Annotated in this window: 62 protein-coding genes and 2 pseudogenes (2 of these 64 running past the window's edge); 21 read left to right on the top strand and 43 right to left on the bottom strand. The window is 63.3% G+C overall.

Going from position 1 to position 54,272, the window contains the following annotated elements:
- Positions 1–887, bottom strand: the beginning of a protein-coding gene (ptsP, locus tag ACVW17_RS05630; protein ID WP_456750997.1) for a phosphoenolpyruvate--protein phosphotransferase. It extends 1,381 nt beyond the left edge of the window; 887 of the gene's 2,268 nt are visible here — the first part of the coding sequence; the start codon lies at positions 885–887; its stop codon lies beyond the left edge, outside the window.
- 447 nt (positions 888–1,334) lie between these two features.
- The gene (locus tag ACVW17_RS05625) at positions 1,335–2,591 is read right to left on the bottom strand and encodes an aspartate kinase (RefSeq protein ID WP_456750996.1); all 1,257 of its coding nucleotides are present in this window, start codon (positions 2,589–2,591) and stop codon (positions 1,335–1,337) included.
- A gap of 234 nt (positions 2,592–2,825) precedes the next feature.
- Between ACVW17_RS05625 and ACVW17_RS05620 the strand changes: the two genes are divergently transcribed.
- The 3 genes from ACVW17_RS05620 (at position 2,826) to ACVW17_RS05610 (ending at position 5,185) form a co-directional block, all read left to right on the top strand.
- Entirely contained in the window at positions 2,826–3,293 is a 468-nt protein-coding gene (locus ACVW17_RS05620; RefSeq protein WP_456750995.1) for a PH domain-containing protein, read from the top strand.
- 14 nt (positions 3,294–3,307) lie between these two features.
- Positions 3,308–4,066 (top strand): bifunctional 2-polyprenyl-6-hydroxyphenol methylase/3-demethylubiquinol 3-O-methyltransferase UbiG, encoded by a 759-nt coding sequence (ubiG, locus tag ACVW17_RS05615; RefSeq protein ID WP_456750994.1) that lies wholly within the window; start codon positions 3,308–3,310, stop codon positions 4,064–4,066.
- A gap of 219 nt (positions 4,067–4,285) precedes the next feature.
- Positions 4,286–5,185 (top strand): EamA family transporter, encoded by a 900-nt coding sequence (locus tag ACVW17_RS05610; protein WP_456750993.1) that lies wholly within the window; start codon positions 4,286–4,288, stop codon positions 5,183–5,185.
- A 59-nt stretch (positions 5,186–5,244) separates the two neighbouring features.
- Here the strand turns inward: ACVW17_RS05610 and ACVW17_RS05605 are convergent, their stop codons facing one another.
- The 5 genes and pseudogenes from ACVW17_RS05605 to ACVW17_RS05585 all read right to left on the bottom strand — a co-directional run.
- Complete coding sequence (locus tag ACVW17_RS05605; RefSeq protein WP_456750992.1) at positions 5,245–5,685, bottom strand: EamA family transporter; 441 nt, start codon at positions 5,683–5,685, stop codon at positions 5,245–5,247.
- 127 nt (positions 5,686–5,812) lie between these two features.
- Positions 5,813–6,283 (bottom strand): DUF1178 family protein, encoded by a 471-nt coding sequence (locus ACVW17_RS05600; RefSeq protein ID WP_456750991.1) that lies wholly within the window; start codon positions 6,281–6,283, stop codon positions 5,813–5,815.
- Positions 6,280–7,158 carry a carbon-nitrogen hydrolase family protein gene (locus tag ACVW17_RS05595; RefSeq protein WP_456750990.1) on the bottom strand — a complete coding sequence of 293 codons (879 nt, stop codon included), beginning with the start codon at positions 7,156–7,158 and terminating at the stop codon, positions 6,280–6,282. The genes ACVW17_RS05600 and ACVW17_RS05595 overlap by 4 nt, the downstream gene beginning before the upstream one ends.
- Complete coding sequence (gene grxC / locus ACVW17_RS05590; RefSeq protein WP_456750989.1) at positions 7,158–7,430, bottom strand: glutaredoxin 3; 273 nt, start codon at positions 7,428–7,430, stop codon at positions 7,158–7,160. The genes ACVW17_RS05595 and grxC overlap by 1 nt, the downstream gene beginning before the upstream one ends.
- 29 nt (positions 7,431–7,459) lie before the next feature.
- Positions 7,460–7,798 (bottom strand): annotated as a pseudogene (locus ACVW17_RS05585) (ComF family protein); the annotation flags it as partial.
- Positions 7,799–7,959: 161 nt separating this feature from the next.
- Here ACVW17_RS05585 and ACVW17_RS05580 point away from each other — a divergent pair.
- Both ACVW17_RS05580 and ACVW17_RS05575 read left to right on the top strand, forming a co-directional pair.
- Entirely contained in the window at positions 7,960–9,216 is a 1,257-nt protein-coding gene (locus ACVW17_RS05580; RefSeq protein ID WP_456796855.1) for a tyrosine-type recombinase/integrase, read from the top strand.
- Between the two features lie 438 nt (positions 9,217–9,654).
- On the top strand, positions 9,655–10,200 hold the full coding sequence (locus ACVW17_RS05575) for a hypothetical protein (protein ID WP_456796854.1): 546 nt from the start codon (positions 9,655–9,657) through the stop codon (positions 10,198–10,200).
- 10 nt (positions 10,201–10,210) lie between these two features.
- On the opposite strand, the gene ACVW17_RS05570 is transcribed toward ACVW17_RS05575, so the two are convergent.
- Positions 10,211–11,290 (bottom strand): hypothetical protein, encoded by a 1,080-nt coding sequence (locus ACVW17_RS05570; protein ID WP_456796853.1) that lies wholly within the window; start codon positions 11,288–11,290, stop codon positions 10,211–10,213.
- A gap of 44 nt (positions 11,291–11,334) precedes the next feature.
- Positions 11,335–11,985 carry an ImmA/IrrE family metallo-endopeptidase gene (locus tag ACVW17_RS05565; protein ID WP_456796852.1) on the bottom strand — a complete coding sequence of 217 codons (651 nt, stop codon included), beginning with the start codon at positions 11,983–11,985 and terminating at the stop codon, positions 11,335–11,337.
- 234 nt (positions 11,986–12,219) lie between these two features.
- On the opposite strand from ACVW17_RS05565, the gene ACVW17_RS05560 reads away from it, so the two are divergent.
- Both ACVW17_RS05560 and ACVW17_RS05555 read left to right on the top strand, forming a co-directional pair.
- Complete coding sequence (locus tag ACVW17_RS05560; RefSeq protein WP_456796851.1) at positions 12,220–12,441, top strand: hypothetical protein; 222 nt, start codon at positions 12,220–12,222, stop codon at positions 12,439–12,441.
- Positions 12,442–12,478: 37 nt separating this feature from the next.
- Positions 12,479–12,889: a hypothetical protein gene (locus ACVW17_RS05555; protein WP_456796850.1), complete on the top strand. Its 411-nt coding sequence runs from the start codon at positions 12,479–12,481 to the stop codon at positions 12,887–12,889.
- Positions 12,890–12,959: 70 nt separating this feature from the next.
- Here ACVW17_RS05555 and ACVW17_RS05550 read toward each other — a convergent pair whose 3' ends face one another.
- The 22 genes and pseudogenes from ACVW17_RS05550 to ACVW17_RS05445 all read right to left on the bottom strand — a co-directional run.
- Positions 12,960–13,292, bottom strand: a complete 333-nt coding sequence (locus ACVW17_RS05550) for a hypothetical protein (RefSeq protein WP_456796849.1) — start codon at positions 13,290–13,292, stop codon at positions 12,960–12,962.
- A 59-nt stretch (positions 13,293–13,351) separates the two neighbouring features.
- On the bottom strand, positions 13,352–13,759 hold the full coding sequence (locus ACVW17_RS05545) for a hypothetical protein (RefSeq protein ID WP_456796848.1): 408 nt from the start codon (positions 13,757–13,759) through the stop codon (positions 13,352–13,354).
- A gap of 4 nt (positions 13,760–13,763) precedes the next feature.
- The gene (locus ACVW17_RS05540) at positions 13,764–14,405 is read right to left on the bottom strand and encodes a hypothetical protein (protein WP_456796847.1); all 642 of its coding nucleotides are present in this window, start codon (positions 14,403–14,405) and stop codon (positions 13,764–13,766) included.
- A 105-nt stretch (positions 14,406–14,510) separates the two neighbouring features.
- On the bottom strand, positions 14,511–14,822 hold the full coding sequence (locus ACVW17_RS05535; RefSeq protein WP_456796846.1) for a hypothetical protein: 312 nt from the start codon (positions 14,820–14,822) through the stop codon (positions 14,511–14,513).
- A gap of 129 nt (positions 14,823–14,951) precedes the next feature.
- Complete coding sequence (locus tag ACVW17_RS05530) at positions 14,952–15,626, bottom strand: hypothetical protein (RefSeq protein WP_456796845.1); 675 nt, start codon at positions 15,624–15,626, stop codon at positions 14,952–14,954.
- Complete coding sequence (locus ACVW17_RS05525) at positions 15,623–16,063, bottom strand: hypothetical protein (protein WP_456796844.1); 441 nt, start codon at positions 16,061–16,063, stop codon at positions 15,623–15,625. The genes ACVW17_RS05530 and ACVW17_RS05525 overlap by 4 nt, the downstream gene beginning before the upstream one ends.
- 369 nt (positions 16,064–16,432) lie before the next feature.
- Complete coding sequence (locus ACVW17_RS05520) at positions 16,433–16,654, bottom strand: hypothetical protein (RefSeq protein ID WP_456796843.1); 222 nt, start codon at positions 16,652–16,654, stop codon at positions 16,433–16,435.
- Positions 16,655–17,734: 1,080 nt separating this feature from the next.
- Positions 17,735–18,943, bottom strand: a complete 1,209-nt coding sequence (locus ACVW17_RS05515) for an AAA family ATPase (protein ID WP_456796842.1) — start codon at positions 18,941–18,943, stop codon at positions 17,735–17,737.
- The gene (locus ACVW17_RS05510; protein WP_456796841.1) at positions 18,940–19,491 is read right to left on the bottom strand and encodes a hypothetical protein; all 552 of its coding nucleotides are present in this window, start codon (positions 19,489–19,491) and stop codon (positions 18,940–18,942) included. Before ACVW17_RS05510 ends, ACVW17_RS05515 begins: the two co-directional genes overlap by 4 nt.
- 718 nt (positions 19,492–20,209) lie before the next feature.
- Positions 20,210–20,608: a hypothetical protein gene (locus ACVW17_RS05505; protein ID WP_456796840.1), complete on the bottom strand. Its 399-nt coding sequence runs from the start codon at positions 20,606–20,608 to the stop codon at positions 20,210–20,212.
- Positions 20,605–21,603, bottom strand: coding sequence for a hypothetical protein (locus tag ACVW17_RS05500; RefSeq protein WP_456796839.1), 999 nt, complete (start codon positions 21,601–21,603; stop codon positions 20,605–20,607). The genes ACVW17_RS05505 and ACVW17_RS05500 overlap by 4 nt, the downstream gene beginning before the upstream one ends.
- On the bottom strand, positions 21,600–21,794 hold the full coding sequence (locus ACVW17_RS05495; RefSeq protein WP_456796838.1) for a hypothetical protein: 195 nt from the start codon (positions 21,792–21,794) through the stop codon (positions 21,600–21,602). Before ACVW17_RS05495 ends, ACVW17_RS05500 begins: the two co-directional genes overlap by 4 nt.
- Positions 21,794–22,462 (bottom strand): hypothetical protein, encoded by a 669-nt coding sequence (locus ACVW17_RS05490; RefSeq protein ID WP_456796837.1) that lies wholly within the window; start codon positions 22,460–22,462, stop codon positions 21,794–21,796. Before ACVW17_RS05490 ends, ACVW17_RS05495 begins: the two co-directional genes overlap by 1 nt.
- 188 nt (positions 22,463–22,650) lie before the next feature.
- Positions 22,651–22,974 carry a hypothetical protein gene (locus tag ACVW17_RS05485; RefSeq protein WP_456796836.1) on the bottom strand — a complete coding sequence of 108 codons (324 nt, stop codon included), beginning with the start codon at positions 22,972–22,974 and terminating at the stop codon, positions 22,651–22,653.
- The gene (locus ACVW17_RS05480; protein WP_456796835.1) at positions 22,958–23,248 is read right to left on the bottom strand and encodes a hypothetical protein; all 291 of its coding nucleotides are present in this window, start codon (positions 23,246–23,248) and stop codon (positions 22,958–22,960) included. Before ACVW17_RS05480 ends, ACVW17_RS05485 begins: the two co-directional genes overlap by 17 nt.
- Positions 23,245–23,502: a cold-shock protein gene (locus ACVW17_RS05475; RefSeq protein WP_456796834.1), complete on the bottom strand. Its 258-nt coding sequence runs from the start codon at positions 23,500–23,502 to the stop codon at positions 23,245–23,247. The genes ACVW17_RS05480 and ACVW17_RS05475 overlap by 4 nt, the downstream gene beginning before the upstream one ends.
- A gap of 21 nt (positions 23,503–23,523) precedes the next feature.
- Positions 23,524–23,925 carry a hypothetical protein gene (locus ACVW17_RS05470; RefSeq protein ID WP_456796833.1) on the bottom strand — a complete coding sequence of 134 codons (402 nt, stop codon included), beginning with the start codon at positions 23,923–23,925 and terminating at the stop codon, positions 23,524–23,526.
- Between the two features lie 22 nt (positions 23,926–23,947).
- Positions 23,948–24,523 (bottom strand): hypothetical protein, encoded by a 576-nt coding sequence (locus ACVW17_RS05465; protein ID WP_456799031.1) that lies wholly within the window; start codon positions 24,521–24,523, stop codon positions 23,948–23,950.
- Positions 24,405–24,710: a helix-turn-helix domain-containing protein gene (locus tag ACVW17_RS05460; RefSeq protein WP_456796832.1), complete on the bottom strand. Its 306-nt coding sequence runs from the start codon at positions 24,708–24,710 to the stop codon at positions 24,405–24,407. Before ACVW17_RS05460 ends, ACVW17_RS05465 begins: the two co-directional genes overlap by 119 nt.
- A gap of 173 nt (positions 24,711–24,883) precedes the next feature.
- On the bottom strand, positions 24,884–25,093 hold the full coding sequence (locus ACVW17_RS05455; RefSeq protein ID WP_456796831.1) for a hypothetical protein: 210 nt from the start codon (positions 25,091–25,093) through the stop codon (positions 24,884–24,886).
- Positions 25,090–25,314: a helix-turn-helix domain-containing protein gene (locus ACVW17_RS05450; RefSeq protein WP_456796830.1), complete on the bottom strand. Its 225-nt coding sequence runs from the start codon at positions 25,312–25,314 to the stop codon at positions 25,090–25,092. Before ACVW17_RS05450 ends, ACVW17_RS05455 begins: the two co-directional genes overlap by 4 nt.
- A gap of 331 nt (positions 25,315–25,645) precedes the next feature.
- A pseudogene (locus ACVW17_RS05445) lies at positions 25,646–26,125 on the bottom strand (ComF family protein); the annotation flags it as partial.
- A 75-nt stretch (positions 26,126–26,200) separates the two neighbouring features.
- On the opposite strand from ACVW17_RS05445, the gene ACVW17_RS05440 reads away from it, so the two are divergent.
- Complete coding sequence (locus ACVW17_RS05440; RefSeq protein ID WP_456796829.1) at positions 26,201–27,043, top strand: methyltransferase domain-containing protein; 843 nt, start codon at positions 26,201–26,203, stop codon at positions 27,041–27,043.
- A 265-nt stretch (positions 27,044–27,308) separates the two neighbouring features.
- Here the strand turns inward: ACVW17_RS05440 and ACVW17_RS05435 are convergent, their stop codons facing one another.
- Positions 27,309–27,719, bottom strand: a complete 411-nt coding sequence (locus ACVW17_RS05435; RefSeq protein WP_456750986.1) for a (deoxy)nucleoside triphosphate pyrophosphohydrolase — start codon at positions 27,717–27,719, stop codon at positions 27,309–27,311.
- A 175-nt stretch (positions 27,720–27,894) separates the two neighbouring features.
- Between ACVW17_RS05435 and ACVW17_RS05430 the strand changes: the two genes are divergently transcribed.
- Positions 27,895–29,244, top strand: a complete 1,350-nt coding sequence (locus tag ACVW17_RS05430) for a TadE/TadG family type IV pilus assembly protein (protein WP_456796828.1) — start codon at positions 27,895–27,897, stop codon at positions 29,242–29,244.
- 263 nt (positions 29,245–29,507) lie between these two features.
- Here ACVW17_RS05430 and argJ read toward each other — a convergent pair whose 3' ends face one another.
- On the bottom strand, positions 29,508–30,749 hold the full coding sequence (argJ, locus tag ACVW17_RS05425; RefSeq protein WP_456796827.1) for a bifunctional glutamate N-acetyltransferase/amino-acid acetyltransferase ArgJ: 1,242 nt from the start codon (positions 30,747–30,749) through the stop codon (positions 29,508–29,510).
- A 267-nt stretch (positions 30,750–31,016) separates the two neighbouring features.
- Positions 31,017–31,967, bottom strand: coding sequence for a peptidylprolyl isomerase (locus ACVW17_RS05420; RefSeq protein WP_456796826.1), 951 nt, complete (start codon positions 31,965–31,967; stop codon positions 31,017–31,019).
- Between the two features lie 355 nt (positions 31,968–32,322).
- Between ACVW17_RS05420 and secA the strand changes: the two genes are divergently transcribed.
- Positions 32,323–35,187: a preprotein translocase subunit SecA gene (gene secA / locus ACVW17_RS05415; RefSeq protein WP_456750982.1), complete on the top strand. Its 2,865-nt coding sequence runs from the start codon at positions 32,323–32,325 to the stop codon at positions 35,185–35,187.
- A gap of 200 nt (positions 35,188–35,387) precedes the next feature.
- Here the strand turns inward: secA and ACVW17_RS05410 are convergent, their stop codons facing one another.
- On the bottom strand, positions 35,388–35,822 hold the full coding sequence (locus tag ACVW17_RS05410) for a VOC family protein (RefSeq protein WP_456750981.1): 435 nt from the start codon (positions 35,820–35,822) through the stop codon (positions 35,388–35,390).
- A gap of 367 nt (positions 35,823–36,189) precedes the next feature.
- Between ACVW17_RS05410 and ACVW17_RS05405 the strand changes: the two genes are divergently transcribed.
- On the top strand, positions 36,190–38,607 hold the full coding sequence (locus tag ACVW17_RS05405; RefSeq protein WP_456750980.1) for a hypothetical protein: 2,418 nt from the start codon (positions 36,190–36,192) through the stop codon (positions 38,605–38,607).
- 18 nt (positions 38,608–38,625) lie between these two features.
- Here the strand turns inward: ACVW17_RS05405 and ACVW17_RS05400 are convergent, their stop codons facing one another.
- Complete coding sequence (locus tag ACVW17_RS05400; protein ID WP_016847408.1) at positions 38,626–39,069, bottom strand: MarR family winged helix-turn-helix transcriptional regulator; 444 nt, start codon at positions 39,067–39,069, stop codon at positions 38,626–38,628.
- A gap of 179 nt (positions 39,070–39,248) precedes the next feature.
- On the opposite strand from ACVW17_RS05400, the gene ACVW17_RS05395 reads away from it, so the two are divergent.
- From ACVW17_RS05395 to ACVW17_RS05355, 9 genes are all read left to right on the top strand, one after another.
- A complete protein-coding gene (locus ACVW17_RS05395; protein ID WP_456750979.1) occupies positions 39,249–40,430 on the top strand; it encodes a substrate-binding domain-containing protein in 1,182 nt (393 codons plus the stop codon).
- Positions 40,431–40,500: 70 nt separating this feature from the next.
- Positions 40,501–41,703, top strand: a complete 1,203-nt coding sequence (locus ACVW17_RS05390) for a substrate-binding domain-containing protein (protein ID WP_456750978.1) — start codon at positions 40,501–40,503, stop codon at positions 41,701–41,703.
- Positions 41,704–41,871: 168 nt separating this feature from the next.
- Positions 41,872–43,386 (top strand): amidase, encoded by a 1,515-nt coding sequence (locus tag ACVW17_RS05385; protein ID WP_456750977.1) that lies wholly within the window; start codon positions 41,872–41,874, stop codon positions 43,384–43,386.
- Between the two features lie 42 nt (positions 43,387–43,428).
- A complete protein-coding gene (locus tag ACVW17_RS05380; protein ID WP_456750976.1) occupies positions 43,429–44,286 on the top strand; it encodes a branched-chain amino acid ABC transporter permease in 858 nt (285 codons plus the stop codon).
- Between the two features lie 5 nt (positions 44,287–44,291).
- Positions 44,292–45,512 carry a substrate-binding protein gene (locus ACVW17_RS05375; RefSeq protein WP_456750975.1) on the top strand — a complete coding sequence of 407 codons (1,221 nt, stop codon included), beginning with the start codon at positions 44,292–44,294 and terminating at the stop codon, positions 45,510–45,512.
- A gap of 7 nt (positions 45,513–45,519) precedes the next feature.
- A complete protein-coding gene (locus ACVW17_RS05370) occupies positions 45,520–46,611 on the top strand; it encodes a branched-chain amino acid ABC transporter permease (RefSeq protein WP_456750974.1) in 1,092 nt (363 codons plus the stop codon).
- A complete protein-coding gene (locus ACVW17_RS05365) occupies positions 46,598–47,332 on the top strand; it encodes an ABC transporter ATP-binding protein (RefSeq protein WP_456750973.1) in 735 nt (244 codons plus the stop codon). The genes ACVW17_RS05370 and ACVW17_RS05365 overlap by 14 nt, the downstream gene beginning before the upstream one ends.
- Positions 47,325–48,026 carry a branched-chain amino acid ABC transporter ATP-binding protein gene (locus tag ACVW17_RS05360; RefSeq protein ID WP_456750972.1) on the top strand — a complete coding sequence of 234 codons (702 nt, stop codon included), beginning with the start codon at positions 47,325–47,327 and terminating at the stop codon, positions 48,024–48,026. The genes ACVW17_RS05365 and ACVW17_RS05360 overlap by 8 nt, the downstream gene beginning before the upstream one ends.
- A 114-nt stretch (positions 48,027–48,140) precedes the next feature.
- Positions 48,141–48,329 (top strand): cysteine rich repeat-containing protein, encoded by a 189-nt coding sequence (locus ACVW17_RS05355; RefSeq protein WP_456756350.1) that lies wholly within the window; start codon positions 48,141–48,143, stop codon positions 48,327–48,329.
- A 105-nt stretch (positions 48,330–48,434) separates the two neighbouring features.
- Here the strand turns inward: ACVW17_RS05355 and ACVW17_RS05350 are convergent, their stop codons facing one another.
- From ACVW17_RS05350 to ACVW17_RS05335, 4 genes are all read right to left on the bottom strand, one after another.
- Complete coding sequence (locus ACVW17_RS05350; RefSeq protein ID WP_456750971.1) at positions 48,435–48,650, bottom strand: hypothetical protein; 216 nt, start codon at positions 48,648–48,650, stop codon at positions 48,435–48,437.
- A 94-nt stretch (positions 48,651–48,744) separates the two neighbouring features.
- Positions 48,745–50,088, bottom strand: coding sequence for a S41 family peptidase (locus ACVW17_RS05345; protein WP_456796825.1), 1,344 nt, complete (start codon positions 50,086–50,088; stop codon positions 48,745–48,747).
- 121 nt (positions 50,089–50,209) lie between these two features.
- Positions 50,210–51,730, bottom strand: a complete 1,521-nt coding sequence (locus ACVW17_RS05340; protein WP_456750969.1) for a Do family serine endopeptidase — start codon at positions 51,728–51,730, stop codon at positions 50,210–50,212.
- Positions 51,731–51,967: 237 nt separating this feature from the next.
- Complete coding sequence (locus ACVW17_RS05335; RefSeq protein WP_456750968.1) at positions 51,968–52,354, bottom strand: nuclear transport factor 2 family protein; 387 nt, start codon at positions 52,352–52,354, stop codon at positions 51,968–51,970.
- A 210-nt stretch (positions 52,355–52,564) separates the two neighbouring features.
- Between ACVW17_RS05335 and ACVW17_RS05330 the strand changes: the two genes are divergently transcribed.
- Complete coding sequence (locus tag ACVW17_RS05330) at positions 52,565–52,867, top strand: DUF6916 family protein (RefSeq protein ID WP_456750967.1); 303 nt, start codon at positions 52,565–52,567, stop codon at positions 52,865–52,867.
- Here ACVW17_RS05330 and ACVW17_RS05325 read toward each other — a convergent pair.
- The 3 genes in view from ACVW17_RS05325 to ACVW17_RS05315 are tightly spaced (at most 10 nt apart) and all read right to left on the bottom strand, a layout consistent with a single transcriptional unit that may run on beyond the window.
- Positions 52,849–53,409 (bottom strand): N-acetyltransferase family protein, encoded by a 561-nt coding sequence (locus ACVW17_RS05325; RefSeq protein ID WP_456750966.1) that lies wholly within the window; start codon positions 53,407–53,409, stop codon positions 52,849–52,851. The two genes, ACVW17_RS05330 and ACVW17_RS05325, sit on opposite strands and share 19 nt — an antisense overlap.
- A gap of 7 nt (positions 53,410–53,416) precedes the next feature.
- Complete coding sequence (locus ACVW17_RS05320) at positions 53,417–53,941, bottom strand: phage tail protein (RefSeq protein ID WP_456750965.1); 525 nt, start codon at positions 53,939–53,941, stop codon at positions 53,417–53,419.
- Positions 53,942–53,951: 10 nt separating this feature from the next.
- Positions 53,952–54,272, bottom strand: partial view of a phage tail protein gene (locus ACVW17_RS05315; protein ID WP_456750964.1) — the 3' portion only. 183 nt of this gene lie beyond the right edge of the window; 321 of the gene's 504 nt are visible here — the last part of the coding sequence; its start codon lies off the right edge, out of view; its stop codon occupies positions 53,952–53,954.

Raw genomic sequence — 54,272 nt, 5'->3', positions numbered from 1 at the left:
GTCGATCGCAGCATGCGGGCGCGGGTGTCGGACTGCACGCGCTCGACCGCGGCCTCAGCGGTCAGGCCGGTGGCGACCGCCTCATGCAGCTTGTGCGACCAGCCCTGGTCGTTGGCGAACATGCGGTAGGCTTCCAGCACCTCGCGGTGCTCGCCGCCGTCGGCGACGTCGCCGCGCTCCAGCATGCGGTCGAGATCGGCACGCAGGTTGGCCAGCGCGGTGTCGAGGCGCTTGACCTCCTTCGGCAGGTCCTCGGCGATGTAGTTGGTGATGACGACGCGCGGCTCGTGCAGCACGACATGGCCGAGCGCGATGCCGTCGGACAGCACCGCGCCGGTCTTGTGCAGCGAGTGCCGTGCGGCGGGCTCGGCGCCGGGCTGCGCCAGCGCGGCAAGCTCGCCGGAGGCGATCATCTCCGCCAGCACCATGGCGGTGGTCTGTAGCGCCTCGACCTCTTCCTCGACATAGGTGCGCTTGGCGCGGTTCTGCACCACCAGCACGCCGAGCGTATTGCCGGCGCGCAGGATCGGCACGCCGAGGAACGAGTGGTAGATCTCTTCGCCGGTCTCCGGGCGGTAGGCGAAGGCCGGATGGCTTTGCGCGTCGGACAGATTGAGCGGCGTCGCCTCGCTGGCGACGAGGCCGACCAGGCCTTCATGCGCGCTCAGCACGGTGCGGTGGACGGCGTCGCGGTTCAGACCTTCGGTGGCGTAGAGCTCGAGCGTGTTGTCGACGCGCAGCACGTAGCAGGAGCAGACCTCGGCCACCATGTTGGCCGCGATCAGCACCACGATCTTGTCGAGGCGCTCCTGGGCGGAGACTTGCTCCGCCATGGTTTCGCGGAGCCGTCTCAACAGGATGCGTGGGCCTCCCGACGCGCTCCGCATATGCTTCAGTCCCTCCCCACGAGGCCGGCGCACCTGGCCGGCCGGCCGCTGGCGCAAAACTCGTCAAAAACAACAATTTTAGTCATTCGGTGTCGCCGCTCGCGCCAGTTCCCGCCGATTCGGGATCGCTCAAACTGTGCCACAGTTTGCGACAGCCTACCTGACTGGCCGTATAGCCAATCGAGGCTGGCTTTGCCAAGCAAAACGCCTGCCAGTAGCAAATAACGTCTGCGTCAGCCCTATGCTGCGCCCGCTAAGAGAAATTCTAACTCCGGGGCGGGTGGAGGCCGGACATCCCGTGCTCGCTCCCCGTCATTCCATGGCGCGCCCCTTGGCGCGAGCCCGGAATCCATTGGGCCGCAATCCGGGTGGTGGAATGGAGTCCGGGCTCGACGCTTCGCGCCGCCCCGGAATGACAGCGGAGGGTGTCCCGCCTGCCTGTCGGCCCTACGCCTGATCCAGCCCGTACAGCGTGTGCAGCGTGCGCACCGCCAGTTCGGTGTAGGCGGCGTCGATCAGCACCGAGAACTTGATCTCGGACGTGGTGATGGCGCGGATGTTGATGTTGCGGTCGGCCAGCGCCTTGAACGCCTTCGCCGCGACGCCGGCATGGCTGCGCATGCCGCTGCCGATCACCGAGACCTTGGCGACGTCGGTCTCGGTGTCGAGCCGGGCGAAGCCGATCTTGGCCTTGGCGGCGGTAATGGTGTCCTTGGCGCGGTTGTAGTCGGTTGCCGGCACGGTGAAGGTGAGGTCGGTGGTCTTGCCGTCCTCCGACACGTTCTGCACGATCATGTCGACATTGATGTTGGCATCCGCGAGCGGCCCGAAGATCGCCGCGGCGACGCCCGGTTTGTCCTCGATCTGGCGCACGGAAATCTGGGCTTCGTCCTTGGAGAAGGCGATGCCGGTGACGACGTGCATTTCCATGATTTCCTCCTCGCTGCAAATCAGCGTGCCCGGCGGCTGGTTGGCGTGCGGGTCGATATCCTCTGGCTTGTCGAAGCTGGAGCGCACGAAGATCGGCATGTTGTGCACCATGCCGAGTTCCACCGAGCGAACCTGCAGCACCTTGGCGCCCTGCGAGGCCAGCTCCAGCATGTCCTCGAACGCGATCTTGTCGAGCCGGCGTGCCTTCGGCACCACCCGCGGATCGGTGGTGTAGACGCCGTCGACATCGGTATAGATGTCGCAGCGGTCGGCTTTCAGCGCGGCTGCGATCGCCACCGCCGAAGTGTCCGAACCGCCGCGGCCGAGCGTGGTGATGCGGCCGGTGTCGGGGTTGATGCCCTGGAAGCCGGCGATCACGGCGACTTCCTTGCGCTCCTTGAAGCGGGTGATGATCTCGGTGCCGTCGATCTCGAGGATCCGCGCCGAGGCGTGCGCGTCCGAGGTCTTGATCGGGATCTGCCAGCCCTGCCAGGAGCGGGCCTGGATGCCGATGCCCTGCAGTACGATCGCGAGCAGGCCCGACGTGACCTGTTCGCCGGAGGCGACCACCGCGTCATATTCGCGGGCGTCGTGCATCGGCGAGGCGTCGGTGCACCAGGCCACCAGTTCGTTGGTCTTGCCGGACATCGCGGAGACGACCACGGCGACCTCGTGGCCCGCGTCGACCTCGCGCTTCACGTGCTGCGCGACGTTGCGGATACGATCGATATTGGCGACGGACGTACCGCCGAATTTCATCACGAGGCGGCCCATGACGACGCGTCTATTCCTTTAAGAGGATAAGTAGGTTAACCCACGCCGAAAACCGCAAGCATGGGGACCGAAAGGCGCGTATACATAGCGCCGCGCCCGGGGGCAAGCCGGTTGGTGGGGCTCTCTTGAGGTCCTTCAGGGGTGTTTTGGCCGGTTGCGGGCGGGCTGTGGCGCAAGGGTAACTCACGGGTGACTCGCCGGGGGTGACCGGGGCGTAATGCGAAGGCGGATTGGATGGCACGTTACATCGACGATATCCTGCAGCCTGGCGAGAAGGTGCTGTATTCCACCAATGCGCACTGGATCTTCTACTGGCAGGCGATCCTGGCCTGGATCGTCGCGTTAGCGCTGCTGATCGCCTCGCGCCTGACGACGGTTGACGGCCTCACGCTGGCCTGCCTGGCGGCCGCCGCCGTGGTCGCCGTCGCGGCGCTGTACTGGACTGCCGCGGCCTGGTTCCATCGCTGGACCACGGAAACCGACGTCACCAATTTCCGCGTGGTGCACAAGAGCGGCTTCATCAAGCGGCGCACCTTCGAGATGAGCCTCGACAAGGTCGAGAGCGTCGACGTCAACCAGAGCATCATGGGACGGCTGCTCAATTATGGCGACGTCACCATCCGCGGCGTCGGCGAGGGCATCGAGATCATCAAGACGATCGCCTCGCCGCTGTCGTTCCGCAATTCGATCACCGCGCGATAGGGGCGCGCGCATCCATGGCGACACAATCAACTTTGTCCAATGCCTCCTCCGGTTCGGTCGATCCGGCCGAGGTCGCGAAATTCTCAAAGCTGTCGGATGAATGGTGGGATCCGCGCGGCAAGATGGCGCCGCTGCACAAGATCAATCCGCTGCGCCTGACCTATATCCGCGACGCCGCCTGCCGCAAGTTCGAGCGCAATGCCAAGAGCCTGAATTGCCTGTCCGGCCTGCGCCTGCTCGACATCGGCTGCGGCGCCGGGCTGTTGTGCGAACCGTTCACCCGGCTCGGCGCCCAGGTGATCGGGATCGATCCGTCCGCCACCAACATCGCCGCGGCGAAGCTGCACGCCGACAAGGGCCATCTGTCGATCGACTACCGCTGCACCACGGTGGAGGAGATGGACGCGCGCGAGCGCTTCGACATCGTGCTGGCGATGGAGGTGGTCGAGCACGTCAACGACGTCGGCGCCTTCATCAAGCGCTGCGCTGTCATGCTCAAGCCCGGCGGGCTGATGGTGGTCTCGACCCTGAACCGCAACTGGAAGAGCTTCGCGCTGGCGATCGTCGGCGCCGAATACGTGCTGCGCTGGCTGCCGCGCGGTACCCATGAGTGGAGCAAGTTCGTCACCCCCGCCGAGCTCGAGCGCTATCTCGGCGACGTCAACCTCACCGTCACCGAACAGGCCGGCGTGGTCTACAATCCCCTCGCCGACAAATGGACGGTGTCGACCGACATGGACGTCAACTACATGGTGGTGGCGGAGGAGGTGTAGCCTTCACCTCGTCCTGCTAGCGTAGCCCGGAAGGAGCGCAGCGTAATCCGGGACCGGTCTGTCCGCGGTTGGGGTGGCCCGGATTGCGCTTCGCTGCATCGGGGCTACGGCAGATCGCGGTGGCAGCGCAGCCCTGTCATGCGCCGTTTTGGTTGACCGCATCATCCGCAATCGGCACGCTCGGCGTGTATCCCGCCCCGGCACGCTTTCCTCACCCGCATGTTCACCATCGCCTCGCTCTGGATCCCCTTCACCATTGTCGCTGCGTTCGGGCAGGTGGCGCGCAACGCGATGCAGCGGCATCTCACCGCGCCGCTTGGCACCTGGGGTGCGACCAACATCCGCTTCCTGTTCGGCCTGCCGTTCTCGGTGGTGTTCTTTGCGCTCGCGATCATCGCAACCGGCGATCGCGTGCCGTGGCCGGCGGCCTCGTTCTGGCCGTGGCTGGTGTCCGGCGCGCTTAGCCAAATCGTCGGCACCGGCTTCATGCTGCTCGCAATGAACGACCGCTCTTTCGTGGTGACCACCGCCTATATGAAGACCGAGGCGATCCAGACCGCGATCTTCGGCTTCATCTTCCTCGGCGACCATCTCACGGCATCAAAGGTGATCGCGATCGTGATCGCCACCATCGGGGTCGTCATCACGGCGCTGCGGCCCGGCGGGCAAAAGAGCTTTGCCGATTTGCGCCCGACCGTGCTCGGCCTCGGCGCCGCCGCGGTATTCGCGATCTCGGCGGTGAGCTTTCGCGGCGCCATCATTGCGGTGCCCGGCGTCTCGTTCGTGACGGCGGCGTCCTGCACGCTGATGTGGAGCCTGTTCGTCCAGACCCTGATCCTGTCGGTCTATCTGTTGCTGCGCGCGCCCGACGTGCTGCGGAAGATCCTCGGCCTGTGGCGGCCCTCGCTGTTCGCGGGCTTCATGGGCGCGTTCTCGTCGCAATTCTGGTTCCTGGCGTTCGCGCTCACCGCCGCCGCCAATGTGCGCACGCTGGCGCTGATCGAGGTGCTGTTCGCGCAGGGCGTGGCGTATTTTTCGCTCAAGCAGCCATTCTCGCTGCGTGAGGTGTTCGGCATCATCCTGATCGTGATCGGCGTCGCGCTCTTGATCGCCGCCTAGACTCTCGGTTGACGCGTTTTCTTCAGGCGAACCGGTGCCCACTTCGCTCGAAAACGCTATCAGCCCTTGACGGCAATCAGCACCGCGCCGGCGGAGATCAGCGCGATCCCGATCCAGCCATAGGCCGACGGGCGCTCGCCGAGAAAGGCAGCGCCGAACAGCGCCACCAGCACCACGCTGAGCTTGTCGATCGGTGCGACCAGCGTCGCCGGCCCGAGCTTGAGCGCGCGGAAATAGCAGATCCACGAGGCGCCGGTGCCGAGCCCGGACAGCAGCAGGAACAGCCAGCTCTTGGCCGAGATCGGTCCGGCCTGGGTGAATTGCCCGGTCGCGAACAGGATCGCCGACAGCGTGATCAGCACGACCACGGTGCGGATCAGCGTGGCGAGGTCGGAGTTGATGCCCTCGACGCCGACCTTGGCGAAGATCGCGGTCAGCGCCGCGAACACGGCGGACAGAAACGCCCAGACCTGCCAGGAGGAGAAGGTTTCGGGGGTCATGCGAACTCCCTCCTGTCATTCCGGGGCGCGCGAAGCGCGAGCCCGGAATCCATTGGGCCACAGAACCCGCGTTGGAATGGATTCCGGGCTCGCGCCAAGGACGCGCCCCGGAATGACGAGAGGGGAGTCAATTCCTATCTTCCGGCAGCGTCGGCAGCGGTGAGACCTCGACGCCCTCGTCGATCAGCGCGCGCGCCTCTTCGGGCGAGGCCTCGCCGTAGATCGGCCGATGCTCGATATCGCCGTAATGCATCTTGCGTGCTTCGTTGGGGAAGCGCTCGCCGACATTGTCCGCGTTCTTGACGATGTGGTCGCGCAGTTCCTTCAGCTTGCTGCGCAGCTCGCGCTCCTGCGCCATCATCAGCGAGGTCGATTCGGTGGAAGCTGCCTCGACAGGCGCGACCGGCGCCTTCTGGGCCGGCTCGCGGCCCTTCTTGCTGACGACCCGGGGCGCCATGATGGCGCGCTCGACCTTATCGGAGCCGCAGGACGGACAATCGATCAGGTGACGCCGCTCCTGCGATTCATAGGCCGAAGAGCTCTGGAACCAGCTCTCGAACTGATGGCCCCGCTCGCAGCGCAACGTGTAGCGGATCATGCCGATCCCCGGACGAGGTGCAGATGCTCCGGGCCCGCCTTGGGGTCGGCGATGCCGAACCGCCTGCCATGCTGCAGCGAGGGAATGGTCTTGCGCGCGGTCTCGACCTTGGCGGGATCGATCTCGGCCAGGAATACGCCAGGCTCGACGCCGCCCTCGGCGAGGATCTCGCCCCAAGGGTCGATGATCAGCGAATGGCCGAAGGTCTCGCGCTTGTTCTCATGCAGGCCGGCCTGCGCGGCTGCGAACACGAAGCAGCCGGTCTCGATGGCGCGGGCGCGCAGCAGCGTGTGCCAATGCGCCTCGCCGGTCTTGCGGGTGAAGGCCGATGGTACGGTGAGGAACGACGCGCCGGCTTCGGCCAGCGCGCGGTACAGCGCCGGGAAGCGCACGTCGTAGCAGATTGTGAGGCCAATCCGGCCCCAGGGCAGGTCGGAGATCACCGCGGTCTCGCCGGGCTGGTAATTGGCCGATTCGCGGTAGCTCTCGCCGCCGGGCAGGTCGATATCGAACATATGGATCTTGTCGTAGCTCGCGAGGACATTGCCCTCCGGCCCGATCAGGAACGAGCGATTGACCGCCTTCTCCGGCGAATAGCGCAGCGCCAACGAGCCGACATGCAGATGGATCTTCAGCTCGGCCGCCAGCGCGCGGTACGCCTTCAGCGACTTGTCGTCCTCTTCGCTCGCCAAGTGCTCAAACAGCGCCTTGCGGTTGAGCTGCATCATGTTGCTGACCTCGGGGGTCAGCACGTATTTGGCGCCCTGCGCCGCCGCTTCGCGGATCAGCCGCGTGCCCTGCTCGAGGCTCGGCTCCGGCAGCAATCCGGTGCGCATCTGCACCATCGCGGCGGTGAAAATATTGTCCGTGCTCATCAGGCGCCGCCTCCGTTGCTGAGCAGGCCGTCGAGCTTGCCTTCGCGGTCGAGCGCGTAGAGCTCGTCGCAGCCGCCGACATGGGTCTTGCCGATGAAGATCTGCGGGAAGGTCGAGCCCGCGCCGGCGCGATCGTACATTTCGTCGCGATAGGCCGGGTTGCTGGCGACGCTCAATTCGGTAAACGCCGCGTTCTTGCGCGTCAACAGCGATTTGGCCGCGGTGCAATAACCGCAGCCCGGGCGGGTGTAGATTTCAATGGCAGCGGTCATGGTGTGCTCAGTTGAACCAGAATACCGGATTATATGGGAGCGCGGTGCTGGTCGACAACCCGGGCGAACACCAGCACGTCGACCTGCGCGGCCTTGGCGCGCAACAAGGCCCGCGCGCAGGCATCCACTGTCGCGCCCGAGGTCAGGACATCGTCGACCAGGATCACGCGGCGGCCCTGGATCTCAGCCTTGCGTTCATCGGCGACCCCGAATGCGCCCTGCACATTGCTGGCGCGGTCCTTCCGCGACAGGCCGATCTGCTGCTCGGTGGCGCGGGTCCGGCGCAGCGCCTCGGAGACCATTTTGACGCCGCTCTGGCGCGCGATCACCTTGGCGAGCGCGCCGGACTGGTTGTAGCGGCGGCTCCAGCCGCACTACAATTACCCGAGGAGCCTCGCCAAACCTCGCTGAGCCTCGATAATCACCATTATATCGGCATTTCTGATAGATGAGTAACGGAACGAGGTTTGACGAAACTCCTCGGAATACCCATTTATGGAAAATTGTTGCGTGATTTGGAGTCCCGGCCATGCCAAAAGAATTGCTGAAATCGAATGAGATCGCGAAGCGACTAAGCCAACCCGGCAAGCATCGCGACGGAGCCGGGCTCTATCTTCAAGTCGCAGCGAAAGGCCGCGCATCTTGGACGTATCAATTCCGTTTCAACGGTGGAACGCATTGGATGAGCATCGGGCCGGCGGCGACCTTCACACTTGTGGAGGCGCGCGAGCGTCACGGCCATCTGCGACGGATGCGAGATCGCGGTATCGATCCGCGCACCGTCCCGCATGACGTTTCCGCGTTCGTAGTTCCGACTGCGACCGATAGCGCCACGATGGTCCGCGCCGAGCCTGCGGCGGTCGCTGGGCGACTGTTTTCCGAAGTTGTAGAAATGTTCATTGCCGAGTTTGGGCCGGACTGGACGGGCGGCCTTGAGGGTAAGGAGGTCCAATCCTACCGGCGCACCCTGATCAGGGATTGCACTCTCGCGCGGCTCGGCGTCGCCGAGATCAAAACGGAACACGTTGAGGCCGCTCTCAAGCATTGGGCCGACAAACCCGTGACCGGCGAAAAGGTGCTGATGCGTGTCGGCAAAATCCTGAACTACGCGACCGCGAAGAAACTGCGGACAGGCGACAACCCGGCGCGTATCCGGGGCCATTTCGAATTCTTGGCGCGACCTGTAGTGCCGGAGAGCGAACACCATCCGGCGATGCGGGCGCAGGACGTGCCGAGCTTCGTTCGCGAGCTTGTGGCGAATGGCTCATCTGAAGCCAAAGCGCTCGCCTTCCTGATCTTGACCGGCGCGCGTTCCGATGAGGTCCGCTTGGCGCGCTGGAAAGAGATCAACGGCGACGTCTGGACCGTGCCGGCGGATCGCATGAAGGGCAAAAAGAAGGATCGACGGCCGCACAGCGTGCCGCTCTCGTCGGCCGCGTTGAAGCTCATCGGCAAGCCGGGCGATCCCGAGCACTTCATTTTCCCGGGCCGACGCTACGGCGCTCGCAAGCCGCTCTGGCATTCCGCGATGCGCGAGATCGTGAAGGCGCTGATCGGCGACAGGGTATCGGTCGAAGGATTGCAGCCCGTGCCGCATGGCTTCCGCTCGACATTCCGTGACTGGGCCGCTGAGGCGGGCTATCCCCGCGATCTAGCCGAGCGCGCCATTGCTCACAAGGTCGCTGGCAAGACGGAGAGCGCCTATCAGCGCTCGAAGCTGGTCGAACTACGCCGGCCGATGATGCTGGCTTGGTCAGACTTTGCTTGCGGGAGGGCGCGACAATGAACGCCATGTCCCGTGGCGGTGGATCGTGTTGCTTAACCCGCGTGTTTCTGTGGGGCGTCCACAACTGAGGCTTGCATCGGCCGAAGCCATAGCCCAGCATCGCGTGGCAACAATGGGTTCAGGGCGCTGATGGCGAAAAAGGCGAAGAAGGCCAAGAAGGCAAAGTCGGCGGTGAAAAAGGGGCGTGTGCGCGTCCCTGCGAGGTCGACTGACTGGATGCTTCCCCCGCGCAAGAAGGTGGCGAAAAAGAAATGAGTAAGGACGACAAACCCGGCCACGGCAAATCTGACCGACCGCAACCATCGCGTCCGCAACCGTCACGTCCGGTGGAGCGCCCAAATCCGGCGCACGACCAGCAAATTCGTAAAGATAGTGACGTTCGCAATACCCCCCGAACAACCGATTGGAATAAGCCGCCTCGGAAAGGACAATGATTGAGTGAGCGACTGGTCCGACGACGGCTACTATGACATCTGCTTTTCGGTCGAGCGGTGCCGCCGTTATCACTCAAAAATGCAGGCTTACTACGACTGGTGCTACAATCTCACCAGAGCCGCAACGGCGTTGACCGGCACGGCAAGCTTCTTCGCGCTTCTCGCGGGAGGAACTGAGATCGCAAAGTACCTGACGAGTGTTGTCGCCACAGCCGCTACTCTTGATCAGGTGTTCCGATTTAATCGAAAGGCGAGGATACACGAGGCGCTCGCCCGCAGATTTACTGATCTCAGTTCGAAGATCGCAGGTTGGGAGCCGATCCCTCAGAACTTAAAGAAGGCGCGGTCTGAGCGTCTCCGCATCGAAAAGGATGAGCCGCCGGTGCGGCGCTTGATCGATTTGCAAGCTCAAAACGAGGAAACACGAGCACGCGGCATATCGGAAAAGCATTGCGTGCCACTAAGTCGCTTCCAGCGATTATTTGGCTACGTCGGGACGTTCGGCATGCCGCGACTTGAAAAATGGGAAGCAGAGCGGCGGCGGGACTGATCGCGGGGTTCTACGCCGGAGGAGTAGTGGCGGCGGGTGGTACATTTTCTACTTTGGCTGGGAAGATTTTGTCTCCATTGGCTGGGATAATTTCAGTCAGCGCCGCTTCGACTTCCTGCGGCACTGCGCCACCCCCATCGTCTGGCGCTTCTGCTGCATCCGCCTCGATCTCTTCGCGCTTCTGCGCCTCGGTAGCGACACCCTCCCAGATAGCGCGGAATTCAGTATAGCTCTTCGGGTATTGGTTTTCGGTAAGCTCGGCGCCGGTGCCTAGGAGAACGGCAGACTCGATGCCTTCGTCTTCCATCAATTTCTTTAGGAGGACGCCAAGCTTAACGGGTGTCACAGTTGGAGGCCCGATAATGTCGCGCTCCAGCGCGAACACTTCGCGCCGCAACGCGCTCCGCTGTGTGTCGATCACAAGAATTGGATACGGGCGGCCCGAAATTACTCCCTTAAGCTCCTCACGCCCGAGATAAGTGAAGTCCCGCTTCCAGCGTGCCCCATCGGAACTGAACGACTCGCAAAGCGCGAGAGCCAACTCGACCGACACGATCAATCTGTCAGCCGATGAGAACTTCGCGAGACGAAATCCGCAATCGATGCTTTTTCCTAGAAAGTCAAATTTATGCGGCTCTTCGTCCGCGCGGCATTCGAGCTTCTCGTCACCCAGATCGACAGTTGACGACATGTCACTGTGAAAGATCTCGACGGTCACGTTAGGCGCAGGGAATGCGGCTAACCAAGCCGCGCCTTTTACGTCCAGGTGCTTGCCTCTTGAATCCAAAACGCGGCCATAGTCCTCCAACGATTGGAGGAACGCTTCTATAATACAAACGAGATGGTCCGAACTCTTAACGCGGCAACAGAAGATGATCTCGTCGCCGACGGTTTTCCAGACGAGGGGGCATGAATCTAGGAGCGGCTTGAAAGTCGCGGCCTGTTCGCCGAATCGCCGGCGCACCGTTGCCGGGAACTCCCGATAGAACTTCCCGATCTCGTCCACCCACATGGGGTGCGCGGAACTTTTCACCGGAGCTTCGCCGGCTCCACCCTTGAATGCGGTAGAGCCGACGAGATCAACCGACAAAAAGACGCGCGATCGATATTGGGGGCATTCCGGTCCGGGCACTACTATTGGAGTCCAAGGCTCTTTGCTCGGACGGTCGCCGCTTGGACACTGACAGCAAACCGTTCTGCCAATTCATCCAAATCATTGTCGTCGCGGAATGCTTTCATGAACGGTGCTCTGGGCATGAGAAACGCTGCCGCGAACCAATTAGCCTCCCACTCGGCTCGCTGCTGATCTTTATCGCTCTCGTCTACCCAGCGCGTTGCAATCATCTCCGCTTCGGGATTGGACTTCCTGACGCGTGGGTAATGCAAAAAGAGGTGACCTAGCTCATGCGCAATCGTGAAGCGGTCCCGCTCCGGCGAGGTCATCGTCGGCAGGTAAATAGTGAAATCGTTTGAAGCCCGAACCCGGATGGATTCCGGAATTGCTCCGCCGCTACTCGGTTCGTTCTTGTAACGGATACGTCCACCAAGACGAGCGACCACAGGCTCAATCGAGTCGCCCGGCTCAAATTTCAAAGCCGCCGCAACTTTCTCCGCGTGGGCCCATACGCTCATCTTCGACGCGCGAATAGGTTCTGGTCTAACAACTTCGGCCATAAAACTCTCCTGCCGGTTGCTATGATAGTGATTCGCCCATTCAAAATATAGGTCTGTTCTATTTTTGTTCTTAATTTCGCGACGATTTGTCGCACCATTGATTATTGACATGACTCAATCCCTCGCCCGTTCGCGAGTCTATTCCGGCAATTACAAGACGTATTGGCCACAATAAACAGCTAGCGCTTGTCAGCAATTTAAGCGAGCTTTGTTTATCTGGAGCAACCTAGTTGTCTGCGATCGTTGGACGGTTAGGGATCGGGCCGGCTGGCCCGTAGAATGCCGGAAGCCTCTCCACACACGTCGGGAGATCGAGTAGCATCACAACCCGAGCGAGAGGCGAAAATGGCGAGCGAGCTTGTACGTGTCGATAGGGTAGGGCCGGCGATCCTGCCGCGCCTTCGTCGCGTGCAGGCGTGGCGAAGGGCGCGGCTCCAGCGACTGCTGTCTGATCCCAACATCGCCCAAAATGATCCGGAGCGATGTAGGTCTATCAAGGCGGCGCAGCACTACACGGCCGTCTCAATGCGCGCTGAAGCAATCCTGCGCGGCCTGATCAAGGAATAAGGGGTCTAAGCCATTGTCATCGGGGGAAGGATGGATTTTGCCGACGCTGTTGGTCGGAGCGTTGAGCGTCGCCTTCGGTCCGCCGCTCGTTGAGCGAATGCGGAATGAGGTCACGGTCTACACGATGTTTTGCACCAAAGACCGCGTAAACGGCGTCTGCACGGGAGAAGAGCAGACAGCGAACCCCACGACGTTCAAGGTCTACCCCGAGCAACAAATCGTTGTGTCGTGGGTCGGGGAAGGTCCAGTGACGCGCATGGAAAACTGCGCCGTGCGCGACGTTTCGAACTGGCATTGTCGGAACGGTCACTTCGAGCACACCATGACGGACGGCAGCTATCTCAGCGCAGCCGAGGAGCCCTTCGTGGGCTTTAGTAAGCTGTTCTATCAGGGATCGCGCTGGCGCTGGTGGATGACGAAGCTGGCGGAGTACACCAAAGCCAAATGAACTCGGGATTGGACGCATACGCTGCCCGTCGAGAGTGTTTACCGGGCTCAGTGGAGAAAGCGTCGCGTGTCTAGTCTTTGATGCGATGACATGCCGCGAAGACTGACCCGTGGCCATTGGTGGCCTCCATGGTCACCTTCGAGAGGTCATCGGCGAACAACAGTCGGTAGCGTTTATCTTCACCACCCCAAACGTAGACGGTGCCAACGTAGGTCGCGCCCAAGATCGTATCGGCGACGAAGCGGCCGGCGAGCATGAGACCTATCCGGCCGTTTCTAATCGTGATGTCGCCGTCGCAATCGATGTATGACAGCGCGACGCGCGCCTTTTGCGCAGCATCCTCTTGGCCGTGCACTGCGCTCAGCATGCATAGTAGTGAGGCCAATATCGTGACCCGCCGCATTCTCATTCCTAATGATTACTTCGCTGGGAAACGTTATCTGCTCGGGGGACGAAGCGCGCCTAAGTTCGAAATACAGACCAAAACCAGCAATCGACAATCCGCTTTTTCTGATAGTTCGTCAGGTCGTAGACCGCGCTTCCGGTCGCGACTTGGTCGATAGCTTCACGCCATTTGCCGTCAAGCTTGTGCTGTTCGTCCAAGATCGAAGCGGATCGAAGCGCTTTTATTGAACCAACCTGCTCGCGGCTGAAAATTCCGTTCGGAAGACCACGTGTGTAGGCCTCAGCGACAAAAGCCCAATTCTTTGGCGCACTGACCATGTCGAGCAAATCAAAATATTCATGCTGCTTCATGTTCAGCAAATTACACTCTTCGGTCGCACCGTGCGAGGGCTTATCAACAGGGAACTCGGCCCGCAAAACTAAAGCCGCCGCCAGCGGGTTGAGAACGGCGCGAGCGCTTGGCACGCGCTCATCGAAAGGCTCTGAACAGCGCTATGACGCTTTCCCATATCGTTGCGCGGACGACCGTTTCAGTCGCGACTTGAGCCAACCGATTGGTGGAGACGGAGGGGGAAGCGGAGGACGGGGACACACCCATTCTAGCCATCAGCCCAGCCCGGTCCCGCAGCGCTTCTTGAGCGTACTCTTCGTTCTTCATGTAGACCAGAGTAAGCAGCCTATCTTGTTCGGCTTTAGGCAGATGCGAAACCTGATCTTGCACGCTCTTGTTAAACTCAATGAGCCTCGCGTTGACGAAGCTCCTGTCACGTCCGAGCACTTCGCGCCACAACTGATCCACTTGCGGCAGAAGGTCCATCTTGGGCAAAGCGCTTTCAGCGGCGACTTGTCCTAACCGATTGATGGCGGCCGATGGACCGCGCAAACCTAACCTGACCCTCAGGTCTTCTTTGTCGTGTTGCATCAAACCAGCGTAGAGCGCCATCTGTTGCATGACTGGCTCCATCGCCCCTCGCTGATCCTCTTGGGGTAGGCGAGCTACCTGAGCCTCCATTCTGTTTACGAACTCGTCGAACTTCCGCTTTTTGATTTGAACGTCGTTCTCATCAATGGTTTCGCGGAAAACTTCGTCCAGTTGCTCCAGCAAATTCATGGGTGATGCCCCGAATATAAGAGAGCCAAAATCGCAATCAGCGTATAAGTCGTTTAAAGGTACAACCTGCCGTAGGCTCCGTGATGTGTCAAATCGCGCAAGTGGCTAAGCGGAACGGGCCGCCAGCGCCTTCATGACGCCGATGCGCGCCAACATCGTCGGGCCTGTTCGGCTGTCCGCCACGAGGATCAGCGCCGCAATCGCGGCCTGCCATTCAGCGCTCTCGGCCTCCTTCCTCGGAAGCGCCGTCACATAATTTGCGGCGTCGAGCAGCGTCACGAGCGCGCGGCCGTCCGGGAGGATGATTGGCTCCTCAAACGGTCGTTTCCAAAGGGGGCGCTTTTCGTCGCTAATGTCGCCAGCCCTTCTTATCGAACTGCGTCTTGAAGCCATCAGGCAGGCGCGGCGCTTCGTCATCCGCCGGGCGATTGCACATCGGACAGGGAGCGCCGGCTCCGCCGCATGTGCACGCATGCTCGCCCCGCCAAGGTCGCGAGGCATGGTTCTCGCACACCCAACCGCAGTCTTCGCACAGCGGGCATCTCATCAGAGAACACCGAGGCGATGGCCCAGCACCTTCATTACGTGCCAGAACACCGACGCGGAGGGCACGAGCAGGAAGCCGAGTCCTGCCGCGTAGAGAACGGCCGCCGCCCATCGAGCCAACCAACGCGACCGGTCCAGCATTTCATAGTACAGGTTCATCTCGATGCGGTTGTGTTGCGCATTTCTTCGTCGGATGTCTTCCGGCGCTGACGGCGTTGGCCTGCTGTTAAAGTGAGCAGTGTAGTTGGCGTGATCTTCGCGAGCGATCCGATCGCCGACCCGAAGCCGGCTCTGCAAGACACCAAACGCGCGTTGGCTCATGAATGGTTCGTCGCCAGCGACATACTCTTGCGCCGATGCGTAACGTTTCACTTCGAGCGGACAGCATGCGGCGAAGATCACGGAAGCAATTGCGACTAGCACTAGACCGACATACACGGCGAGCAGCTTGGTCAGCGTCTCGCTAGCTGCCGCACCAAACACTTCCTGCGATAACTCCAAATGTTTGACGATGTCGTCATTGAGCAGGATCAGGTAGCCGACCAGAGGGATTAGAACTGTCAGCTTCGCGGCGCGGGAATTGCCGATCGAGCGGAGCCGACGCCACGACACAAAGGCGCGCCCTCTCTTCAGGCCCTTCTTGTGTTCCGCGATCGTTGGTTCGGTCGTCGTCATGTCGTGTGCTGCGGCCGCGTCCATAGCTGCAACAGCGTAGCCGGCGGACGCTTCCCGGCAGCTCGGCACTTCGAGCACACAAACCGGCTCGCAAGATCGTGCACACACGTCGTGCTGACCCGGCGCAGCGCTGCGAGATCGACATCACGCCGCGCCTTGCAGCGGCTGCATGCTATCTCCAACCATGGTAAGCCGCCATTGATAGCCTGATCAATCGTGGGGCTTGGATCGGCGGGGCCGCCATCGCTCCACATGCGCTCATTCCACGATTGGCATAGGAGGCTGTCCGCCTCACGGATCAGCGTCTCCCCCTGTGCGCGTTTCTCGGCCGAGCGCTCCGCGAGCATGATGGTCACCGCCCGCGCCTTGCGCAATTCCTTCCCCAGCGCCTTGCGGTCGCCGCCTGACAGGGGTGTGGGGTGATGCTTCGAAGCCATTTACCCATGAAAGCTTAGTCGGCGGCCTTTAGGAAGTCTCAACCATCTGCCCTTCCATCTGTGCTATCATGGGCGGAACTGGAGACCTTGACCATGTGCAGATGTGGACTGGCGAAGGGGCTGACGACTTGCCTCGTTTGTTGCGGCATTCTCTTCGGGCCTGTCGGCGCGAAGAACCCGCCAGCATCTGTTATCGGCCACGTGCTGACGAGCACTTCGACAGTCACAGGTGTAACCGGTGGCGCGATCATCCGCTCGGCGTCGATACCGGACACGATAACCGGTGCGCTCGTGCGCGGTCCAGCAACATTGCCGAGCGCCGGAGCGTACGTACCTGACCAAAGGCTTGGCCCAACAGGAACGGGCTCTTCAACCTCCGCCTCGACCAAGACGGGCTGAGTTCGCTCGTTCGCGGATCAGCGACAGCGCTGCGTGGATGGTTTCGGCCGCCGCTTCGAGCGCGATCATTGCAGCGTGTGCGTCGCGACCAGAGAGATACGGACCCGGCGGCGGGAGTTTGTCGGCCGGCTCTGCTGCCACCTTGGCGAACTTCTTTCCTGTCGAGATGTCGGCGATGCGCCCGCCGTTCACGCCGAACCATGCCGCGATATCGTGCTGTCAGTCGCCTCTCAACAGCATACCCTTCGCAATTGCGGCCTCTGTTTCAGTCAACGAGATGCCGCTCGGCTCCGCCCTGCTCATGTGATGCCTTGCAATGATTGGTTGCGAAAGCGGGGAGCATACAGCCGGGGGAGGTTTTCCAAATCCTCCGGGCTTTTATTTTTCTAAGTTTTGAACAATTTCGGGAGAAAGTGAAAACGAGCTAGGGCACATCGCGATTGCCGATTTCCAGCCGCAGCCGGTTCCTACCCCGTATCTCATCTGGGCCAGCCGGTCCCATACTCGCCCCTCCGCCGGCCGCTGTTCGATCTCGTTTACCCGGCGCTAACCATGATTGCGTGGCGCTTGGAGAGAGCGCTGTGCCAAGGCGAGAATTCGATGCGCGTAATCCCCGTTATGGAATCTTTTTGGGGGAGCGCATAACGCGTGCCACGACATAAAGAGGCCGAATGCATAGCTCTCCCAGAGCGGCACAAGCCATGTGCCCAGCGCATTAACGAAGCGTTTGCGCTCGCGCGGGTTGTGGGTCGAGCAGGGGTGTGCTGGAAATCCGAATAGCTAAAATGCCGCCGATCCCGCGCGAGGCCGGGAGGCGGTCCAATTAACCTAAATTCTTGAGGTTAACCGGCTCTGGCGCAAGAAAGATGCGTGCTTTGGTCAAATAACGTAACAAAGCATCAAAAATAGGCATCGGGATGAACGAAAATGAGGTTCCAGACGCATAAAATGCAAAATATTAAGGTTAACGGCCCTGACGCAGATAGGTAGGACTGCTTTTGGGCCTATCAGGCGCCTATAGACCTAAATTCTGGCCTCAAACTGTCCGGATCGCCGGTTCGGACAGTCCATCCCCTGTCCGCATTGTCCGGATCGTCCGAATAACGGGCCACCATCATAACACGCTGAAAATCAAAGGTTTATCAGCCATTGTCCGGATCGTCCAAATCGTCCGAACGCCTTCGGGCTGCTGTCCGTTTGTCCGTAACCCCTACGTAGTAGGGTTACGACAACGACATGCCCCAGCGGACGGATGGCGATGGTTTAGGAAAATCACTCCCCGTCGTCGGACGCAGGCTCTGCAAATTCCTCCCGGGCTCCCGGCTCATCGGCCGCCATTGGTGCGCCCGGCTCGTCGTTCAATTCGACCATGGTGCCGACGATCTCAATCCACCCGGCCCTGACAAGCTTGTCCAGTTCATCGGTCCACTTCTGTCGGGGGTTGGCCGGCTGCTCTCCCTTGCGAGCGCCTTTCTTGACCGTCCAGAGCTTGGCCCTGATCACGGCGTCGCGCCACTCATCGACCGAGCAGCCTTCGCCGAGTTCGCGGGCGATCTCCAGCATACGCGCTTGAGCCGGATCGAGTGTCGCCCGGGCTCGCTCGGTGCGGTTCAGGAATTTCAGCGTCGAGTTCTCCGGTTGCTTGCCTTCCATGCGAGCAGTGAATTCGTAATCGTCGGAGGCGTAGCGCTGGATCACGGCGGAGAACGTGAATAGCGCGTTGCGGCCCTCTCCGTCCTTGACGCACTTCGTACCGCCGTCCACGGCTCCCGGGAGGTCGCTGAGGCCCTTGGGACGGTCCTGCGCCTTCTCGCTGACGCCGACATGGGCAACGATGATAACCGAGCAGCCGAGCGCCGCACGAATACGGTCGCATCCCATGATCGCCGGCATCACGCTCTCCGCGTCGCTGTCGTTGCCTCCGAACGCCGCGAGCATCTTAGCCCATGTGTCCAGCCAGATGGCTTGATAGGGTCCACGACCGTCATCCAGCTTCTTCAACAGCGTATCCATCCCGATCCTGCCATCGGGTTGGATCAGGTTCACCGGCGACATGATGAGGTTGAACCGATCCGGCGACAGAACTTCGCCCGGGTCTTTCTTATGCTTCTCGCAGAGCGCAACCACACGAGCGAGGATGCGCTTCGGATCGCCCTCGGCGCAGCAATAGGCGACGCGGCCTTGCATCGTCGGCAAGCCATTGAACGGCACGCCAGCGGCGATGCAGAACGCCTGTTCGAGGCTCAGATATGTCTTCGCGGACTTGTAGAGCCCGAACGTGACCCACAGGCCGCGCGCGATCAGCACGGGCCGATTGTCATCGCCGATCAGCCACGGCGTGGCCGGAATGCGCTGATAGTCCGCATACGTCCACGGCTCGAACGGATCGCGCTTGCGCATCTCGTCCACCGTCATCATGGGCTCGGGACCGAGGAGATCGGCGAGGTCGCGATTTTCGGCGACCACTCTTAGGTTCGTCATGACTGCGGCCCTCCGTAAGGCTTGTCGAACGCAGGATGTTGGCCGAATTTCCGGCGGCGTCGGTTCTGTATCTTGCTCGCTGGCGTCGGCTCCGGCCGGCGCGGGGCCAGCACCCTCAATCGTCGGCAAGCGCGCTCTTCCCATGATCGCGGCGGCTGCCTTTCGAACGCGCGCAAGCGGAGATCATAGAGGCCTTCGGCGGCATCACGCGTGGTATGTGCATCGATCCGCTGTCGGCTGCTCGCGTTGTCGTCGAGATCGGCGAGAGCCTGCCGAGCCGCGAGCACGTTACGCCATAGCCGCCAAAGCTGTTGCAGCGAGACGCTGCGCGGCTCCAGTTCGTCTTGCTCGTGAAGCCATTGCGCGCGAGAGACGCCACGGTAACAGGCTTGGGCGATCTCGTGAGCGGCGTAGACGGTCCGCACATCGTGGCGACAGTCCCATAGGCCCGGGTGTGGTTTCGGCCGCGTCGCCTCGATCTCAGCGCGTCGCCGGTCCATCGCGTCGAGTTTATCGCCGCATGCTGTCACTTCGTTGGTCTGGGCCATGGAACGGGCTCCCTCTCTTCTGCGGCGAGGGGGAAACGCGCCTTGGTGATTGTGAAAGTTTCGGGCTCGCGTGATGCTTTGAATTCCTGCCAGAGCAACCGCGCAGCCGTTACGTCCTCGTGCGAGGCGTTATGCCGGATAAGCCGATAGAGATCGGCCCAACGTGTGATTGACGGAAGTGCTTTCGCGTGATGCAGCGTCCGGATACGATCAACGAGACGGCCACGCGCACGGCCGCGCGGCGTGTCGTTCACGCGGCGCGCGAGAATGAATGCGACGAAGGCACGCGAAAGCACCTCGCTCGAAGATTTTTCGGCGAAGGCTGTTGCGGAAGTTGAAACCGCTGGGAGTTGTGCGTTAGCTAGGGACATCAGCCGGTCGTTTCGGTTGGTTATGGCGTCGGGCGTTGGTAGCGCCGCGATGCCGCTATTTTCCGGAAGGCTGCCCTTTGGTCGAGGGCAGCCTTTCGACGTTCTGGGAAGGACGGGGGAGCCGCTGGACCGCGCATGCGGGGATCGGGCTCGGGGTCACAAAAGAAACGCTGATCTAGGCCAGTCCGTTGCCATTAAACTCGTGGAGTGCGCGCGACATTGTTTTAGGCCTAGAGCAAATCTGACGTATACGCGTGCTGTCCCAAATTGAATCAGTCTCGCCGGCCCTACGGAGCCCGTAGAGAGGCTGTTCAGCCCGCTGCGCAAATGGCAGCGGCATTGTCCAATCAACGAACAGGCGGCCGGCGGCTACGCGCCAGCGCGGCGGTTTTCGCGGCGGCCTCGGCAGCATCGTCGCGCAGGATCGCCGCGCGGATGTTGGCATGATGCTGAGCGAGGAGACGCGAGCGGCGGCTGTAGATGAACGCTTCAACTTCGGACGCTGTCGGCTCCCGGCTCCATCCCATAATGGCCTGCCATTTCAGACCTTCGCCCTCTTCGAGGGTGCCGTCTGCGTCCGTAAACAGGATTTCATGTGCACCATACCCGGGCGGCCCTATTGCATCTTCCATCGCGAAAAGCTGATGCTCTCGTGCGATCCCGCCGACGACCAAACCGGGCATGCGCTCGCTCGCGTCGGTACCGTCGCGCAAATCGAGCCAATCGACTGTTTCGCTGTCCGTCATGATGCCTGCTCAGTCCTCGCTCTTGCCCGCGCCTCTTCGAGCTTCGCAAGCAGCGACCGTTGCAGTTCGCTCGTTACCGGTTTCGATGGACCGTTGAGCACGCCGTCTGGATCGGGCTCGGAAGCCATTGCCGGCGGCGCTGGCGGAGCGGGAGAGATCGCAGCCGGCTGTTCTGGTGCAGCGGTCGGCGCCGTCTGCGGCTCGGGCTCGGGAGCAATGGTTTCGGTCATCGCCGCAGCGATCGCGGCCGGCTCGGGCTCTGGGCCTAACAGGGCGTCGAGGTCTTCGGCGGTGATCGACGGCGCGTGCATCGGAGGCGCAAGCGCCGGGATGACTTCGACCTCGGGCAACGCATGCTCAACCGGCTCCGGCGGAATTTCTGGCGCGGGTCCATCGTATCGACCTCGCCCCATCACGCCGACGCCAACGGCCACTTGACCATTGATCTGGATTTGCTGCTTTGAGGTCGGCGTCAAATCCTTCTGCGTCACGAAAAACCGCTCCAGGATCGCTACGCTCGGCGGTTCCCACTCTTCGTTCCAGATGACGCGGCCTTCACCGTCCAACATGAGCGCGTCGGGATGAAAGCCGCAGAGAATTCTAGTCTCGCGGTCGAGCGGATACGCAGCGGGATCGAGCGCCGGAACGTTCTGGCCTTGGAAGATAGTTTTCCGCATCCTACCGAACGTCGCATACTCTTCCGCCCTCGCGCGCATAAGCTGATATCCCAGCTTGCGGGCGATCACGCACGCCTTCGCTAGGGACATCGGTTCGCCCCACGGAGAGACAAGAAAATCCGGATCATCAGGGCGCGAGTTGCTGCGCACTAACCATCGTTGAATGGTGCCGGGATGCACGTGCAATGCCTCCGCCTGTTTGGAGACGGAGAACACGCCGCTAGCGATCATCTCCACAAGAGCGAGGAGCGTTTCGGGTTTTGCTTTCCGTGTGGCCGGCGTCGGGATCGGAGGGGGATTATTCGTCGGCATGATCATTCCTGCAATTTGCGCGGCCCGAGATGGAAAGCGCCCGGCTTCCTGCGCGGGACCTTCACGGGCTCCGGCCGCGCGAAGCTCTTCAAGCCATCAAGTGAGCGGAGTTTTTCGTCTAGGTGCTGATTGTGCTCACGCGCGATGCGCGAGCCATCGTATCGGCTGACACGGTCGGCGATGATCTTCGGATGCATCACACACTCCGGCGCACCGTGCTGGAGAACAGCGGCACGCGCGTGCCACTGCGACCGCGCGCCATAGCTTGCGCATCCAGCGGCGAAGCCGGCTGCACGGGCAGGGGCTTTTCAACCGCCGGTAGGCCGGCCGCGACGCGGTCCATCTTGATCGCGTCATGCTTCGCGAGATGATCCTTGGCGACCGAGGTCGCATCGGGCGCAGGATTGCAAGCAACCCACGTAATCGTCGCTTCCGACAGCGCGCGTTCGGCGACGACGAAAGCAGATTTTGCCCGGCTCTCCGCGATCCGCTTCTCGCCGAGATTTGCCTCGGCGGCTTCCCAATCCTTCTTCGGGCCGGCGATGGCCTGCTTGGGGTGGCTCTTTTTCGCTGCTGGCTCCAGCGGACGGCCGTTGTATGCAGCGAGCGCTTGCTCGCGAGCTTCCATAAAGCTCTGCGGGCGCGCGACCTCCAAATACTTGGCGTGCTTGATCGCCACATTCTCCATCGCCGCCCGTGCGGCCTTCTGCGCGAGCGCATGTGCGGCGGCTGCCTCTTCGCGCCGGCCGTGCGCATCGATCAAAACGGAAAGGACCTGTTGCTGCGACGCAGACAGTGCAGCGATGGCTTCCTCGGTGACAGCGGAGAAATCGAATTCCCCTCGGGCGTTGAAAATCTGGAGCATATTTTGATCCTTTCGATTGATACGCGCCGCGCCCTCTGATGAGCGGCAGAAGACGCGGCGCGCTATCGGCCCGGCCGCGAAAGTCTCACCGGGCCAAACTCTGCACGCCAGCCATTCCCATGCTAAAAGATGACTGGCGTTCGATGCCGGGAAGCATCGACAGGCGCGGAGACCACGCCCTGCAAAACTCAGCGCTGATAATTCCCGCCGCGCGCCGGCTGTGACGGCTGGCGATCCAACTTCGGCGCGACGCGGACCGGGCTCGAATTGGGATTGTGATGGCCTACCGCAGTCGGCAACGCCTCAGAATTCACGGGCCTCGTCTGCCAGTTGCCCGGCGCTGCGCTGGGATCGGCCGGCATGCCATAATCGCGGTTCATAACCGTGTGATCGCCGGGAAGGTCCGACGATGCGCCCTGAAAGCCATTGTTGCCGAGACTGGTGTTCGCCGTTTCTCGGCTCGCAACGTAAACATCATTCGTGGTGCGTGGCGCGTTATTCTGATCGGTCATTGCCTTCTCCTTTTGTTGCTTTTTGTTTGAAGTAGACTGCGGATGCTGCGGGCTCGTCGGGTCTGCGCGGCGTGTGCGAGTAGATGAATTCGACGAGGTCGCCGCGACCGATTTGCATTGGCGGGTTTGAATGGTCGCGAACCGATTGGCTGTTGAAAAACACGTCACGCGTTCCGGCAAGCTTTCCGGCTGGCTCGATAAAGCCATAGCCCCTGCTCATATCGCTCGGGAAATGCGCGGCGACGACAACGCCCTGATGCCGAGACAGGTTCATTGCGCGTCTCCGATCAGTGATGACGGAATTTCGAGCACTTCGATATTGAAGGCGCGCTCTCGGCCGGAACCATCAGCCTTCACATCGAACGAGACACGCACACCGTTCAGGCCGTAGTTCGCTGAAAAATTCAACGCGCGAAGTCGTTCGGGCAATTGCTTCGCATGCAGAAACACGCGGCTGCCGCTAAACGTCTGGATGAAGCCGAAACCTTGCGGTCCGCGCCAAAAGTCAATCGTGCCGTTACGTCGCATGTCTGTCTCCCTCGTCGCTCCTCAGAGTGACCGGCGCGCGATATCGTTGAGCGGCTGGCCGCTCTTGCCGAGCGATGACGCGCGTTCAAGCTCAGCCTGCGCATCGCCGGGCTTGCCGCGCAGATGTTGCGAGCGGCTGACCATGCCGGGATGAGTTTTCGGTGCGGCTCCCTCACGGAAAATGTTCTTCTGCTGCAACGGCTCATCGTCGAGCGGATGGCTGACGCCGCTGCGGTGCGCCTTCGTGCGCGAGCGATGGCCAATCACTGCGGGAATTTCAGGCGGGAGGAGCTTGGGCTTCCCGCCGAGACGCGGATTGATCGGGCCAGCGTTGTGGGATTTCTCCCCGACGACTGCGGCGGGGACGTGCAATTGTCCGTTGCGCAGATGCATCCCGGACGGAAGTTTGATGGTGTCACGCATGGGTTTTCCCTTCTCGTTGTTGTTATCGCTTCGCGAGCAGCCGGCCGGCGAGATCGGTCCCGGCGGCCCTCGCCAGCGCTGCGGCCTTCGCACTTCCGAGCGTTCGAATGATCTCGATCCGCCTCCTCTCGGCATCCTTGCCGCGATAGCGCGTTGACCAAGGATTGTTCGCACCCTTCTCGTCGATCTCTTCGGCGGGGCGCGGCTTCACGCTGCCGAGCTTCGCGCCGAGGCGGATCATGTGCGCCTCCGCCTCTTGGAGCCCGAGGGACTTCACGAGATCACTCTGCGCGGACAGCGAATAGAGCGCAGCGTCATCGCCATTGCCGGCCGGCGGTTCGAACCAATGCGCTTTCTCGGCGCGCTTACTCTCCAGCCATTCGGCGAGGGATGCGCCGCCATCGTCCGAGAATTGCGTGGCGATATCGGCGAGCGCCGACTTCTTCACGCCTGCATTCAGCGCGATAATGGACATGTCGTTAGCGTTCATTGCGGACGCTCCTCTTTGCGGTTTTCCAGCCTCTGACCCATGCCTCCACGTCCGACGCGAGCAGGCGATTTTTGCTGCCGTGCTGATACAGCGGCCCGAGTTCGCCATTCCTGATCGCCGCATACACAACGTCAGTGTGCAGCCCGAGCGCCGTTGCGGTCTGGGTTGGACTGAGCGCGAGATACACGCGCGGATATTTCGGAGGCGCTGACATGGGCGCTGGACCTCGGGCGATGGTTGAATGAGGAGCCTTCACGGAATTCTCCCGGACATCACGTGGGGGAGTGCCGGCCATGCGGCGTATCGCGGAAGGCTGAACATCCAGACCCGCGAATTGACCGCAGGTAGGATTTCGTAAGGGTACGCGCGGCCGTGCTGAACCACAACCGGCAACAAACGAAGCCTAAGCGCCCGGACATGAGACCGCAGAAAGCCTATGAAATAAGGCTTCCCGCGATCACGAAGCCATCAATGACGCGTGCGACCTACATCCGACCGCAAGCATTCAGCGGCCCAAACGAGCGCGAGCCCGATGGGCCGGATGCGCGGCGGAAGCTCGCACACCCAACGCCAATAGATCGAGGCGGCGTAGAGATCATTGGGGCCGGCGACGGCTTCCACGTATCGTGCAAGCTCGGCGGCTTCCTCGCTCCGATGCGTGTCGATCTCGATTGTCATCGGTCGGCCTTCCTCTTCACATCAACGCGGGTTGCGTTGAGGAGCGCGTCAAGGTCGGCGATCTTGATCAGGATGCGGCCACGGCCTTTCGGGTTGGCAGCGGGGAGGCGGGAGAAGGGAAGCCGCCCAGCATCAAGCACAGTGCGAAGCGTAGTTTCGCCGACGCCGAGGTATTTGCAGGCTTGGTTGATCGAGAGGGCAATGGGCACAATGTCAGACATGGCTTAGCAAGCTCCGGTCCGGAGTTGCCCATGCCTTGCGTAGCTGCGTGCCTTGGGTCCCCCGCCGAGGGTTGCGGCGTCTGGGGAGGCGTTGACCCGGCGTTGCTCGCGCTGCCTCCGGAGGAGGTTCGGTCAAGAGGCCCCAAAAACACGGAGCTTTTCCCAAGGCGTACCGGTCAAACTGGCGCGGCTTTTACACCCAAACCGGATTTTCGTCCAGAGGTCCGCGCTGCTCGGCAAGGCCCGACGCGGCCGGGCGAATTATGGAAAAATATCAACTGTGCCGCTCAGAAACCCAATAAAAATGGGCCTAACTTGCGTTTTTGCATAGGCGGCTCCAGCCGCGCCGCCAGTGCAGCGGAACCGGAACCAGCATGTCGGCGCCGTCTAGCAATTCCTTCCCCGCCCGGGCCATCCAACGACCCATTGTCGGCGCCAGATCGGTGCGGTCCTGGTATTTTAATGCATGCACCAGCGTGCGCGCGACGTCGTCATAGCGCACCGCGGCGCGGGCGCGCTGGTAGGCCGGCGGATTGGCGATCGCCTCCATCGACAGCAGCTCGGGCCCTGGATCGTAGACAAAGGGAATCCCGAGCCGCGGGCAGAACGGCGGCGCGATGAACGACAATTTGGCCCAGCAGTCTGCGCAGACGCCCTCGCCGTGAACCGGCTCGCGGCAGGACACGCACAGCGTCGGCAGCGCGATGTCGAGCATGAGCCGCGCGGTGCGCAGCCACGCGCCGGAGACCACGCCGAGCGCGCGCTGAAAATGACCGGAAATCGAGCGTGTCTGGGATGCCTCGGCGTCCATCGGGCGAGGCTAGCGTTTGCGCCGCGCGGGCTCAAGGCGCATTGCCTGCGACGGCGGTCCGGCGTAACCAGCGGCATGGCAACGACCTCGCCCGCAGCCCCCATCCTGTTCGATCGCGCGCTTCTAGGCGCGCGGCTGGCACGTGCGCAGGCCGCCGGGGCGGCGACGTTCCTGCTCGAGCGCGCCACCGAGGACATGGCGGACCGCTTGCAGGCGGTGTCACGCAGCTTTTCGGCGGCGGCCGATGTCTGGACGCCGGGTGACGGGCTCGCGGCGGCGCTGCGCGGGCGTGTCGCGGCGATCGATACGATCGGCTTCACCGAGGCGGAGGCGCTCGGCCTGCCGCCGGAATCGCTCGATCTCGCGGTCTCCGCGCTGGCCTTCCAGTTCGTCAACGATCTGCCGGGCGTGCTGGCGCAAATCCGCCGCGCGCTGAAGCCGGACGGTCTGCTGCTGGCGGCGATGCTCGGCGGCGATACGCTGACCGAGCTCAGGCAGAGCTTTGCCGCGGCGGAGGCGGAGTGCGAGGGCGGCGTCTCGCCGCGGGTCGCGCCGTTCGCCGATCTGCGCGACATCGGCGCGCTGTTGCAGCGGGCGGGCTTCGCGCTGCCGGTCACCGATGTCGACCGCGTCGTGGTGCGCTATGCAAACGCGTTCGCACTGATGGCCGACCTCAGGCACATGGGGGCGACCAATGTGCTGCGCGAGCGCCGCCACGCTTCGACCCGCCGCACCACCATGCTGCGCATGGCGCAGATCTACGGCGAACGCTTCGCCGATGCCGACGGCCGCATCCGCGCCACCTTCGACATCGTCTGGCTGTCCGGCTGGGCACCGGATGACAGCCAGCAAAAGCCGCTCAAGCCCGGCTCGGCGAAAGCGAGTTTGGAAGCGGCAGTGAAGCAGGCGAAGCGTTAGGCGCGCACGGTGCCAGGGCTCCCTCCCCCGCAAGGGGGGAGGGAGCCCGTCCACCGTGCATCCCTTACCGTCGGCCACCCTTATCAGCGCGAGCAAGGGGGCGAAGGACGTTTCCACAATTTCGGAATAATGGAATTGTGCCGGTGAGTTGCCCGACGTGTCAAGTCCCCTTGGTCGTGCGCCGGCCGCGCCGGGCTCCTTTGCATGGGGTTGTTTTCGATGTTTTTGGCGACGCGCCTCCCGGGCGGGTGGGAGCGGCAGAAGGTCACAGCAGCAGATCCATCAGATGCGGCAGCAGCGGGATATCCGCCGGCGGCATCGGGTAGTCGCGCAGTCTGCCCGCGCGCACCCAGGCGAGGTTCTGGCCCTCGCGCGCCACCGCCATGCCTTCCCAGCGGCGGCAGATGTAGAGCGGCATCAACAGATGGAAGGTCTCGTAGGCATGGCTGGCGAAGGTCAGCGGCGCGAGGCAGGGCTCGCTCACGGTGATGCCGATCTCCTCGTGCAGCTCGCGGATCAGGGTCTGCTCCGGCCGCTCGCCGGGCTCGATCTTGCCGCCGGGGAATTCCCACAGCCCCGCCAGCGCCTTGCCTGCGGGGCGCTGCGCCAGCAGCACGCGCTTGTCGGCGTCGACCAGCGCGCAGGCGACGACGAGGGTCAGCTTGATATCAGCCATGTGGCGGAAATGTCCTTCTCATCTGCAAGCTTTCATTAACCAGCAGCGCGCCTCCAGCCAAACGATTTGTGCCCGTGGGCTCTTTCTGCATTCGAGATAATCCGGCCTTAATTCGCATCCGGCAGGGTGAGGCGTCCCCTTTATGCGTCCATCATATTCTCTGCCGACATAACCCATGAGCACCTTGATTCGGACCATCAGCCGTTTCCGCCGCGATCGCTCCGGCAATATCGCGATGACCTTCGGCCTGGCTTTGCTGCCGCTCGTCATCGCGGTCGGATGCGCGGTCGACTATTCCCGCGCCAACCAGATCCGCAGCAAGCTGATCTCCGCCGCCGACGCGGCAAGCGTCGGGTCGGTCGCCAAGCAATCGCCCGGCTTCATTGCCGCCGGTGCCATGACTTCGGACGGTGAGATCCCGGCCGGCGAGGCCGATGCGAGGCAGATCTTCAACGGCAACATCTTCAACCAGAACGGCTTCACGCTGACCAGCGTGACGCCGACGGTGACCAAGACCGGCGGCACGATCACCTCGACCGTCAAATTCACCGCCGATGTCCCGACCATGTTCCTCGGCGTGATCGGCCGGAGCAAGATGGCGGTGTCGGGCTCGTCGACCTCGACCGCGACCATGCCGCTCTATATCGACTTCTACCTGCTGCTCGACAATTCGCCGTCGATGGGCGTCGGCGCTACGCCGACGGACGTCGACAAGCTGGTCAAGGCCACCACCGGCAACAGCTTCAAGCCGAACGACCAGTGCGCCTTCGCCTGCCACGACTACAACGACCCCAACAACTATTACAATCTGGCGAAATCGCTTGGCGTGACGACGCGGATCGACGTGCTGCGCAGCGCAACCCAGCAACTGATGGACACCGCGGCGACGACCCAGACCTATTCGAGCCAGTTCCGCATGGCGATCTACGACTTCGGCGCGTCCTCGGCGACCTACGGCCTGCGCAGCCTGTTCACCCTGTCGTCGAGCCTGTCGAGTGCAAAGTCGGCGGCCGGCAACATCGATCTGATGGGCGTCTACGGCAACAACGATGCCTATACCGCGGACAAGGACAGCCAGTTCACCACGATCTTCCCGCAGATCAACAACGAGATCGGAAACCCGGGCGCCGGGACGTCGTCGGCGCCGATGAAGTATCTGTTCTTCGTCTCCGACGGCGTGGCCGACGAACCCAATTCAAGTTGCCTGAAGCCGATCACCGGCAGCAATCGCTGCCAGTCGCCGATCAATCCAGCGCTGTGTGATGTGATCAAGAAGCGCAACATCAAGATCGCGGTGCTCTACACCACCTATCTGCAGCTGCCGACCAACAACTGGTACATGACCTGGATCGACCCGTTCAACCAGGGCCCGTTCGGCCCGTCGCCGAACAGCCAGATCGCGCAGAACATGCGGGCCTGCGCCTCGCCGGGTTTCTATTTCGAGGTCAGCCCGACCCAGGGCATCGCGGACGCGATGAACGCGTTGTTCAAGAAGGCCGTCGCCGACGCGCGGATCTCGAGCTGAGGCCGCGCGTCCTATCTCTCCCGCCACCCTGAGGAGGCCGCGCAGCGGCCGTCTCGAAGGGGCGACGGCCCGGCTCTCTCCACGCGGCGCCACCCCCGGCCGTACATCCTTCGAGGCTCGCTCCGCTCACACCTCAGGATGACGGGACTAACACCGTCATTGCGAGCGCAGCGAAGCAATCCATCTATCTGCGTGCGCGGATGGATCGATTGCTTCGTCGCTTCGCTCCTCGCAATGACGGAGCTGGTGACGGCGTGCAGCGTCTACGACCGGTAATCGCCGTTGATCGCGACGTATTCCTTGGTGAGGTCGCAGGTCAGGACGCGGTCTTTGGCCTTGCCGAGGCCGAGCGCGACCTTGATCTGGATCTTCGGCGCCTTCATCGCCTCCGACACCTCTTTCTCGTTGTAGGACGGATCGCGCGCGCCGCTCTTGGCGACGCGGATGCCGTTGAACGAGATCGAGAGCTTGTCGCGGTTGGCGGGCTCGCCGGCCTTGCCGACCGCCATCACCACGCGGCCCCAATTGGCGTCCTCGCCGGCGATTGCGGTCTTCACCAGCGGCGAATTGGCGATCGACATCGCGATCTTGCGCGCCGACGGCTTTGTCGTCGCGCCTTCGACCACAACCTCGACCAGCTTGCGGGCGCCTTCGCCGTCGCGCGCCACCTGCTCGGAGAGATCAGCGAGGATCTGCTGGAATGCCTTGGCGAACGCCTTCAGGCGCGGGTCGCTGGCGCGCGAGATCTTCGGCGCGCCATGCGCCGCCGCAGCACCGGTCGCAAACGCCAGCAGCGTGTCCGAGGTCGAGGTGTCGCCGTCGATGGTCAGCGCGTTGAAAGTGTCCTCGACACTGGTCTTGAGCAGCGATTGCAGCACGCCGGCCGACAGCGGCGCGTCGGTGAAGATGAAGGAGAGCATGGTCGCCATGTCGGGCATGATCATGCCGGCGCCCTTGGCCATGCCGTTGATCGTCACCTTGGCCTTGCCGAGCTTGACGGTCGCGGTGGCGACCTTCGGGAAGGTGTCGGTGGTCATGATCGCCTTGGCCGCGTCCAACCAGAGATCGGGCGTCGCGGTCTGGGCGAGCTGCGCCAGCACGCCGTCGAACTTTCTGGCGTCGAGCGGCTCGCCGATCACGCCGGTGGAGGCCAGGAACACGTCCGACGTCGAACAGCCGACCGCCTTCGATGCGATCTGCGCGGTCAGCGCGGTCGAGGCCTTGCCGGTCTTGCCGGTGAAGGCGTTGGCGTTGCCGGAATTGACCACCAGCGCGCGCGCTTGTCCGCCCTTCAGCTTGGCGCGGCACCATTCGACCGGCGCCGACGGGCATTTCGACTTGGTGAAGACGCCGGCCACCGTGGTGCCCTTGTCCAGCAGCGCGAGCAGCACGTCGGTGCGCCCCTTGTAGCGGATGCCGGCGGCAGCGGTCGCAAGCCGCACCCCCGCGATCACGGGCATCTCGGGAACGTCAGGCGGGGCGAGGGGGGAGACGACGGTGGACATCGGCAAGCTTCCGGCTACGGGGAGGGAAGCGCTGCATATCATCTCACCGGCTGAAGCGGGAGAGGGCTGTGATGCGAACGCGCTGTCATGAATTGTTCAAGCGATGTCCCGTAGCCCGGATGCAGCGAAGCGAAATCCGGGGCCGCTTTACCCGCGGATGGACCTACCCCGGATTGCGCTGCGCTCCATCCGGGCTACAACGGCATCCCAAAAAGCAAATGGCCGGGACAATGCCCGGCCACTGCAACTGCATCTATTTCGCGAAGCTTACTTCTTCGCCGGTGCCATCTTGTTGTCGGCGGGCTTCGGCGCGTCCTTGGCGGCATCGGCCGGCGCGGCTGCGTCCTTTGCGGGGTCCGTCGCGGTCTCGGCAGGCTTGTCCATGCGCTCGACCTTGGCGGCCTCGCGCAGCTTGGCGACATAGTCGGCCTGAGCCTTGCGGGTCACATAGGTCTCGATCTGGGCCTTCACCTGCTGGAAGTCCGGCGCCTTGCGGTTGCGCTTTTCCTCGACCTTGATGATGTGCCAGCCGAACTGCGACTTGACCGGGTCGGAGATCTTGCCCGGCTCGAGTGAGAAGGCGACCGCGGAGAATTCCGGCACCATCTGCTCCTTGGTGAAGAAGCCGAGGTCGCCGCCGTCGGAGGCGCCGGGGTCCTTGGACTTCTTCTTGGCGAGCTCGGCGAAATCCGCGCCCTTGTCGAGCTCGGCCTTGATCGCCTTGGCCTCGTCCTCGGTCTCGACCAGGATGTGGCGGGCGCGCACTTCCTGCTCGCCGGTGATCTGCTTGGCGGCCTCGTCGTAGACCTTCTTCATGGCATCGTCGGTGGTCGCGGCCTTGCCCTCGCTGGCGAGCAGGCTGTCCATCAACAGGCGGTTGCGGGTGAAGGCGAGCCGCTTCTTGAAGTCGTCATTGTTCTCGATCTTCTTGTCCTCGGCGGCCTTGGACACGATCTTCATGTCGATCAGGAAGGACAGCACGTTGTCCTTGCGGGTCGAGGGGTCCATCTGCTGCAGGCTCGGGCCGAGTTCCTCTTCGGCGAGCGCCACGTCGCTGGCATGGATCTCGGAACCGTTGACCTTCGCCAGCACCGGGTCGGACTCCGCGGCGCGGACCGGAAGGCCCGCAGCCAGCACTGCGACAAGACAGCCCGTGGCGGCCAGTGTGGCGAGGCCGAGGCGCAGGCCGGTCTTGGATTCCGGGGGCGAGGTGGTCATGCAAAATCCTTGGTCTAAAGGGGGGAAGCTCGAGCGGGGCGGACACTCGCCCAATCGTGTTACATTGGCAACGCGAAAGTCGTGTCAAAATGATGAATTCCTTGACATCTTGCCAGCGTTGACAACCCCCCGACCGGGCCATATCTCTGGCCGACCGTGTCGGCGGTGAGAGCGCTTATTTTGCTGCGTTTTTTGCCGTTGAACCCAGGTCGGCCTGTTTCCCACTCAATTGGCTAGGGAGCCCCGGGTCGGGGCTCGAGCCGTAGCGCGTCACGGTGAGTTGATAGGCGACCCGTTGGACCATCTCAGGCTGTAAACCAAGACCGAACTCGAGACCGAAGAACAGGAATTTCGCATGATCGGCGCGCTCGCCCGCAAGTTTTTCGGCTCCGCCAACGACCGTCGGGTCAAGGGCTATCAGTCCCGCGTCAGCGCCATCAACGCGCTGGAGCCCGAGCTCATCAAGCTCTCCGACGACGAGCTCAAGGCCCGGACCGCCGAATTCAAGCAGCAGCTCGCGAGCGGCAAGACGCTGGACGACCTCCTGGTCCCGGCCTTCGCCACGGTGCGCGAAGCGGCCAAGCGGACGCTCGGCCAGCGCCATTTCGACGTTCAGCTGATCGGCGGCATGGTGCTGCATGAGGGCGACATCGCCGAGATGAAGACCGGCGAAGGCAAGACGCTGGTCGCAACGCTGGCGGTCTACCTCAACGCGCTCGCCGGCAAGGGCGTCCACGTCGTCACCGTCAACGACTACCTGGCCCGCCGCGACTCCGGCTGGATGGGCCAGATCTACGCGTTCCTCGGGCTGACCACCGGCGTGATCGTGCACGGCCTCGACGACGCCGAGCGCAAGGCCGCCTATGCCTGCGACATCACCTACGGCACCAACAACGAATACGGCTTCGACTATCTGCGCGACAACATGAAGTATCGCCTGGAAGACATGGTCCAGCGCGAGCATTTCTACGCGATCGTCGACGAAGTGGACTCGATCCTGATCGACGAAGCGCGCACGCCCTTGATCATCTCCGGTCCGCTCGACGACCGCTCGGATTTCTACAACACCATCGACACCTTCATGCCGAAGCTGGTCAAGAAGGACGACTACGAGGTCGACGAGAAGCAGCGCACGGTGACCTTGACCGAAGCCGGCATGGAGAAGCTCGAGAACCTGCTGCGCGATGCCGGCCAGCTCAAGGGCGATTCGCTGTACGACGTCGAGAACGTCTCCGTCGTGCATCACGTCAACCAGGCGCTGCGCGCCCACACGCTGTTCACCCGCGACAAGGACTACATCGTCCGCGACGACGAGGTCGTCATCATCGACGAGTTCACCGGCCGCATGATGCAGGGCCGGCGCTATTCGGAAGGGCTGCACCAGGCGCTGGAAGCCAAGGAGCACGTCACGGTCCAGCCCGAGAACCAGACGCTGGCCTCGATCACCTTCCAGAACTATTTCCGGATGTACCAGAAGCTGTCCGGCATGACCGGCACCGCGCTGACCGAAGCCGACGAACTGTTCGACATCTACAAGCTCGAGGTGGTGGAGATCCCGACCAACCTTCCGGTGGCGCGCCTCGACGAGGACGACGAGGTCTATCGCACCCAAAACGAGAAATACGCGGCGATCCTTGCCGAGATCGAGCGCGCCAACAAGCGGCTGCAGCCGGTGCTGGTCGGTACCGCGTCGATCGAGAAGTCGGAAGTGCTGGCCGACTACCTCAAGAAGCACGGCTACAAGCAGATCGACTTTACCTCCGAATCCGGCATGGAGAAGCTCTATGCCGCGGCGCGCGCCGGCAAGCCGGCCAAGCTGTTCGCGGTGCTGAACGCGCGCTTCCACGAGCAGGAAGCCTATATCGTCGCGGAAGCCGGCGTGCCCGGCGCGATCACGATCGCGACCAACATGGCCGGCCGCGGCACCGACATCAAGCTCGGCGGCTCGCTCGAGATGCGGATCCAGCAGGAGGCCGCCGGCATCACCGACGAGGCGGAGAAGGCGAAGAAGATCGAGCAGATCAAGGCCGACATCGAGCGCTTCCGCGAGATCGTGCTGAAGGCGGAAGAGGATTTCGAGGTCGAGCCGGCCAAGGGCAACAAGCCCGCCAAGACGGTGAAGAAGCCGGGCGGCCTCTACATCATCGGCTCCGAGCGCCATGAATCCCGCCGCATCGACAACCAGCTGCGCGGCCGCTCCGGCCGTCAGGGCGATCCCGGCCGCTCGAAATTCTTCCTGTCGCTGGAAGACGACCTGATGCGCATCTTCGGCTCCGACCGGCTCGACAGCATGCTGCAACGGCTCGGCTTGCAGGAAGGCGAAGCCATCATCCATCCCTGGATCAACAAGGCGCTGGAGAAGGCGCAGCAGAAGGTCGAGGCACGCAACTTCGACATCCGCAAGAACCTGCTCAAGTTCGACAACGTCCAGAACGACCAGCGCAAGGTGATCTTCGATCAGCGCGTCGACCTGATGAAGGACGACAGCGTGGTCGAGACCGTGACCGACATGCGCCACGCCTTCGTCGAGGACGTCGTCGCCAAGCACATCCCCGAGCACGCCTATGCCGAGCAGTGGGACACTGCGGGGCTGAAGGAAGAGCTGAAGCGCGTGCTCGATGTCGACCTGCCGGTCGACGAATGGGCCAAGGAAGAGGGCATCGCCGACGAGGAGCTGCTCACCCGCATCGAGAACCATGTCGACGAGCGCATGGCGGCCAAGGTCGCGCAATGGGGCCCCGACGTGATGCGCTACGTCGAGAAGACCATCCTGCTGCAGACGCTCGACCATCTCTGGCGCGAGCATCTCATCATGCTCGACCATCTGCGCCAGGTGATCGGCCTGCGCGGCTACGGCCAGCGCGATCCGTTGCAGGAGTACAAGACCGAGGCCTTCAACCTGTTCCAGGAGATGAGCGCGCATCTGCGCGAGGCGGTCACCGCGCAGCTGATGCGGGTCGAGATCGTGCCGCCCGAGGAGCCGCCGCAGCCGCTGCCGTTGATGGAGGCGCACAAGCTCGATCCCAACACCGGCGAGGACGAGTTCGCCCGCGCCAGCCTGAGCGAAGCGACCTACGCCCAGGCCTCGCTGGCGCCGGCCATGTCCGCCGCCGATCGCAATCCGAACGACCCGACGAGCTGGGGCAAGGTCGGCCGCAACGAGGACTGCCCCTGCGGCTCGGGCAAGAAGTACAAGCACTGCCACGGCCGGTACGCGTAACCGGCTGCAATCATCGCGATTGTAGGGTGGCCAAAGCGAAAGCGTGCCCACCCTATCATGCGCTGCTCTCGACGCTGGGCACGCTTCCGCCCTCGCTCTTCGAGCTACGGCGGACAAGCCGCTTTGCCGACCCTACGGTCTGCCGCGACAGGCATGCGTAAGCCGCTGCAAGCGGTGACGTGCCGCCGTCGCATCGCCGCTCACCCCGCATACGCCTTGTCGAGATCGGCGATCACGATCTTCTGCATCTTCAGCATCGCCTGCATGACGCGGTCCGCGGCCTTGCGGTCGGGGTCGCTGAGGTAGCGGCTGAGCGCGGTCGGGACCACCTGCCAGGACAGGCCGAACCGGTCCTTGAGCCAGCCGCAGCGCGATTCCTGGCCGCCGTCGGTGAGCTTCTCCCAGAAGTAGTCGACCTGCTGCTGGGTCTCGACGCTGAGGAAGAACGACACCGCCTCGTTGAACTTGTGCTGCGGGCCGCCATTGAGCGCGTAGAACCGCTGCCCCTCGAGCTCGAAGCTTGCCATGAAGTCGCTGACGGTCTCGATTTCGGCGTTCGGAAACACCGATTTGTAGAACGCGACGGCATCGCGGACGTTGTTGTCGAGCCACAGGAACGGCGTGATCGATGTCATGGCGAGAGAATCCTTGTAATCGAGGGAGAGGAAAGCCGGCACCGCGCGCAAGCGCATCCGGAGGACGAGCAGGCGGCCGGGATCCCGACATATCGACCAGGCTTTTCTGTTGGAACCCTCGCGCCGCCGCCTGGCGGCGACAGTCCGTAGGTATTTTCGGCGCATTTGGGTTCCCACGAACCCGGCACTAAGCCGTCGATCGGTCCATCTGCCACCCAAAGGCGATGTTAGGCTTTCGATCAACCACTTGTTAGTGCTCCGTGTCCCAATATTGCCGGGCGTGTTGGACGAGCCGTCAAGCGCATCAAGGCCTCTCTTTGGTCAAGGCTCGATCGGGGAGGCCCGCGCTTTGCAGACCGTGACGACAATGCCCGGCCGTTACTATCCGGCGATCTTCGTGCTGGCGTCGGCCACACTGGCCTATCAGATCCTGATCACCCGTTTCTTCAGCGTGATGGTGCATTACCATTTCGCTTTCGGCGCCATCGCGCTTGCGATGTTCGGGCTGACGCGCGGTGCGATGCGGGTTTATGAAGATCCCGACCGCTATGCGCCGGGGCGTGTGGGGCCGGAGTTCGCCCGCCATGCCGCGCGGTTCGCGATCAGCGGCGTCGCCGTGATGTGCGCGTTCCTGTGCGCGCCGATGGTCGCGCCCAGCAACTATGCCATGGCTGCACTCGGCGTGGTGGCGCTGGGCTTCACCATTCCGTTCGCCGAGGGCGGCATCTGCATCACGCTGCTGCTGACCCGGCTGCCCTATGTCGGCGGCTGGCTTTATGCCGCCGACCTGCTCGGCGCCGCGACCGGATGCCTCGGCATCATCTTCGTGCTGCTGGTGATCGATCCGGTCAGCGCGACGCTTTGGATCGGCGCTGGCGCCGCGGCGGCCGGCTGGTTCGTGGTCCGTCACGGCGAGGACCGAAGCAGCCTGAGCCTAAGCCGCAACACCGCGCTCGGCCTTGCCGCACTCGCCGCGCTCCACACCGCGCTTGCCGCAGCCGGCAGCAGCCATCTCGGCGTGACCTGGGCCAAAGGCACTCCGCAGACCGGAACGCTGTTCGAGCGCTGGAATACCTATTCGCGCATCCGCGTCACCGATCTCGGGCTCTCGATCCCGTTCGGCTGGAGCTTCGCGCGTCCCCCGGATGCCAAGGTCGAGCAGCTCTATCTCGACATCGATGCCGACGCGGGAACGCCGATCACCCGCTTCTCCGGCGATCTTGCCAAGGTGTCGTACCTCAAGCACGACGTCATCAACGCGCCCTATCTGGTGCAGCAACGGCCGGATGACGTCGCCGTGGTCGGCGTCGGCGGCGGCCGCGACGTGCTCTCCGCGCTCTATTTCGGCGCGCAGCGGATTCGCGGCATCGAGATCAATCCCGCGATCTTCGAGGTGCTGACGAACAAGTTCGCGGATTATTCGGGTCACCTCGATCGCTGGCCCGGCGTCTCGCTGGTCAATGCCGAAGCGCGCAGCTACATCAATCATTCGCCCGATCGCTACGACCTGATCCAGATCTCGCTGATCGATACCTGGGCCACCACCGCGGCCGGCGGGCTGACATTGACCGAGAACCGGCTCTACACGGTGGAGGCGTGGGACGATTTCTTCCGCGCGCTGAAGCCGGGCGGCATGCTCTCGGTGTCGCGCTGGTACCAGCCGACGGTCTATCGCGGCGAGTTCTATCGCCTGATTGCGATCGCAACTGAGGCGTTGCAGCGTCAGGGCGTGCCGGCGACCGAACTGTCGCAGCATGTGATTGCAGCGAATGTCGGCGACATCGTCACGGTGATGATCCGTCCCGAGGCGTTCACGGCGGCGCAGTGGCAGGGCGCGCGCGACCGGCTGGTCGCGGAGGGATTCAAGCTGCTGCTCGGGCCCGGGATCGCCTATGACACCGTCACTTCGACCCTCTTGTCCGGCAAGGCCGACCAGCGTTTCCTGGATTCATTGCCGCAAAACATCGCGGCTTCGACCGACGACAAGCCGTTCTTCTTCTATACCGTGCGGCTCGCCGATCTGTTCAGCAAAAGCGGCTTCGAGTTGCAGAACAACGCTGCGATCAGCGTCATCAAATGGGTGCTCGTGTTCCAGATCGGCATCTGCATCTGTTACATCGGCATTCCCTTCATGCGCCTGGCGCGGCGGACGCCGGTGGCGACGCTGGCGCCGCCGGTGGCTTATTTCGCCGCAATCGGCTTCGGCTTCATGCTGATCGAGATTTCGCAGATGCAACGGCTGATGGTGTTCCTCGGCCACCCCGTCTACGGGCTCAGCGTCGTGCTGTTCACGATCCTGCTGTTCGGAGGCATCGGCAGTGGCACGGTGGGCGCGACGCCGGCGCGGCCGGCGGTGCTGATCGTCCGCCTCGTGACGCTGGTCGCGACGCTAGTGGCCGTGGGCCTGCTGACGCCGTCGGTCACCGCCTGGTCGCGGTCGGCGCCGACCGAGATCCGCATCCTGGTGTCGATCGCCTTGCTGGCGCCGCCGGCTTTCTGCATGGGCATGATGTTCCCGCTGGGCCTCGGCATCTGGCGGCGGCATGAAGGGCTGCTGCCGTTCTTCTGGAGCACCAACGGCATCACCTCGATGCTCGCCTCCGTGCTCGGCATGGCGCTGTCGATCCAGTTCGGCATAACAGCGACATTCGCGGTCGGAATCGGCTGCTATGTGGTGTGCGCGATCATGATCCTCGGCAACCGTCTGAGCGATTCGATCGCTGAGACCGCCCTCAAGCCGGTCCGGACATCCGGTCTGGTGGCGCAGGACGAGGCCGCCTCGTAGCGGGCGGCCGCGATCGTCTTAGTTGGCGCTGCCGATCAGGCTTTCCAAGAGGCGCTTGAGCTCGGTGGTCGACTTGTCGCCATAGCTCTCGACGATGTGCTCCTCCTGGCTCACCGCCAGCGAGTTCAGCCGCCGGCACAGCGCCTTGCCGCGGTCGGAGACGAACATCAGCACCTTCCGGCGATCCTTCGGGTCCTGCACGCGGTAGACCAGCGCGTCCGACACCATGCGGTCGATCATCTTGGTCAGCGTCGGATGGTTGAGCAGCACGGCATCGGCAAGCTCGCCCATCGAGTGGCCGTTGCCGTCGGACAGCACTTTAAGGATGCGCCACTGCTCGACCGGCACGCCTTCCTTGGCCAATCGCGTCTCCAACTGCCGGTTGATCTCCCGGTTGGCTTGCGCGAGCAGGTAGGCGAGGTGTTCGGTGATCGGGGAATTTTCTTTCGGCGGTTTAGCCACGGCGTGAGACCTGGTTCCTGACCCGGTGAATGAATGTCCGGCAACGCTTGCCGTTTCTATATGCACTTCAATTGTTGAATATTCAATATTTTCCCCTAGGATATTCCCCCAACCAAAGGGCGGATGCCGCGACCGCCCCGCTGGCTGCGTTGCGTACTGCTTCCCAGACAGGAGTTGGCGTGCTCTCGACGGTCTCTTCCCAGGCGTATGGCGGCTTGCCCGTCCCGCCGCCGCACCTGTTTCGAACTCCGTCGTCCTGCGCGGCCGATGTCGCTTTGACCGTCAAGCCGGGCTCCTCGCGCCGCGGCGGCACCGACAGCAAGCTTCGGGTCGGCAATTTCATCACCTTTTCCGGGGCGCCCGGGATCTGGGGCCCGATCTCCGCCAACAGCGTCATGCTCGCGGTCGCCGAGATCAACCGGCGCGGCGGCATCCGCGGCCGCGAGATCGAATTGTCGATGTACGACGCCGGTGGTCCGATCGAGGAGGTGGTGCGCCGCGCCGAGCAGGCAATCGCCTTCGACGAGATCGACGTGATCATGGGCTCGCATATCTCGGCGGTCCGCCTCGCGCTGCGCAAGGTCACCGCGGGCCGCATCCCCTATATCTACACGCCGGTCTATGAGGGCGGCGAGCGGACGCCCGGCGTGATGGCGATCGGCGAGACGCCGCGCGCCGAAAGCCGACCGGCGATCCACTGGCTCACCGAAGTCAAGAAGGCGCAGCGCTGGTACCTGATCGGCAGCGACTATGTCTGGCCCTGGCAGTCACACCGCGCGGTGAAGCGCTACATCAAGGAGGCCGGCGGCCAGGTGGTGGGCGAAGAATTCGTCCCGCTCGGCGAGGACGATCACGAGCCGCATCTGGCGCGGATCCGCGCCGCCAAGCCCGACGTCGTGCTGATCACCCTGATCGGCACCGACAGCATCACCTTCAATCGGGCCTTCGCCGAGGCGGGCCTGGCCGCCACCACGCTGCGCTATGCGGGTGCGATGGACGAGACCGTGCTGCTCGGCATCGGGCCGGACGCGACCGAGAACCTGTTCTGCGCCTCCGGCTATTTCGGCTGCATCGATTCCCGCGCCAATGACGACTTCCGGACCAGCTACCGTGCGATGTTCGGAGCGCATGCGCCCCCGATCGGATCGGTCGGGCAGTCCAATTATGAGGGCATGCGGTTTCTCGAGGCGGCGGCCCACCGGGCCCGCTCGCTGTCGACGGGACCGCTGTCCGCCGCAGCCCGCAACCTGGTCTATGGTGGCGCCCGTGGCAGCGTCACACTTCGCGACGGCCGCGCCGAGATGCCGATCTATCTTGCCGAAGCCGACGGTCTCGACTTCAATGTGATCAAGACGATCTAGCTTGGCACCGTCGTCCGCAAGCGCGATGCCGCGCTCGCCCAGGGCGTACCGGTGCCAGACAGGAGCAGCTGTGCATTCGACGCGCAACGTCAGGGCCGGAAGCCTGAACGGCAGGAATGGCGGCCTCCCGTTCCCGCCATCCCTGCTGTTCAGGAATCTGGCGCCGGCCTCCGATCGGGTGTTTTCTCCGATGGACCGCAGCGGGTTCGGTCCGCGCGGTGCGCGCAACCGGCTGCGGGTCGCAGGTTTCGTCTGCTGCACCGGTTCGCCGGGCATGTGGGGGCCGGCCGCGACTTCGAGCGCGCAGCTTGCGGTCGCCGACATCAATCGTCGCGGCGGCATCCTCGGCCGCGAGGTCGAGCTCTCGGTCTATGATGCCGGCGGGCCGCTCGAGGACGTACGCGACCGCGCCGAGCAGGCGATCGCCTCCGACGACGTCGATCTCATCATGGGCATGCACACCAGCGCGGTGCGCGTCGCGTTGCGCAATCTGATCACCCGCAGCAGGATTCCCTACATCTACACGCCGGTCTACGAGGGCGGCGAACGGACGCCGGGCGTGATCGCGATCGGCGAGACACCGCGTTGGCAGATGCGGCCGTCGATCCATTGGCTGGCCGAGGCCAAGCGCGCCGCGCGCTGGTACCTGATCGGCAGCGACTATGTCTGGCCATGGCAGTCGCACCGCGCGGTGAAGCGCTACATCAAGGAAACCGGGGGGCTCGTGGTCGGCGAGGAGTTCGTGCCGGTCGGCGAGGACGATCACGAGGCGCATCTGGAGCGGATCCGCGCCGCCAAGCCCGATGTGGTGCTGATCTCGCTGATCGGCACCGACAGCGTGACCTTCAATCGCGCCTTCGCCGATGCCGGGCTCGCCGCCACCACGCTGCGCCTTGCCGGCTGCGTCGACGAAACGGTGCTGCTCGGCATCGGTGCCGACCGGACCGAGAACCTGTTCTGCGCCTCAGGCTACTTCCCCGGTGTCGGCTCGCCCGCCGGCGACGATTTCCGCGATCGCTATCGCGCGATGTTCGGTGCGTTCGCGCCGCCGGTCGGATCGTGCGGCGAGTCGGCCTATGAAGGCTTCTGCCTGCTGGAGGCCGCCGCCAACCGGGCCGGCACGCTGGACACGCGGCCGCTGCTCGCGGCGGCCGACAACCTGGTCTATCGTGGTCCGCGCGGTCCGGTCACGGTACGCAGCGGCCATGTCAGGATGCCGATGTATCTTGCCGAAGCCGACGGCCTCGACTTCAGGGTGATCAAGTCGATCTGAGCCGGGGTCCGCCAGCTTCGTCGGAAGGTCTTGCGAAATAATCCTTGAAAAGGAAAATATTTCCGTTTTCAATACAGCGGCGGGGTGGGGCGGTTCGCGCGGGGCATTGCGCGGCCGCTGCCCCGTGCCGAGGGAACATCCAAGGATCAAAAGCTTCAGGAGAGCGCCGTGACCGTCGTCCTTCCCACGCCAACGCAACTTCGTGCCGTCGCCGAGCAGTGTGGCCTGTCCCTGACCGAAGAGGACGTGGCTTCGTTCCGAGGCCTGATGCAGGGCTCGATCGAGGCCTACAACCTCGTCGCCCAGATGCCGGACGAACTCCCCGAAGTGAAATATCCGCGCACGCCCGGCACTCGCCCGGCGCCGGAGGATAACAAGCACAACGCCTGGTACTGCAAGTCGACGGTGAAGGGCGCGGCCTCCGGCAAGCTCAAGGGCAAGACGGTGGCGTTGAAGGACAATATCATGCTGGCCGGCGTGCCGATGACCAACGGCTCGTCGACGCTGGAAGGCTTTATTCCCGACTTCGACGCCACCATCGTCACCAGGATGCTGGATGCCGGCGCCGAGATCAAAGGCAAGACGCATTGCGAGCATTTCTGCCTGTCCGGCGGCAGCCACACCGGCTCCTACGGGCCGGTGCACAATCCGCACAAGATGGGCTATTCGGCCGGCGGCTCGTCGTCGGGCTCGGGTGTCGTGGTGGCGCTCGGCGAGGTCGACATGGCGATCGGTGGCGACCAGGGCGGCTCGATCCGCATGCCGTCCTCGTTCTGCGGCACCTACGGCATGAAGCCGACCTGGGGCCTCGTGCCCTACACCGGCATCATGCCGATCGAGATCTATGTCGACCATACCGGCCCGATGACCGCGAGCGTGGAAGACAACGCGCTGCTGCTCGAAGTGCTGGCCGGCGACGACGGCTATGATCCGCGCATCAAGGCGCCGAAAGTCGAGGAGTACACCAAGGCACTCGGCAAGGGCGTCAAGGGCATGAAGATCGGCATCCTCAAGGAAGGCTTCGAGCAGCCGACCGCGGAAGCCGCCGTCAACGAAAGCGTGCGCGAGGCGGCGAAGCGCTTCAAGGATCTCGGCGCCAGCGTCGAGACGGTGTCGATTCCGATGCACATGGCGGGCGGCGCGATCTGGACCCCGATCGGCACCGAAGGCCTGACCCAGACCATGATGTTCGGCGACGGCTACGGCCTCAGCCGCGGCGATCTCTATTCGACCGCGCTGATGGATCACCATCGCGGCTGGCGCCGGCAGGCGGATTCGCTGTCCGAGACCACCAAACTGTTCATGATGCTCGGCACCTACATCAACAACAATTTCGGCCCGCGCTTCTACGGCAAGGCACTCAACATCTCCCGCCGCCTCGCCGCGGCCTACGACAAGGCGTTCAAGGATTACGATCTCCTGCTGATGCCGACCACGCCGATGAAGGCGACCAAGTTGCCCGAGGCCAATGCGAGCCGCGAGGAATATGTCGCCCGCGCGCTGGAGATGATCTCCAACACCGCGCCGTTCGACATCACCCATCATCCGGCGATGTCGCTGCCCTGCGGCATGGTCGATGGCCTGCCGGTCGGGCTGATGCTGGTCGGGCGGATGTTCGAGGAGAGCACCATCTACCGCGCCGCGCATGCCTTCGAGCAGGCCGGCGACTGGAAGAAGATGTGAGGCGCCGCTTGTCGCAGACGCAACGTCGACGGATGGGGCACCATGGCTAGCATCTTTGCCGCGGTGTTCGAGATCGTGAGCTTCGGCGCCATCATCGTGCTGGTGGTGCTCGGGCTCGGCATCATCGCCAGCATGATGGGCATCTTCAACTTCGCGCAGGGCGAATTCGTCCTGCTCGGGGCCTATGTCACCTATCTGGCCTACGCCCATGGCGCGCCGGTCTGGGTCGGCATGGTCGCCGCCCCGTTCGTGGTCGGCGCACTCGGCTTCGTGCTGGAAGCGCTGATCATCCGGCGCTTCTACGCGGCGCCGATCGTGGCGATGCTCGGCACCTATGCGCTCGGCCTGATCATCCGCGAGAGCGTGCGCGGCCTGATCGGCGGCTTCTATCTCACGGTGCCGGAGCCGATCGGCGGTTCGATCGACCTCGGCTCGGTCCACATCTCGGCCTGGCGCTTCACCATCATCGTGATCACGCTGTTGGTGATGGGCGGCTGCTATCTCTTGCTGGCGCGCACCTCGTTCGGGCTGCGGGTCCGCGCCACGCTGGAGAACCCGGCGCTGGCGCGCGCATCAGGCATCTCGACGCCCTTGATCTACGGCGCGACCTTCGCATTCGGCGCGGCGCTGGCCGGGCTTGCCGGCGCGCTGATCGTGCCGGTGTTCAGCTTGTTTGCCGATCTCGGCATCCGTTTCCTGATCCAGGGCTTCGTCGCCGTGATGGTCGGCGGGGTCGGCTCCTTCATCGGTCCGGTCGCCGGCGCCGGCGTGATCGGCACGCTCAGTGCGGCGCTGCCATGGGTCATGTCACCGGTCGTCGCCGACGTGCTGGTCTTCGTGCTCGCCATCGCCTTCATCAAATTCCGGCCGCAAGGCCTCATTGCTGGGAAAGGGGTCTAATCACCATGTCGATCGAACGCATGAATCTGACGCGCCGCCGCTTCATGAGCAATTTCGCCTTCGCGACCGGCGCGCTCGCGACCGGGGTCGGCAGCTGGGTCGTCAGGCCCGACTGGGCCAACGCCGCCGAAGGCCCGATCAAGGTCGGCATCGCGACCGACCTGACCGGCCCGATCGCCTATGCCGGCAATGCCGACGCCAACGTCGCCAAGATGGTGATCAAGGAGATCAACGCCGGCGGCGGCCTGCTCGGCCGCCCGCTCGAGCTCTATATCGAGGACACCGCTTCGAACGAATCGGTCGCGGTCGGCAATGTCCGCAAGCTGATCCAGCGTGACAAGGTCGACATGGTGCTGGGCGGCATCACCTCCTCGATGCGTAACGCCATCAAGGACCCGATCGTGGCGCGCGGCAAGACGCTCTACATCTATCCGCAGCTCTACGAGGGCAGGGAGTGCACGCCCTATCTGTTCTGCACCGGCCCGACGCCGGCGCAGCAATGCGACACCTTCATTCCCTGGCTGATCAAGAACGGCGGCAAGAAGTTCGCGCTGCCGAGCGCCAACTATGTCTGGCCGCACACGCTCAACGTCTATGCCCGCAAGGTGATCGAGGACAATGGCGGCGAGGTCGTGTTCGAGGAGTATTACCCGCTCGACCAGGTCGACTTCTCGTCGACCGTCAACCGCATCATCTCCAACAAGGTCGACGTCGTCTTCAACACCGTCATCCCGCCCGGCGTCGGCCCGTTCTTCAAGCAGCTCTATGAAGCGGGCTTCCTCAAGAACGGTGGCCGGCTCGCCTGCGTCTACTATGACGAGAACACCCTCAACATCAATCAGGCCAACGAGATCGAGGGGCTGGCAAGCTGCCTCGACTATTTCAAGGTGCTGACCAAGGAGGATCCGTTCGACGCCAAGCTGCAGGCAGCGTATGAAAAGGACTTCCCAGGCAACTTCCTGTTCGCGGCCGGCAGCGCCGCCACCGGAACCTATCGCGGTCTCAAGCTGTGGGAGGCGGCGGTCAAGGAAGCCGGCAAGGTCGACCGCGACTCGGTTGCCGCCGCGCTCGATCACGCCAAGATCGCCGAAGGGCCCGGCGGACCGGCCGAAATGGTTCCGGGCAAGCGTCACTGCAAGATGAAGATGTACACCGCTGTTGCCAAAGGCGGGAACTATGAGATCGTGGCGCGCAGCGACGGTCTTGTTGATCCCAAGGAATGCTGAGCGATCGATGAGTGGAGCAAGAGAGGCCGTCGCACGCATCAGCGAGGATGTCGTGACGGGTGAGGGTACACCGGCCGCAAGCGCGCCGGCGGGACAGGCATCGGCAGGATGGAAGGTCCTGCCGATCGTGGAAGGACTGGTGCTCTTGATCGCACTGGTCCTGCCATGGGTTCTGCAGGACTATCTGACGGTGTTCGCGACCCGCGTAGTGATCCTCGCGCTGTTCGCGCTGTCGTTCGACCTGGTGTGGGGTTATGCCGGCATCATGAGCTTCGGCCAGGCGCTGTTCTTCGGCGCCGCCGGCTACGGCGTGGCGCTGCTGGCGCGCGATCTCAACGTCACCTCGATCCTCTTGATCCTGCCCGCCGGCACCTTGATCGGCCTTGCCGCGGCGCTGCTGCTCGGCGGCTTCCTGCTGCTCGGGCGCTATCCCTCCAGCGTGATCTTCGTCTCGCTCGGCACGCTCACCGGATCCTATGCCGCGGATCGGCTGGCGCGGGGCTGGTACTATCTCGGCGGCCAGAACGGCATCCCGTCGATCCCGCCGCTCACCCTCGGCAGCTACGAGCTCGAGGAAGGGCCGATCTACTATTACATGGTGCTCGGTATCCTCGTGGTGGTCTACCTGCTGTGCCGCTTCCTGGTCCGCTCGCAATTCGGCCTGGCGCTCGCGGGCTTGCGCGAGAACGAGCAGCGCATCGCCTTCTTCGGCTACAAGGCGCAGCATCTGAAGGCGATCATCTTCGCGATCGGCGGCACCATCGCCGGTCTTGCCGGCAGCCTCTATGCCTTCCACGAAGGCTTCGTCTGGCCCAACATGCTGGGCGTCGTGTTCTCGACCCAGGTCGTGCTCTACGTCCTGTTCGGCGGCTCCGGCACGCTGATCGGCGCCGTGATCGGCACCGTGATCATCGAGGGCGTCTCGTTCTGGCTGTCGGACAATTACCGCGACATCTGGCCGATCATTCTCGGCGTGCTGCTTTTGCTCGTGATCATGTTCCGTCCGCTCGGGCTGATCTCCTTCGTGCTCGGCGAGCGCGAGCGGGTCGGCAGCTTCGGCAAAGCACCAAAAAAGGAGACCGGCAATGCCGCTCCTTGAGGCCTCAGGGATCAGCAAGGTGTTCGGCAAGCTCACCGCGCTCGACGGTGCGGCGCTGACTGTCGGCGAGAACGAGTTTCACGGCCTGATCGGCCCCAACGGCTCGGGCAAGAGCACGCTGATGAAATGCGTCGCCGGCGCAGAAGTCCCCACGACAGGCAAGGTCTCCTTCGTCAACACCGACATCACGGCGTTCACGCCGACCGAGCGCGCCCGCGCCGGCATGAGCCTGAAATTCCAGATCACCTCGGTGCTGCCGACGCTGACGCTGTACGACAACATCCTGCTGGCGTTGCAGGCGCACTGCTCGCTGTTCGACCTCGTGCTGTCGCGCACCCGCAAGAAATTGCACGATCAGGTGATGACGATGCTGACCCAGTTCCGCCTCGCCGATCGGGCGCATGACGCGGCGGCGGCGCTGTCGCACGGCCAGCAGCAATGGCTCGAGATCGCGATGGCGCTGGCCGGGAAGCCGCGGCTTCTGCTGCTGGACGAGCCGACCGGCGGCATGAGCCTCGAGGAGCGCCGCGTCACCGGCGAATTGTTGCAGCCGATCAAAGAGCATTGCTCGCTCGTCATCGTCGAACATGATCTCGATTTCATCCGCGACATCTGCGACCGCCTCACCGTGCTCGACCAGGGCAAGGTGCTGGCGTCGGGGACGGTCGCGGAAATCCAGGCCAACAGAAACGTCCAGGAGATTTATCTTCGCCGTGCCTGAGCAAACCTTCCTCGATATCAGGCATCTCGATGCCGGTTATGGCCGCAGCCAGGTCCTGTTCGATGTCAACATCGGCATTCCCTGGCGCGGCGGCGTTGCCGTGCTCGGCCGCAACGGTGCCGGCAAGACCACGCTGATGAAGACCATCGTCGGTGAGCTCGCAAGCTCGCAGGGCGAGCTGTTCTTCGACGGTCGCGACATCACCCGGCGCCGCACCGAGGAACGGGTGCGCTCCGGCATCGGCTATGTGCCGCAGGAGCATTCGGTGTTCGCCCGCCTGTCGGTGCGCGACAACCTTGCGGTCGGCTCGCTGGTCAATTCGGACGCCGGTGCGGTCGATCGCGTGATGGAGATCTTCCCGAAGCTCGGCCAGCGCCTCGACCAGCCGGCCGGCACGCTGTCCGGCGGCGAGCGCAAGATGCTGGCGATCAGCCGCGCCATGCTCGGCAATCCAAAGCTGCTGCTGCTGGACGAGCCGACCGAGGGGGTCTGGATCGGCGTGATCGAGGAGATCACCGAGCGGCTGATCGAGCTTGCCAAGAGCATCTCGGTCGTGATCGTCGAGCAGCATCTCGACCTCGCGCTGCGCGTCGCCGACTACGCCTATGTGCTGGACCGGGGCCGCGTCGCGCTCCAGGGCGGCGCAAGCGAGGTGCGCAACGATCCGGAATTGCTGCGGTATCTGGCGCCGTAGATTGCCGTCGAATCGAGGGTTCCCCAGGAACGAAGCGCCGCCGCCGCCGTTGGGCAGCGGGAGGAATTCACGATGCGCTATTCTTCGATTGCGGTAATTTGTGCCGTCGCCGTGATGAACAGCGGTGCCGCAGTGGCCCAGCACGCCGGCACCAAGTCGGAACAATCCGCGTGCTCGCGCGATGCACAGCGTTTCTGCCGCAAGGACCTCGGCAATGACGGCGCCGTGCAGAACTGCCTTCAGACCAATCGCGATAGCCTGAGCCGAAGTTGCAAGAAGGTGTTCGAGAGCCACGGCATGTAGCCGTCGCGGCGTTCGCCGTTGCATCGGTGCAGCCGACCATCGAGCACCGCGTCCGGGCGGTGGATTCCGGCTGGCGATACGAAATCGCTCGCCTGGGGGCAGAGCTTATCGCTCGTTGCCGACGAACAACCGCCATGCACCGTCAAACAGAACCAAGAGGATGGACAGCGTCGACGAGCAGAGCAGAATGCCTGTCGCGAGGTGGTGATACGATGTGCCTTCAGTGAGCAGGAACCCGATCAGCGATGCGCCGATCAGGCTCATCCAGCCGGCCAGCACGCGCCATGACCTGCGGATCAAGCCGGATATTTCGTCCGTCATTGTGAACCTCTCCGGGCCGGATGGGCTGCTGCCTGGTCGTTTGTAGCCAACCCGTCCTGAATCACGTCCGCCTATCCTGCGCCGCACAAAACCATCATCCCGGGACACTCGTGCGGATGACGGCGGGATTTCCGGCCGGCAAGTGTTCGAGATGGTTCAGTGCTGCCTTGAGCTGGGTGTCCCGGTCCGTCCCGATCAACTGCTCCTTGATGGGCGGTGAAGCTGCTTCTGAAGGTGCGCCGTTGGTATCCGGCGTTGCGCCGGGATTTGGCCGCATCCCGGGATTGGCGAACGCGCCGTGGAGTTGGGCTTCGCGCCAAACCAGGGAGTTCGCAACTTGTTCGTCCTTGGCCGCCTTGACGATGACGTCGGGTGTAATCCCGTCGCCCTGAATCGAGCGGCCCGAGGGGGTGTAGTAGAGCGCGCTGGTCAGTCGCAAGGCACCATGATCCTTGATCGGGATGATGGTCTGGACGGATCCCTTGCCGAATCTCTGCGTCCCCATCACGGTAGCGCGATGGCGATCCTGCAATGCGCCCGCGACGATTTCGGACGCCGATGCGGAGGCGCCGTTGACGAGAACGACCATCGGAGTGTCCGGCAGCAAGGCACCCGTTGCAGGAGCCGTGAACGATTGGTCGTCGTTTCCGTTGCGTCCGCGGACCGAGACGACGGTGCCGCCGTTGAGGAAATCGCTGGACACATCAACCGCTGCGGAGAGCAGGCCTCCGGGATCGTTTCTCAGGTCGAGGACAAGGCCGGCCAACTTGCCGCCCGCTTCGCGCGTCAGCGTCGAGATTGCCTGGTGCAGTTCGGTCGGTGTCTGCTCGCCGAATTCGCTGACCCGCAGATAGCCGATGCCGTTCGCCTCGAGCCGGGATTTGACGCTGTGGACTTCGATGACTTGCCGGGTGAGCGGCACCTCGAAGCGCGGCTGGTCGCCGCGCTGGAGTGTCAATCTCACGATCGTCCCCGGCTGCCCGCGAATTTTCCTGATCACCTCCATCAGGTCCACGCCGCGTGTGCTTTGGCCGTCGACCGAAACGATCGCGTCGCCCGGCTGCAAGCCGGCACCGGCACCCGGCGTATCGTCGATCGGCGAAAGAACGGTCGGTAACCCGTCGTGCTCCATGATCTTGAGGCCGACGCCGCCGAACTTTCCGCTCATGTCCTCTCGGGCCTCGCGGAATTCCGGTTCGGTCATGTAGGAGGAGTGCGGGTCGAGACGCGACAGCATTCCTTTCAACGCCGCATCGGTAAGCTCGCCCGAGTCGACCGGATGCACGTAGTCCTGCTGCACGAGCTGGATCACACTCGCGAGAAGGGCGAGGTCGGCCCTGGAAGGGCCGGCGGCGATTTCTGACGCAAGTGCCAGGCCGGCGAGGGCGGTCGATGCTGCACAGACGATTCCGATCGTGCGCAAATGGGATATCTTCATTGCTTGCCCGTGCGGTGAGTGGTTGAACGCATAAGCGCGCCGCGCTGGCTGCTGCGGCGTACCTGACAACGAGCCCCGCCGTCGCGCCTGGACAACACGCGACGGCAGCTCAGTGTCATGCCTAACCGATCGGCATGGCGACGAAGTGGGTGTTGTCCGACGTCTTTACGTGCATCAGGACATCATGCTTGCCTTCGGACTTCGCATCCGAGAGCGCGTTGCGCAGGTCCGCCGCAGAACTGACGCTCTTGCCGGCCACGTCGAGGATGATATCGCCGGACTGCAGTCCGTGCTCGGCGGCCGGACCATCCGGCTCGATCGCCGTGACCACGACACCCTTGTTGCCGGCGCCGCCGACATCGCCTGCCGGGGCAACCGCCAGACCGAGGTGAGGAATGCCCTTCGAGCCTTGCTCGGACTCGTCGGCCTGGGCCACTTTCCTTGTCTCGTTCGGCATCTTGGCGAGCGTCACCGTGAACGTCTTCGTCTCACCCTTGCGAACGATGTCGAGCTTCGCCGAGCTGCCCGGAGCCATCGCTGAAATCTCTCGCGCGAGTGTGCCCGTGTCCTTGATCGCGTTGCCGTTGACCGATGTGATGACGTCGCCCGGCCGGATTCCGGCCTGTGCCGCCGGCGTGTCCGCCTGGGCCTCGTCGACCAGTGCACCCTGGGCCTGCTTCAGGCCGAGGCTTTCGGCGATGCCGCTCGTGACCGGCTGCACCTGCACGCCGAGCCAGCCGCGCGTCACCGTGCCGTGTTCCTTGAGCTGGGCGACGATCATCTTCACGGTCGTCGCCGGCACGTCGAAGCCGATGCCGACTGAGCCGCCGGACGGCGAATAGATCGCGGTATTGACGCCGATGACATTGCCATTGGTGTCGAATGTCGGCCCTCCCGAGTTGCCTTTGTTGATCGGCGCGTCGATCTGGATGTAGTTGTCGTAGGGCCCGGAACCGATATCGCGTCCTTCGGCCGAGATGATGCCGGCGGTCACTGTGCCGCCGAGGCCGTAGGGATTGCCGACCGCCACGACCCAGTCGCCGACGCGCGGAACCTGATTTTCGAGGTTGGCATAGCTGAAGTCCGTCTTGCCATCGACCTTGATGAGCGCGAGATCCGTCTTCGGATCGGTGCCGATCACCTTCGCGGTATAGATCGTGCCGTCATCCGTCGTGACCTGCACGGACCTTGCATGATCGACGACATGGTTGTTGGTCACGGCATAGCCGTCGGCGGAGATGAAGAAGCCGGAGCCGACGCCGGTGATGACCTGATGGCGCTGCAGCTTGCCGCCCTGCATGCCGTCGCCGAACTGGCGGAAGAATTTTTCGAAGGGCGTGCCTTGCAGGGACGGAGGGAGGTTCTCTACGTCCGGACCGGATGTGTTGGCGTTGCTCTCTTCGTCCAGCTTCACGCGTACCGAAATGACGGCGGGCTTGACCTTCGCGACCAGGTCGGCGAAGCCTGCCGGGCCTTGCGTCTGCGACGTCGGAGTTGCGGCGAAGGCTTGCTCGACAAATTGGTAATGTCCCAGCGGCCCAGCCAGGGCGATGGTCGCACCGATCATCGCAACGGAGCCAAGCATTGCGACGCGCCGGGCCGACAGGGGTCTGCGCTGTTGAGTGTTGTTGTCCTTTGGCATGATGTTTCTCCTGAAATTGGCTGCCCCATACCGATGCTAGAAACCTATCGCTGCCGCATTACGGGCGCCTGTCCGAGACATTAATTCGAGGGAAAGGTAGCTAAAATCGTGGTAACGCTCGGCAGACATGCCAATGCATTTGCGGACCGCGCCAACAGGCGTGGCCCGTAAAGACGAGCAGACAACGTCTCGGCGCAGTCGACGACGCTCCGATCGGATGGTCGCGCTTGCGCGGAACTAGGTTGTGCCGATGAGTTCGACGAGATGAGCGCGCGAGGGCGAAGGCTCAAACCGGTCCGCGAAATACTGCGTTTCGTGGACCACCTGTCCGTCGCGGAATTCCATGATGCTCACCGTGTGCAACGGAACGCCGTCGTAGGTCAGCACGAACTCGGTGATCCAGAGATCGCCGCCGCCAATCATGCGCCGGATCGTGAAGCGTTTCTTGTTCGGCTGAACCGTTCGGCTCTCCTGGATGCTGCGCCGACCTCGGATCCGCTCGCCCGATTGCGGATAGTCGAGCACGGCATCCGCGGCGTAGATTTCATGCTCGCGCTCGAAATCGCTCGCGTCCGAAGCGTCCCAATGGCGCTCCAGCGCCATGCGCATGGTGTGATCGTCCATCGCAATCTCCCGGCTTTGCCTGCACGCAGCATCTCACGACCATCCAGGTGCATTTGGCAAGAGTTCGTATCAGTCCCCGGTGCGCAACTGCGCGGCGGGAACGATGGAGGGAAGAGGCGGGGCGCTTACATCCGAGTTACCCTTCGGGTCATTTTGTCGAGCGGCGTCGCGTGCGGCGTGCTACAGCTTCGGGATCAACAGGGGCATCGCATGACATCGACCGTCGACCTCGCGAAATTGCAAATTGATGACTTCACGCCGCATCAGGACATGGAGTTCGAGATGCAGGCGGCGGATCGCGTCGTGGTGCTGAAGCTCGCCAAGGTCGAGCCCGCCGGAAACAGCGGCCGGCCGGGCGGTGCGTTCTCGCTGCTGTTTGCCGGACCGAAGGGCGCGTGGTTGCCGCAGGCGATCTATGCGGTGCGGCATCCGGCATTAGGCGTGATCGAGATGTTCCTGGTACCGATCGGGCCGCTCGCCGACGGCAACGGCTATCAGGCGATTTTCACCTGATGGCCGGACGTTTCCGCCGCGCGCCAGCGCATCAGGTCGTAGACGCCCTTGTCTTCCTCGGTGACGAAGCCGAGTCGGCGATAAAGCCGCATCGCGGGATTGAACTTCTCGACATGGATTGACATGGCCTTGCCGGCCGCGGCGGCCTCATCGAGCAGGTCGCGCATCAGCGCGCTGCCGAGACCCGAGCCGCGATGCTCCGGCAGGAGGGCGATATCGATGACGCAATGCTCGCTCGGCCAGCGGTCAACATAAAGGCGCCCGATGTCCTCGCCGCCACGCATTGCCACCAGCCAGTCGGCGGTCGGATAGTATCGCTGGTAATGCGCGTGCTGCGCCTGGAACTGCATGGCGAGGAACGCGGCTTTCTGCTCCGCGCTCCATGGCGTCACCGCCAGCTCCTCGGCGCGGGTCGAGGCGTAGAGCCGTGCCAGGAAGGGCAGGTCGGCATCCGTGATCCGACGGAACGTGAGGCCGGCCTCCGCGGCGCGTATCCATCCGAACGCCGCGGCGGCCGTATCGGTGCTCAAACCATTCGTCATGGCCGGTTCAGCTGCGCGGCGGGAAAATTCCCCGCAACGCGATGCAGAAGTTCAAGGTGAGGTAGGGCATCAGGTTGTTGTGGGGTTGGCTGCCGCCGGTCGGCAAGATCGAGCTGGTGGCCGAGAACTGCGAGATATTGGTCGGCGTGTCGCTATACGCCTGACCCGGGTTTGCACGCGCCAGCGATCGCGTCGGGCTGGGCGTGGCGAGCTCGGACTGATTGATGTTGCCGAGAACCCCGTGGTTGTGCTGGGCCATCTCGGTTTGCAGCAGCGTCACCGTCGTCGTGCCGCCCGCCTGTCCGAGATAATACAAGCTCCCGAAACTTTGCCCCGGATTCATCGGTGCGCTGCCTTGCAGGTCGGGCAACGCAAAGGTGCTCTTGCCGTCACCGCCATAGGTGGTGCCGAGCAGCGAGAAAAGCGCGGTGTTCTGCGAGATCGGCATCAATTGGCCGTTGCATATCGCCCATCCCACCGGTGCGAAGTTGAACGGGAAAATGCGGATCTCCGCTACGAATTGATCAGACATTGGTCCCGTCCTAGTTTTGGCTCGGATAAATGCCGTACAACGAGATGATGAAATTGATGCAGAGGTAAGGCTGCATGTTGTTGTGCGGTTGGTTGCCGCCCATGAACGTGCAGGCCTGATTCGCCATCAGCGATGCGGCCGCGACCTCGCGGTAAATCTGGGTCGCTCCCACGGCACCCACGACATTGCCGGTCACGGTGCTGCCGGTCGCGGGGTTCAGGGATGCCGCCATCGGGTGCGAGTGGGTCGGCAGTTGCTGTGTGGTCAGCGTCACCTGCTCGACGCCGCCGATCTGGCCCAGGCTGAAGGTGCTGCCTTGGTGCAGCGGCAG

This window comes from Bradyrhizobium sp. USDA 4473 (assembly GCF_054063335.1).
Note: the sequence above shows the minus strand (reverse complement) of the source record. Positions and strands in the feature narration are given on the sequence as shown.

Bases quoted from the DNA above. Each gene is read 5' to 3' on its own strand.
- ACVW17_RS05525 (WP_456796844.1), bottom strand. From the start codon at position 16,063: ATGGCTTCGAAGCATCACCCCACACCCCTGTCAGGCGGCGACCGCAAG.
- ACVW17_RS05510 (WP_456796841.1), bottom strand. From the start codon at position 19,491: ATGGCCCAGACCAACGAAGTGACAGCATGCGGCGATAAACTCGACGCG.
- ACVW17_RS05495 (WP_456796838.1), bottom strand. From the start codon at position 21,794: ATGCATCCGAAGATCATCGCCGACCGTGTCAGCCGATACGATGGCTCG.
- ACVW17_RS05440 (WP_456796829.1), top strand. From the start codon at position 26,201: ATGGCAACGACCTCGCCCGCAGCCCCCATCCTGTTCGATCGCGCGCTT.
- ACVW17_RS05595 (WP_456750990.1), bottom strand. From the start codon at position 7,158: ATGAGCACGGACAATATTTTCACCGCCGCGATGGTGCAGATGCGCACC.
- ACVW17_RS05420 (WP_456796826.1), bottom strand. From the start codon at position 31,967: ATGACCACCTCGCCCCCGGAATCCAAGACCGGCCTGCGCCTCGGCCTC.
- ACVW17_RS05530 (WP_456796845.1), bottom strand. From the start codon at position 15,626: ATGACGACGACCGAACCAACGATCGCGGAACACAAGAAGGGCCTGAAG.
- ACVW17_RS05580 (WP_456796855.1), top strand. From the start codon at position 7,960: ATGCCAAAAGAATTGCTGAAATCGAATGAGATCGCGAAGCGACTAAGC.
- ACVW17_RS05515 (WP_456796842.1), bottom strand. From the start codon at position 18,943: ATGACGAACCTAAGAGTGGTCGCCGAAAATCGCGACCTCGCCGATCTC.
- ACVW17_RS05550 (WP_456796849.1), bottom strand. From the start codon at position 13,292: ATGCGGCGGGTCACGATATTGGCCTCACTACTATGCATGCTGAGCGCA.
- ACVW17_RS05405 (WP_456750980.1), top strand. From the start codon at position 36,190: ATGCCCGGCCGTTACTATCCGGCGATCTTCGTGCTGGCGTCGGCCACA.
- ACVW17_RS05430 (WP_456796828.1), top strand. From the start codon at position 27,895: ATGAGCACCTTGATTCGGACCATCAGCCGTTTCCGCCGCGATCGCTCC.
- ACVW17_RS05505 (WP_456796840.1), bottom strand. From the start codon at position 20,608: ATGACGGACAGCGAAACAGTCGATTGGCTCGATTTGCGCGACGGTACC.
- ACVW17_RS05565 (WP_456796852.1), bottom strand. From the start codon at position 11,985: ATGTCAATAATCAATGGTGCGACAAATCGTCGCGAAATTAAGAACAAA.
- ACVW17_RS05500 (WP_456796839.1), bottom strand. From the start codon at position 21,603: ATGATCATGCCGACGAATAATCCCCCTCCGATCCCGACGCCGGCCACA.
- ACVW17_RS05450 (WP_456796830.1), bottom strand. From the start codon at position 25,314: ATGTCTGACATTGTGCCCATTGCCCTCTCGATCAACCAAGCCTGCAAA.
- ACVW17_RS05325 (WP_456750966.1), bottom strand. From the start codon at position 53,409: ATGACGAATGGTTTGAGCACCGATACGGCCGCCGCGGCGTTCGGATGG.
- ACVW17_RS05370 (WP_456750974.1), top strand. From the start codon at position 45,520: ATGAGTGGAGCAAGAGAGGCCGTCGCACGCATCAGCGAGGATGTCGTG.
- ACVW17_RS05535 (WP_456796846.1), bottom strand. From the start codon at position 14,822: ATGACGAAGCGCCGCGCCTGCCTGATGGCTTCAAGACGCAGTTCGATA.
- ACVW17_RS05335 (WP_456750968.1), bottom strand. From the start codon at position 52,354: ATGGACGATCACACCATGCGCATGGCGCTGGAGCGCCATTGGGACGCT.
- ACVW17_RS05460 (WP_456796832.1), bottom strand. From the start codon at position 24,710: ATGGCCGGCACTCCCCCACGTGATGTCCGGGAGAATTCCGTGAAGGCT.
- ACVW17_RS05410 (WP_456750981.1), bottom strand. From the start codon at position 35,822: ATGACATCGATCACGCCGTTCCTGTGGCTCGACAACAACGTCCGCGAT.
- ACVW17_RS05540 (WP_456796847.1), bottom strand. From the start codon at position 14,405: ATGAATTTGCTGGAGCAACTGGACGAAGTTTTCCGCGAAACCATTGAT.
- ACVW17_RS05470 (WP_456796833.1), bottom strand. From the start codon at position 23,925: ATGCGTGACACCATCAAACTTCCGTCCGGGATGCATCTGCGCAACGGA.
- ACVW17_RS05365 (WP_456750973.1), top strand. From the start codon at position 46,598: ATGCCGCTCCTTGAGGCCTCAGGGATCAGCAAGGTGTTCGGCAAGCTC.
- ACVW17_RS05380 (WP_456750976.1), top strand. From the start codon at position 43,429: ATGGCTAGCATCTTTGCCGCGGTGTTCGAGATCGTGAGCTTCGGCGCC.
- ACVW17_RS05475 (WP_456796834.1), bottom strand. From the start codon at position 23,502: ATGCGACGTAACGGCACGATTGACTTTTGGCGCGGACCGCAAGGTTTC.
- ACVW17_RS05340 (WP_456750969.1), bottom strand. From the start codon at position 51,730: ATGCCAAAGGACAACAACACTCAACAGCGCAGACCCCTGTCGGCCCGG.
- ACVW17_RS05350 (WP_456750971.1), bottom strand. From the start codon at position 48,650: ATGACGGACGAAATATCCGGCTTGATCCGCAGGTCATGGCGCGTGCTG.
- ACVW17_RS05605 (WP_456750992.1), bottom strand. From the start codon at position 5,685: ATGACCCCCGAAACCTTCTCCTCCTGGCAGGTCTGGGCGTTTCTGTCC.
- ACVW17_RS05465 (WP_456799031.1), bottom strand. From the start codon at position 24,523: ATGGCGAACTCGGGCCGCTGTATCAGCACGGCAGCAAAAATCGCCTGC.
- ACVW17_RS05625 (WP_456750996.1), bottom strand. From the start codon at position 2,591: ATGGGCCGCCTCGTGATGAAATTCGGCGGTACGTCCGTCGCCAATATC.
- ACVW17_RS05490 (WP_456796837.1), bottom strand. From the start codon at position 22,462: ATGCTCCAGATTTTCAACGCCCGAGGGGAATTCGATTTCTCCGCTGTC.
- grxC (WP_456750989.1), bottom strand. From the start codon at position 7,430: ATGACCGCTGCCATTGAAATCTACACCCGCCCGGGCTGCGGTTATTGC.
- ACVW17_RS05320 (WP_456750965.1), bottom strand. From the start codon at position 53,941: ATGTCTGATCAATTCGTAGCGGAGATCCGCATTTTCCCGTTCAACTTC.
- ACVW17_RS05600 (WP_456750991.1), bottom strand. From the start codon at position 6,283: ATGATCCGCTACACGTTGCGCTGCGAGCGGGGCCATCAGTTCGAGAGC.
- ACVW17_RS05620 (WP_456750995.1), top strand. From the start codon at position 2,826: ATGGCACGTTACATCGACGATATCCTGCAGCCTGGCGAGAAGGTGCTG.
- ACVW17_RS05330 (WP_456750967.1), top strand. From the start codon at position 52,565: ATGACATCGACCGTCGACCTCGCGAAATTGCAAATTGATGACTTCACG.
- secA (WP_456750982.1), top strand. From the start codon at position 32,323: ATGATCGGCGCGCTCGCCCGCAAGTTTTTCGGCTCCGCCAACGACCGT.
- ACVW17_RS05435 (WP_456750986.1), bottom strand. From the start codon at position 27,719: ATGGCTGATATCAAGCTGACCCTCGTCGTCGCCTGCGCGCTGGTCGAC.
- argJ (WP_456796827.1), bottom strand. From the start codon at position 30,749: ATGTCCACCGTCGTCTCCCCCCTCGCCCCGCCTGACGTTCCCGAGATG.
- ACVW17_RS05610 (WP_456750993.1), top strand. From the start codon at position 4,286: ATGTTCACCATCGCCTCGCTCTGGATCCCCTTCACCATTGTCGCTGCG.
- ACVW17_RS05560 (WP_456796851.1), top strand. From the start codon at position 12,220: ATGGCGAGCGAGCTTGTACGTGTCGATAGGGTAGGGCCGGCGATCCTG.
- ACVW17_RS05485 (WP_456796836.1), bottom strand. From the start codon at position 22,974: ATGACCGATCAGAATAACGCGCCACGCACCACGAATGATGTTTACGTT.
- ACVW17_RS05375 (WP_456750975.1), top strand. From the start codon at position 44,292: ATGTCGATCGAACGCATGAATCTGACGCGCCGCCGCTTCATGAGCAAT.
- ACVW17_RS05355 (WP_456756350.1), top strand. From the start codon at position 48,141: ATGAACAGCGGTGCCGCAGTGGCCCAGCACGCCGGCACCAAGTCGGAA.
- ubiG (WP_456750994.1), top strand. From the start codon at position 3,308: ATGGCGACACAATCAACTTTGTCCAATGCCTCCTCCGGTTCGGTCGAT.
- ACVW17_RS05455 (WP_456796831.1), bottom strand. From the start codon at position 25,093: ATGACAATCGAGATCGACACGCATCGGAGCGAGGAAGCCGCCGAGCTT.
- ACVW17_RS05480 (WP_456796835.1), bottom strand. From the start codon at position 23,248: ATGAACCTGTCTCGGCATCAGGGCGTTGTCGTCGCCGCGCATTTCCCG.
- ACVW17_RS05345 (WP_456796825.1), bottom strand. From the start codon at position 50,088: ATGAAGATATCCCATTTGCGCACGATCGGAATCGTCTGTGCAGCATCG.